The organism is Streptomyces olindensis, from assembly GCF_040645895.1.
GTDB lineage: Bacteria > Actinomycetota > Actinomycetes > Streptomycetales > Streptomycetaceae > Streptomyces > Streptomyces olindensis.
This window is the reverse complement of the sequence record NZ_JBEYZD010000067.1, coordinates 1-50246: the sequence shown is the minus strand read 5'-3', so window position 1 is coordinate 50246 and position 50246 is coordinate 1. Positions and strand designations below refer to the sequence as shown.

The following is a 50246-nucleotide window of genomic DNA, read 5'->3' as shown; positions in this document are numbered from 1 at the left end:
CACGGCCGCGGACGAGGAGCGCCGGGCCGCTGCTGCGGATCAGCGGCGCACGGCCGCGGACGAGGAGCGCCGGGCCGCTGCTGCGGATCAGCGGCGCACGGCCGCGGACGAGGAGCGCCGGGCCGCTGCTGCGGATCAGCGGCACTCGGCCCCGGACGACGAGCGCCGGGCCGCTGCTGCGGATCAGCGGCACTCGGCCCCGGACGACGAGCGCCGGGCCGCTGCTGCGGATCAGCGGCACACCGCCCCGCACGACGAGCGCCGCCCCGCGGCCCCGGACCAGCGGCGCACCACCGTCCGCGACCTCTTCGCAGCGCAGGCCGCCCGCACACCGCTGGCCCCCGCCGTCCACCACGGCGACACGACCCTGACCTTCCGCCAACTCGATGCCGTCGCCGACGGGTTGGCCGCCGCTCTGCTCGCCCGCGGTGCCGGGCCCGAGTCCGTCGTGGCCGTCGCCCTGCCGCGCGGCCCGGATCTCGTCGCCGCGCTGCTGGCCGTCCTGAAGGCGGGGGCCGCCTGCATGCCGGTCGACCCGTCCTACCCGCCCGAGCGCATCGCCCTCATGCTCGGGGACGCGCACCCGCGGCTCGTGGTGAGCGACCGGGAGACCGCCCGGCGACTCGCCCTCGACCCGAAGTCGGTCTGCGACCCCGGCGACACGGCCCGCGCCCGCGCCGTGCCGCGCCCGCCGCTGTTCCCCGACCACCCCGCCTACGTCGTGTTCACCTCCGGCTCCACCGGCCGCCCCAAGGGCGTGCTCGGCACGCAGCGGGCCCTGGCCAACCGGCTCGCCTGGGGCCGGAGCCTGACGGACGGTCCGCCCGGCGTCCGCCTCGCCAAGAGCCCCATCAGCTTCATCGACGGCCTGACCGAACTCCTCGGCGCGCTGGTCGCGGGGGAGGCCGTGGCCCTCGCCGACGACGAGACGGCCGGCGACCCCACCGCCCTCGCCGCACTGGCCTCCCGGCACCGCGCCACCCTGCTCACAGCCGTCCCCACCCTCCACACCACCCTCGTCGAGGCCGCCCCGCCCGGCGGCTTCGCATCGGTCCGCACCTGGATCTCCAGCGGCGAACCCCTCTCCACGGACCTGGCCCACCGGATCACCACACGCTGGCCGGCCGCCCGCCTCGTCAACCTCTACGGCTGCTCGGAGGCGGCGGGCGACAGCCTGGTCCAGGTGTATGCCGGTGACGAGAGCGAGGCGAGCCGACCGGGCGCGGATCCCGCGACGGCACTCCGGCAGACCGCCGGCACCGTTCCCCTCGGCCGGCCGATCACCGGCACCCGGGTGTACGTCCTCGACCCCTTCCTGCGCCCGGCCCCCGCCGGGGCGGCCGGTGAGCTGTATCTCGCGGGCGACGGACTGGCCCGCGGGTACCTGGGCCAACCCGGCCGCACCGCCGAACGGTTCGTCGCCGCCCCCTTCGGGCCGCCGGGCAGCCGCCTCTACCGCACCGGCGACCTGGCCCGGCTGCGCCCCGACGGCACGGTGGAGTTCCTGGGCCGGGCCGACGAGCAGGTCAAGATCCGCGGCTTCCGGGTCGAACCCGGCGAGATCGAGGCGGCGGCCCGCGCCCTGCCCGGCGTGCGCGCGGCCGCGGTCGTGGCCCGGGAGGACGCGGCGGCGCCCCGGCGGCTCGTGGCGTACGTCGAACCGGACCCCGGTGCCGGCAGCGCCCCGGACCCGGCCGGCCTGCGCCACGCCCTCGCCGAGCGGCTCCCCGCCCACCTCGTACCGGCGGCCGTGGTGGTCCTGGAGGTGCTGCCCCGCACCCCCAGCGGCAAGCTCGACCGCCGCGCGCTGCCCGCACCCGACTTCACGCGGGCGAGCACCTTCGACCCGCCGCGCACCGAACCGGAGAAGGCGCTGTGCGGCCTGTTCGCCGAGGTCCTCGGCGTCGAACGGGTCGGCGTCCACGACGACTTCTTCACCCTCGGCGGCGACAGCATCGTCTCGGTCCGGCTCGCCGACCGGGCCCGCAGGGCGGGGCTCGCACTCTCCCCCCGGGACGTGTTCACCCACCGCACCCCGGCCGGTCTCGCCCGCTCCCTGCCGGACGGCACCGCCCCGGAGGAGGACTTCTCGGCGACCGCGGAGCCGCTGGTGTCGCTCAGCAGGTCGCAGCTCGACAACGTCAAGGCGAGGTGGAGGAGCCGATGAGCACAGAGCCCGCCGGCGCGGCGGACGACGGGTCCCTGGTCGAGGACGTCCTGCCGCTGTCCCCGCTGCAACAGGGCCTGCTGTTCCACGCCCTGTTCGACGAGGGCGCCCAGGACGTCTACACCATGCAGTCCCTCGTGGAGATCGAGGGGCCGCTCCGCCCCGAACTGCTGCGCACCGCCGCCGAGGAGCTGTTCGCCCGGCACGCCAACCTGCGCAGCGCCTTCCTGCACGAGGACGACATGGACGAGCCGGTGCAGGTCGTCCTCAAGCAGGTCCCCGTCGACTGGCGGGAGGCCGCCGCCACCGACGAGGCGGAGGCCGAGCGGCTCGTCGCCGCCGACGCCGCCGCCCGCTTCGACCCGACCGACCCCCCGCTGCTGCGCCTGACCCTGATCGACCGGGGCGGCGACCGCCGGCTGCTCGTCCTCACCAACCACCACCTGCTGCTGGACGGCTGGTCCGTGCCCCTGCTGGTGCGCGAACTGCTCCAGCTGTACGCCGCGCAACTCGCCCCCGGCCGCTCGGCCCCGCTGCCCGCCGTACGGCCGTACCGGGACTTCCTCGCCTGGCTGGCGAGCCGGGACCGGGAGGCCTCCGGCCGGGCCTGGCGCCGGGCGCTGGCCGGGGCGACGCCGACCCTGCTGGCCCCGTCGGCCGCCGGTCTGGTCCCCGTGCCGCCCGGACTGCACACGCTGCGGCTGTCCGAGGACCTCACCGCGGGCGTACGGCGGACGGCCCGCGGCCTGGGCGTCACCGTCAACACCGTCGTCCAGGGCCTGTGGGCCCTGCTGCTGGCGCGGCTGACCGGCAGGGACGACGTGGTGTTCGGCGCGACCGTGGCCGGGCGTCCCGCCGGACTCGCCGGCGTGGAGTCGATGATCGGCCTGTTCATCAACACCGTGCCCGTGCGGCTCTCCGTACCGCCGGGGGAGCCCGCCGGCGCCTTCCTGCGCCGCGTGCAGGACGAGCAGTCCCGGCTGATGGACCATCAGTACCTCGGGCTCACCGAGATCCAGCGCCTCGCCGGGACCGGCGACCTCTTCGACACGCTGCTGGTCTTCGAGAACTACCCGGTCGACCAGGACGCGGTGGCCCGGGCGGAGGCGGAGTCCGGGCTGCGGATCCTCGACGTGAAGGGGTCCGGCGCCACCCACTACCCGCTGACCCTCGCCGTGCTCGACGAACGGCGGCTCGGCGTCGTCTTCGAGTTCCGGCCCGACTGCTACGACCGGGCGGCGGTGGAGCGGATCGCCGGGCGTTTCGAGCGGCTCGTCCGCGCGGTGGCGGCGGCGCCCGGCACACCGCTGGCGGCGCTGGACGTCCTCGCGCCCGGGGAACGGGCCGCACTGCTGGCGCGCGGGGCGGCGGAGCCGCGGCCCGCCCCGTACGCCACGCTGCCCGAGGTGCTCCAGGCGCAGGCCGCCCGCACACCGGACGCGGTGGCCGTCGTCGGCGGCGAACAGTGCCTCACCTTCGCCGAGTTGAACACCGGGGCCAACCGGCTGGCCCGGGTGCTCACCGAGGCCGGTGCCGGGCCGGAGCGGATCGTCGCGCTCGCCCTGCCGCCCACGCCCGACACGATCACCGCGCTCCTCGCCGTCCAGAAGGCGGGCGCGGCCTATCTGCCCCTCGACCCCGCCTGGCCGGCGGAGCGGATCGCCGGCATGCTCGCCGACGCCCGCCCCGTCGCGCTGGTCGCCACCGCCGCCACCGCCCCCGGGCAGGACGCCCTCGGCGAGGTCCCCGTCCTGCTGCTCGACGACCCCGGCACCCGGCAGCGCCTCGCGGACGCGGACGGCTCCGATCTCACCGACGCCGACCGCGGCGGAGCGCTGCTCCCCGAGCACCCCGCGTACGTCATCTACACCTCCGGCTCCACCGGCCGCCCCAAGGCCGTCGTCGTGCCGCAGCGGGCCATCGTCAACCTGTTCGCCGCCCACCGCGCCGCCCTGCACGCACCGGCCGCGGCGGCGGCCGGCGGCCGGCCCCTGCGCGTGGGCCACGCCTGGCCGACGGCCTTCGACGCCTCCTGGCAGCCCATGCTGTGGATGTTCGCCGGACACGAACTGCACCTGGTGCCCGAGGAGATCCGCCGCGATCCGGACGCGCTGCGCGGCTTCCTCGCCGAGCACCGCATCGATTTCATCGAGCTGTCCCCGTCCCTGCTCGCCGAGGTCGTCGCGCGCGGCGGCGACTGGCGGGCCGGGCTGAAGGTGCTGGGCGTCGGCGGCGAGGCCGTACCGCCCGACCTGTGGCGCACCCTGCGCGAGACCGACGGACTGGCCGCGCACAACCTGTACGGGCCCACCGAGTGCACCGTCGACTCCGCGGACTGCGACCTCGCCCTCAGCGACCGGCCCGCGATCGGCCGCCCCGTGGCGGGCGCCACCCTGTACATCCTCGACGGGCACCTCAACCCCGTGCCGACCGGCGTCGACGGCGAGCTGTACATCGCCGGCGAGGGGCTGGCCCGCGGCTACCTGGGCCGGCCGGGGACCACCGCGAGCCGCTTCGTCGCCGACCCGTTCGCCGTCCGGCCCGGCGCCCGCATGTACCGCACCGGCGACATCGCCCGGTGGACCGGCGACGGCCTGGTGGAATGCCTGGGACGGATCGACGACCAGGTCAAGATCCGCGGCTACCGCATCGAACCCGGCGAGATCGAGGCGGTGCTGCTCGACCAGGAACTCGTCGAACGCGCCGCGGTCGTCGTCCGCGAGGACACCCCGGGCGTCCGCCGCCTGGTCGCCTACGTCGTGCCGGCCCCGGCCGCGCCGCCCGCCGAGGAGACGGCGGAGCTGCTGCGCCGGGCGGCGACGGCCGTCCTGCCCGACTACATGGTGCCGTCGGCGTTCGTCCCGGTCGACGCGTTCCCCCTCACCCTCAACGGCAAGCTGGACACCGCCGCGCTGCCGGCCCCGTCCCGCACCGCCGGGCCCGCCGCCCAGCCGCCGCGCAACGCGGCCGAGGAACGGCTCGCCGCGCTGTTCGCGCAGGTCCTCGGGCTGGACTCGGTCGGCGTGCACGACAGCTTCTTCGCGCTCGGCGGCGACAGCATCGTCTCCATGCGGCTGGTCGGCCGGGCCCGCGCGGCCGGGCTGGCCCTCTCGCCGCGCGACGTGTTCGAACGGCCGACCGTCGCCGCGCTCGCGGAGGCCGCCGGCACCGCCCGGCGCCGCGACACGGACCCGGACGCGGGCGTCGGCGACATCCCGCTCACCCCGACGCTCACCCGGCTCGCCGCCCAGGGCGGCACCTTCCGCACGCTCAGCCAGGCCCGCTTCCTGCGCACCCCGCCCGGCATGGACGTGGACGGGCTGCACCGCACCGTCCAGACGGTCCTCGACCGGCACGACCTGCTGCGCGCCACGCTCACCCGGGACCCGGACGGAACCCCGCTCCTGCGGGCCGCTCCGGCGGGCACCGCCCGCGCCGCCGACTGCGTACGCCGCACCGACGCCGCAGGGCTGGACCACGCGACGATCGGCACCCTCGTGCCCGGCGCCTTCGAGGACCTGGCCGCCGAACTCGACCCCGCCGCCGGGACGGTGGCACGGTTCCTGTGGTTCGACACCGGACCGGACCGCGAGGGGCGGCTGCTGGTCGTCCTGCACCATCTGGCCACCGACGCGGCCTCCTGGGGCGTCCTCACCGCCGATCTCGCCGCGGCCTGGCACGGCACCCCGCTCCCGCCGCCGGGCACCCCCTTCCGGGAGTGGGCCCGGGCACTGCGCTCCGAGGCCGGGTCGGAACGCCGCACGGCCGAACTCGCCCACTGGACGGCGGTGTCGGACCGGCCGGAGCCGCCCCTGGGCGCCGGAGTACTGGACCCCGCCCGCGACACCCACGCCACCGTGCGCCACCACTGGACGGCGCTCGGACCGGACCTCACCGCACGCCTCACCGCCCACCCCGTGCGGGACGTCCTGCTGACCGCGCTGGCCCTCGCCGTGCCGGTGTGGCGACGCGAACTCGGCCGGCCCGCCCCGGACGACTCCGTGCTGATCGCCCTGGAGGGCCACGGCCGCGAGGAGCGCCTCCTGCCGGGCGCCGACCTGTCCGGCATCCTCGGCCTGTTCACCAGCGTCTTCCCGGTCCGGCTCGACCCCGGCGGCGCGGCCCCCGCCGAGCAGCTGCGGCGCGTCCGGGACCAGCTCGACGCCCTGCCGGACCAGGGCATCGGCCACGGCCTGCTGCGCCACCTCAACCCGGACACGGCCGCCGTCCTCGCCCGGCTCCCGGAACCCGAGATCGCGGTCAACTACCTGGGCCGCATGACGCTCGGGGAGCAGGCGGAGGGCGCCGCGTTCACCAGCGCCCCCGAGACCGGCGCCCTCGGTGCGTGGGCCGACCCCGGGGCACCGGCCCACCACCCCCTGGTCGTCGACGCGGTGATCGACGAGGGGAAGGACCCCGGCGGCCCGGTCCTCACGGCGTGCTGGCACTGGCCGGAACGACTCTTCACCCAGGCGCGGATCGAGCGGCTGGGCGAGCTGTGGACCGCTTCCCTCGAACGGCTGCTGAAAGGCGGACACCAGTGACCGAGACCCAGGCGGACCGGCCCGGCGACCTCGCGGCACGCAAGCGGGAACTGCTGCGCCGCAGGCTGGAGAGCGCGGGCCTCGCCCACACCCCCGCCCGGGCCGAACGGATCCCGCCCCGGGCCGCGGACACGGCCGTACTGCCGCTGTCGTACGCCCAGTCCCGCATGTGGCTGCTCCAGCAGCTCGACCCGGCCAGCCCCGCCTACAACGTGTGCCTGGCCATCCGGCTGCGCGGCCCCCTCGACGCGGACGCGCTGCGCACCGCCCTGGCCGGGCTGCTCACCCGGCACGAGGTGCTGCGCACCCGCTATCCCACGGCCGACGACGGAACCCCTCACCAAGTCGTCGACCGGCGAGCCGAGTTGGCCTTCGAGGAGGCCGACCTGAGCGGGCTCCCCCCGGACGAACAGGACCGGCGGGCCGGCGAACTCGCCCGTGCCGCCTCCGCGACCCCCTTCGACCTCGCAGCCGACCACCCCCTGCGGGCGCTGCTCCTCCGGCGCGCCGAACAGGACCACACCCTCGTGCTGACGGTGCACCACATCGCCTGGGACGGCGGCACCTTCAACGCCCTGTCCCACGACCTGAGCGCCCTCTACCGGGCCGCCGCCACCGGAGCGGACGCCGGACTCGAACCCCTGCCCGCGCAGTACGCCGACTTCGCCCTCTGGCAGCGCACCACCTTCACCGACGAACGGCTGGCCGGCCACCTCGACCACTGGCGCGCCGCCCTGGTCCCGCCGCCCCGCCCCCTCGACCTGCCCACCGACGCACCCCGCACGCCCCAGCCCACCGCGCACGGCGACCGCCGCTTCCGCACCTTCGCGCCCGACGTCACCGACCGGCTCACCGCCTTCGCCCGCACCGCGGGCGCGACCCCGTTCATGGTGCTGTTCGCGGGTCTGGCCGCACTGCTCCACCGCCTGACCGGAGCCACCGACATCCCCATCGGCTCGGCCGTGATGAACCGCGACCTGCCCGGACTCGACCGGCTCGTCGGCAACTTCGGCAACACCTTGGCCCTGCGCGCCGACCTCGACGGCGACCCCGGCACCGCCGAACTCGTCGAACGCGTACGCCGGCTGTGCACCGACGCCTACGCCCACCAGGACATGCCGTTCGACCTGCTCGTGGAGCGGCTGCGGCCGGAGCGGCACCCGGGCCGGGCCGTCTGGTTCGACGTCATGCTGCTCTTCCTCACCCAGGGGCTCCAAGGACCCCGGTTGCCCGGGGTGAGCGCCGACTGGGAGACCGTCCACAACGACACCACCCAGTTCGACCTGTCCCTGGAGGCCTTCCTCACCGACGGGCACCTGCGCATCGAGGCCACCTACCGCAGCGGCCTGTTCACCCCCGAGACCGTCGACCGGCTGCTGGCCCGGCTGGAGACGCTGCTCGCCGCCGGACTCGCCGACCCCGAACGTCCCGTGTCCCGGCTGCCGTTGATGTCCGGGGCCGAGGAACGCCAGGTCGTGGACGAGTGGAACAGCACCGCCCGGCCGGTCCCCGGCGCCACCCTGGCCGCCCTGCTCGCCGAGCAGGCGGCCCGCACCCCCGACGCGCCGGCGCTCACCTTCGACGACGTCACCCTCCGCTACGCCGGACTGCACGACCGCGCGGCCCGCCTGGCCCGTCTGCTGGTCCGTCACGGCGTCGGCCCGGAGCGCCGCGTGGCCGTGGCCCTCGACCGGGGACCCGACCTGGTCGTGGCGCTCCTCGCGATACTCCAGGCGGGAGCCGCCTACGTCCCGCTGGACACCGGCTACCCCGCCGAACGCCTCGCCGTGATGATCGAGGACGCCGCCCCGGCGCTCGTCCTGACCTCCGCTGCCGCCGCGGACAAGGTCCCCGCCTCGGCGGCACCGACGCTCCTGCTCGACGACCCCGCCCTGCACGAGCGCCTGGCGGCCCTGGACTCCGCCGCCCTCTCCGACGCGGAACGCCTCGCGCCGCTGCGCCCCGAGCACCCCGCGTACGTCATCTTCACCTCCGGCTCCACGGGCCGCCCCAAGGGCGTCGTCGTCCCGCACGCGGCGATCGTCAACCGCCTGCTGTGGATGGCGGACACCTACCGCGTCGGGCCCGGGGACCGGGTGCTCCAGAAGACCCCGGCGAGCTTCGACGTCTCCGTCTGGGAGTTCTTCCTGCCGCTGATCACCGGAGCGGCGCTGGTGCTCGCCCGCCCCGGCGGCCACCGCGACCCCGCCCACCTCGCCGAGCTGATCCGCGAACAGCGCGTCACCACCGCCCACTTCGTCCCGTCGATGCTGCGGGTCTTCCTCGACGACCCCGCCGCCGAACGGGCCCGGGGCGTACTGCGCCGGATCGTGTGCAGCGGCGAGGCCCTGCCGGCGGACCTCGCCGAACGCTGCACCCGCCTGCTGGACGGCACCGCACTGCACAACCTCTACGGCCCCACCGAGGCGGCCGTGGACGTCACCGCCTGGCCGTGCGCCGACGGCACCCGCTCCGCGTCGGGCTCGGTGCCGATCGGACGGCCGGTGTGGAACACCCGCACCCTCGTGCTGGACGCGTCCCTGCGCCCGGTGCCGCCGGGTGTCCCGGGCGAGCTGTACCTCGGCGGGACGCAGCTCGCCCGGGGCTACCTCGGCCGGCCCGCCCTGACCGCCGGACGCTTCGTCGCCGACCCCTACAGCCCGCCGGGCGCCCGCCTCTACCGCACCGGCGACATCGTGCGCTGGAGCGCCCACGGGGCGCTGGAGTTCCTCGGCCGGGCCGACGACCAGGTGAAGATCCGCGGCGTCCGGGTCGAGCCGGGCGAGACGGAGGCCGCCGCGGCGGCCCTGCCCGGGGTGTCTCAGGCCGCGGTGACCGTACGCCAGGACGCCCACGGCGATCCGCGACTGGTGGCCTACGTCGTCCCCCTGCCCGGGACCCGCCCGGAGCCGCAGCGGATCCGGCGGGACCTCGGCGGCACCCTGCCCGCCCAGCAGGTGCCGTCCGCCGTCGTCGTGCTGGACGCCCTGCCGCTGACGCCCAACGGCAAACTCGACCGCGCCGCCCTGCCCGACCCCGACCTGTCCGCGCTCACCACCGCCGACGCCCCCCGCACCGAGGCGGAGGCGACCCTGTGCCGCCTCTTCGCCGACCTGCTCGGGCTGCCCTCCGTGGGCGTCCACGACGAGTTCTTCGCCCTCGGCGGCCACTCCCTCCTCGCCACCCGGCTCGTCGCCCGCGTCCGCGCCGAGCTGGGCGTCGCCCTGCCGCTGCGGGCCGTCTTCGACACGCCCACCGCGGCCGCCCTCGCCCCCCTCCTCGGCACGCCCGCCCGGCGGCGGCCCCCGCTGCTCCCGGCCCGGCGCCCCGACCCCGTGCCGCTGTCCTTCGCGCAGGCCCGGCTGTGGTTCCTGTACCGGCTGGAGGGGCCGACCCCCACCTACAACATCCCGACAGCCTTCCGCCTCGACGGACCGCTCGACCCCGAGGCCCTGAACGCGGCGCTCCAGGACGTCGTGGACCGGCACGAGGCGCTGCGCACCGTCTTCCCCGACGACGACGGCGTCCCCCGGCAGGAGATCCGCACGGACGCCGCCGTCCCCTTCGAGACCGTGACCGCGTCCGCCGCCGACCTCGACGCGCTGCTGGGCGAGGCCGCCGCCCACTGCTTCGCCCTGGACCGCGAGATCCCTGTCCGCGCCACCCTGTACGCCCTCGCCCCCGACGACCACGTCCTGCTCCTGCTCGTCCACCACATCGCCACCGACGGCTGGTCGGCCGAACCGCTGCTGCGCGACCTGGAGACCGCCTACGCCGCCCGGCTGCGCGGCGCGTCCCCCGCGTGGCCGCCGCTCGCCGTGCAGTACGCCGACCACACCCTGTGGCAACGGGACCTCCTCGACGAGGAGTACACGGCCGAGGAGGTGCGCCACTGGGCGCGGTGCCTGGACGGGCTGCCCGAGGAACTCCAGCTGCCCGTCGACCGGCCCCGCCCGCCCGTGCCCGGCTACCGGGCCGGTGCCGTGGACTTCACCCTCGATCCGGAGACCCACCGGGCGCTGCGGGACCTGTCCGCCGAGGCCGGCGGCACCGTCTTCATGGCCCTCCAGGCCACCCTCGCCGTCCTGCTCGGCCGGCTCGGCGCCGGGGACGACATCCCGCTGGGCACCCCGGTGGCCGGGCGCGGCGACCCCGTCCTGGACGACCTCGTGGGCCTGTTCGTCAACACGCTCGTGCTGCGCACCGACGTCTCGGGCGCCCCGACGTTCCGCACGCTGCTCGCCCGGGTGCGCGAGGCCGACGTGGACGCCTACGCCCACCAGGACCTGCCCTTCGAACGGCTGGTGGACGCGCTCGCGCCCACCCGCTCGATGGGCCGCCACCCGCTGTTCCAGGTGATGCTCGCCCACCAGCAGGCCCCGGCCGACCGCCGGGACTTCGCCGGTCTCACCCTGACCGAGCGGCGCGTCCCCTTCTACACGGCCAAGACCGACCTCGCGTTCCACGTGTTCGAGCGGTCCGGCGCCGGCGGCGTCGACGGCTCCCTGGTGTACAGCCGCGACCTGTACGACCGGGACACCGCGCGGGAGATGACCGAGCGCCTCGTCCGCCTGGCCGGCGAGCTGGCCCGGCACCCCGACCGCCCGGTGACGGCCGCCGACGTCCTCACGCCGCGCGAGCGGGAGCTGGTGCTGGGGGAGTGGAACGACACCGCGCGTCCCATGCCGGCCACCACACTCACCGCCCTGGTGGAGGAACAGGTCGCGAAGACCCCGCACCTGGTGGCCGTCGAGTACGCCGTCCCCGGCGGCCCGGCCCTCACCTACGGCGAACTGGACGCCCGCGCCAACGGCCTCGCACGGCAGCTCATCTCCCTCGGGGTGGGCCCGGAGCGCCGCGTCGGCATCCACCTGGAGAGGTCCGCGGAGATGGTCGTCGGGCTGCTCGCCGTGCTGAAGGCGGGCGGGGCCTTCGTCCCGCTGGAGCCGTCCTGGCCGGCCCGGCGCATCGCCGAGGTGTGCCGCGGCGCGGCCCTGACCGCCGTACTGGGCCGGCCCGGTGACGACGGCCTCCTCGGGAAGGACGCGCCGCCCGTCGTCGAGGTCACCCTGGACGGTCCCACCGCCGGGAGGCCGCCGGTCGACGTCGACCCGGAAGGCCTCGCCTACGTCATCCACACCTCCGGCTCGACCGGCGTCCCGAAGGGCGCGATGATCCGGCACCGGGCCATCGCGCACCGGCTGCTGTGGCAGCGCGGCCTGCTCGGCTTCGGCACCGACGACGCGGCCCTGTTCAAGGCGCCGCTCGGCTTCGACATCTCCATCAACGAGATCTTCCTGCCGCTCGTCAACGGCGGCCGCGTGGTCATCGCCGAACCCGGCGGCGAACGGGACACCGACTACCTCCTCGACACCGTCGAACGGCACCGGGTGACCTTCACCTACCTGGTCTCCTCGATGCTGGACCTGCTCCTCGAACTGGACGGCTTCGCGGCCCGCGCGGCCTCGCTGAGGCACGTGTGGTGCGGCGGCGAGGTGCTCACCCCGGAGCTGTTCGCCCGCTTCCGCGCCGCGAGCGAGGCGGTGATGTACCACGGCTACGGACCGGCCGAGGCCACCATCGGCGTCAGCCACGTCGTCTACCGCACCGGGGCGATCCGCAGCGCCGTCTCCATCGGCCGGCCCAACTCCAACACCCGGCTGTACGTCCTGGACGACCGGCTCCAGCCCGTCCCGGTCGGCGTGCCGGGCGAACTGTACGCGGGCGGCGTCTACCTGGGCCGCGGCTACGTCAACGACCCGCGCCGTACCGCCGGCCATTTCGTCGCCGACCCGTTCGGCCCGCCCGGCGAACGCCTCTACCGCACCGGCGACCTGGTCCGCTGGCAGCGCGACGGCACCCTGGAGTTCCTCGGCCGCGCCGACAACCAGGTGAAGATCCGCGGCATGCGCGTCGAGCTGGAGGAGATCGAGGCGATCCTCGAACAGCACCCGGGCGTCCGGCGCGGCGTGGTCGTCGTCCGCGAGGACACCCCGGGCGTCAGGCAACTCGCCGGATACTGCCTGGCGGACCCCGAGACCCTGCCCGGCCTGCGGGACTGGCTCAGGGAGCGGCTGCCCGAGCACATGGTGCCGCGCACCCTGACCGTCCTGGACGCCTTCCCGCTGCTGCCCTCCGGCAAGGTGAACCGGGCCGGCCTGCCCGCCCCCGGAGCCGCCGCCGGCTCCGGCCCCGCCCGGGAACCCGCCGACGAACGCGAGCGGCGGCTCTGCGCGCTGTTCGCCACCGTCCTCGGTCTCGCGCGGGTCGGCGTCGACGACAACTTCTTCGAGCTGGGCGGCGACAGCATCGTCTCCATCCGGCTCGTCACCCTGGCCCGGAAGGCCGGCCTGGCCCTCAGCCCCCGGCAGGTCTTCCAGTCGCCCACCCCGGCCGGGCTGGCGGCGGCCGTCGCCACCGGACCCGCCGAGACGGAACAGCAGGACGACGACCCCGTGGGCGAGGTGCCGCTCACCCCCGTCATGCGGTGGACGGCCGGCCCCGACGGCTCCTACCGCGGCCTCGCCCAGGCGGTCCTGCTGGTGACGCCCCCGGACCTGGGCGAGGACGACGCGGCCGCCGCACTGCAGGTGCTCCTGGACCGGCACGACATGCTGCGCGCCCGCCTGGCGGACGACGGCAGCCACCTGGTGGTCCCCGCCGAGGGCACCGTACGGGCGCGCGACCTGCTGACCCGCGAGCAGGGGCCGGACCTCGACCGGTACCTGAGGGACGCGGCGGGCCGCCTCGACCCGCGCGCCGGGCGCATGCTCCAGGCGGTCCTGTGCGGCACGGACCGGCTGCTCCTGGTCGCCCACCACCTCGTCGTCGACGGCGTGTCCTGGCGGATCGTCCTCTCCGGGCTGGCCGACGCGTGGCACGCCCTGCGGTCCGGACAGACCCCGCGCCCGCGCCGCACCGGCACCTCGTTCCGCCGCTGGAGCCACCTCCTGGCCGAGGAGGCCCGCTCGGCGGAACGCCTGCGCGAACTGCCCTGGTGGACCGAGACGCTGGAGCGGGCCCGGCCCCTGCTGGACCGGGCCCCGGACCCCGCCCGCGACACCGCGGCGACCGTGCGGGAGGAGACACTCGTGCTCCCCGAGGACGTCACCGCCCCGCTGCTGACGACGGTGCCCGCCGCCTACCGGGCCGCCGTCCCCGACGTCCTGCTGAGCGCCCTCACCATCGCCGTGGCCGTCTGGCGGGAGGAGCGCGGCGAGCCCGCCGACCGCTCGCTCCTCGTCGGACTGGAGGGCCACGGACGCGAGGAGGGCATCGCCGGGAACGTCGATCTCTCCGCCACGGTGGGCTGGTTCACCACGTTCCACCCCGTCGCCCTCGACCCCGGCCCGCTGGACCTGGACGAGGCCCTGTCCGGCGGCCCGGCCGCGGGCACGGCCCTGAAACGCGTCAAGGAGCAACTGCGCGCCGTACCGGACCACGGCCTCGGCTACGGCCTGCTGCGCCACCTCAACCCCGACACCGCCGCCGAACTGGACAAGCGCCCGCAGCCGCAGGTCGTCTTCAACTACCTCGGCCGTTTCACCGCCTCCGCCTCCGCCGACGAGCCCTGGGAACTCGCCCCCGAGGCTCCGATGCTGCGCGTGCCGCCGGACGGCGGGCGGCCCGCCGCCGGGCTGGAGATCAACACCGTCGCCGTCGAGGAGAGCGGCGGCGTCCGGCTGCACGTCTCCGCCTCCGCCCCGCGGGCCTTCCTCGCACCCTCCGAGACGGCAGTCCTGCTCGCGCTGTGGGAGCGGGCCCTGCGCGGCCTGGTGCGGCACGCCGAGAACGCCCGCGCGGGCGGACTCACCCCGTCGGACCTGCCCTTGGTGTCCCTGACCCAGGAGGACATCGAGGACTTCGAGAGCGCCTTCGACCACGACAGCGACGACTTCGACGACCACGATGGCTTCTGAGCGACAGCGGAGGAACCGGTGACGCAGCACCCCCCGACCGCGGACGAGCTGCTCCGTACGGTCACCGACACATTCGGCCCGGACACCCCGCCGGGCGAGGACGACAGCCTCATAGCCTGGGGCCTGGACTCGATCACGCTGATGCGGATCGCCGGCTCCTGGCGCAAGCAGGGCGTCAAGGTCGGCTTCGCCGAACTGGCCCAGGAACCCACCCTGCGCGCCTGGCGCGCCCTGCTCGCGTCCCGGGCCCCGGCCCCCGCCCCGGCTCTCGCCCCGGCCGAACCGGCCGTCGAGGCCCCGGTTCCCGAACCCGGTGAGCCCTTCCCGCTCGCCGTGATGCAGCACGCCTACTGGATCGGCCGCGGCGACGACACCACCCTCGGCTCCGTCGCCGCGCACCTGTACGTCGAGTTCGACGGCTCCGGCGTCGACCCGGACCGGCTCGACACGGCCGTACAGGCCCTGGTCCGGCGGCACGGCATGCTCCGGGCCCGCTTCGGCGACGACGGCCGCCAGCGGATCCTGCCCGACCTCACCCGCCCCGCCACGGCCGTCAACGACCTGCGCGCACTCGACCCCGAGACGGCCGCGGCCAAACTGGAGGACGTCCGGCACTCCTCCTCGCACGCCCGGCTCGACGTGGGGGCCGGCGAGGTGTTCTCCGTGCAGCTGTCCCTGCTGCCCGAGGACCGCAGCCGGCTGCACGTGGACGTCGACATGCTCGCCGCGGACGCCCTCAGCTACCGCGTCCTGCTCTCCGACCTCGCCCGGCTCTACCGGAACCCCGACGCCGCGCTGCCCCCGATCCGCACCAGCTACCCGGCCTACCTGGCGGAACGCAAGGAGGTGCGACGGCTGAGCCGCGAGCAGGCGCGGGCCTGGTGGCAGCGCCGGGTCCCCGAGCTGCCCAGCGCGCCCGACCTGCCCCTGGTGCCCGAGGCGGAGCGCGCCGACCCGACCCGCGTGACGCGCCGGCACCACTGGCTGCCGCCGGGGGAGAAGCGGCGTCTGGCCGCCCGCGCCCACCAGCACGGGCTGACCCCCGCGATGGCCGTCGCGACCGCCTTCTCCGAGGTGCTGGCCGCCCACAGCGGTCAGCCCCGCTTCCTGCTGAACGTCCCCATGTTCGACCGCCGTGGCTCCCACCCCGACACCGACCTGCTCGTCGGCGACTTCACCAGCTCGGTGCTGCTCGACGTCGACCTCGCCGGGCCGGCGACGTTCACCGAGCACGCCCGGCGCCTCCAGGACCGCATGCACACCGACGCCGCCCACGCCGACTACTCCGGCGTGGAGGTCCTGCGCGACCTCACCCGGCACCGCGGCGAACAGGTCCTCGCCCCCGTGGTGTTCACCAGCGCGCTCAACCTCGGCGAGCTGTTCGACCAGGAGGTGCGCGACTCCTTCGGACAGCCCGCGTGGATCATCTCGCAGGGCCCGCAGGTGCTGCTCGACGCCCAGGTCACCGAGGTCGACGGGGGGCTGCTCGTCAACTGGGACGTCCGGGAGGACGCCTTCCCCGCCGGACTGGTCGACGCGATGTTCGCCGCGTTCCACGGGCTCGTCACCCGGCTCGGCACCGAGGACGAGGTCTGGGACCGTCCGGTGCCCGCCCTGCTCTCCGCGGAACAGGCGGCGATCCGCGAGGCGGTGAACGCCACGGACGCGCCGCGCAGCCACCGGCTCCTCCACGACGGCTTCTTCGGCCACGCGGCCGAACGGCCCGAAGCTCCGGCCCTGCTGTGGGGCACCGAAGGCGTCCTCTCCTACGGTGAGCTGGCCGACCGTGCCCTGCGGTGCGCCGGGGCGCTGGCGGAGCGGGGCGTGAGGCCGGGGGACACCGTCGCGGTGAGCCTCCCCAAGGGGCCCGACCAGATCACCGCCGTCCTCGGCGTGCTGGCCGCCGGTGCCGCGTACGTCCCGGTCGGCGTCGAGCAGCCGCCCGCCCGCCGCGACCGCATCCGCGCCACCGCCGGCTTCCGCGTCACGCTCACCGACGGCCGTGCGGCCGACGACGGCCTGCCGGTCCAGGAGGCGATCCGGCACGCCCCGCTGCCCGCCCCCCTGCCGGTGGACGAGGAACAGGTCGCCTACGTCCTGTTCACCTCCGGCTCCACCGGGGAGCCCAAGGGCGTGGAGGTGCCGCACCGAGCCGCCGTGAACACGGTCGACGACCTCACCGACCGCTTCGCCGTGGGCCCCTCGGACCGCTGCCTCGCCCTGTCCGCACTGGACTTCGACCTCTCCGTCTACGACGTGTTCGGACTGCTCGGCGCGGGCGGCGCGGTGGTGCTGATCGACGAGGCGGACCGGCGCGAGGCCCGGCCGTGGGCGGAGCTGGTGCGCACGCACCGGGTGACGCTCGTCAACTGCGTCCCGCCGCTGCTGGACATGCTGCTGCTCGCCACCGGGCCCGGCGAACTGGCCGGTCTGCGCGCGGTGCTGCTCGGCGGGGACTGGGTCGGCACCGACCTGCCCGGACGGCTCGCCGAACGGGCACCGGGCTGCCGGTTCGCCGGCCTCGGCGGCACCACCGAGACCGCGATCCACTCCACCGTGTGCGAGGTGCCGGACGGCCGCGTGCCCGCGCACTGGCGGGCCGTGCCGTACGGCACCCCGCTGCGCAACGTCCGCTGCCGGGTCGTCGACCCGCGCGGCCGGGACTGCCCCGACTGGGTCCCGGGGGAGCTGTGGATCGGCGGGGACGGCGTGGCCCTCGGCTACCGGGCCGATCCGGAGCGCACGGCCGAGAAGTTCACCGAGGCGGGCGGCGTGCGCTGGTACCGCACCGGCGACCTCGCCCGCTACTGGCCCGACGGCACGCTGGAGTTCCTGGGCCGGCGCGACCACCAGGTGAAGCTGCGCGGCTTCCGCGTCGAACTCGGCGAGGTGGAGGCGGGGCTCGCCGGGCATCCGGCGGTGCGGCGCGCCGTCGCCGGCCTGACCGGCGGTCCCGGCGTGCAGCTGGCGGCCGCGGTGGCCGCCGATCCCGGGACGACGGAGGAGGAACTGCGGGAGTGGGCGCGCTCGGTGCTGCCGCCCCACATGGTCCCGGCCCGGGTCGCCGTCGCCGCGGAGCTGCCGCTGACCGCCAACGGCAAACTCGACCGCCGCGCCGTCCGGGCACTGTGGGAGACGCGCGAGCCGGGGGAGGGGGAGGAGCGGCGGGCGCCCGGCAGCGCCCTGGAGACGGTCGTCTCCCGGGTGTGGGCCGACGTCCTCGGCGTCGAACGGGTCGGCCTGGACGACGGGTTCTTCGGGCTCGGCGGCGACTCGGTGCTCGCCACCGTGATCGTGAGCCGGCTGCGGGAGGCCCTCGACACCTCCGAGGTGTCGGTGCGGGCCCTGTTCGCCACCCTCACGGCGGGCGGCATGGCCGAGCGGCTGGCCGCCGAGGAGCACACCCCGGGACGGCTGGAGCAGGTCGCCGCCCTCCACCTGGAGATCGAGGCCATGTCGGCGGAGGAGGTCGACTCGGCCCTGCGCGAGAGCTGAGAGACGCCGGTGAGGCGGGGCGCGTCACGCGCCCCGCCTCACCGTTCCCCCTCGAAAGCCCCGGCCGGGACTACTCGTCCAGCTTGGCGAACCCGGTCTCCAGGTTGTCCAGCGCCCACGGGATGCCCAGCACGGACGGGCTGCGGAGCTGGCTGATGGTCGCCACGTCGGTCACGACGTAGCGGTCCTCCTTCACCGCGGACATGTTCTTCACCAGCGCGCTGGACTCGAAGGCCTTCTTCAGCTGCGGCGTGGTGAACGCGATCACGACCAGGTCCGCGTCGAGCTTGTCGAGCTGCTCGAAGGACAGCTCGCCGGTGGGGCTGCCGCTGACCGTCTTGATGTTCTTCACCGACGGGGTCAGGCCCAGCCCCACCTCGCTCATCAGCTTCGCCGCGAAGTCGTCCTCCGAGGCGATGGTGAAGATCTTGGCAGGGGTGTTGCCGATGGACAGGCTGTAGGTCTTGTCCTTCAGCCCGGGGTGCTTGGTCCTCACCTCGGCGATGCTGTCCTCGGTGGCCTCGATGGCCTTCCCCGCCTGCTCCTGTCGGCCGACGGCCTTCGCCACCACCTGGACGTGCTCCTGCCAGGTCTGCTTGCCCCACGCCGTCTCGTAGCCGATGGTCGGCGCCACCGCCGAGAGCTTCTTGTAGTTCTTCTCCAGGGTGAAGTCGGAGGTGGCCAGGATCAGGTCGGGCCGGAGGGCGGCGACCTCCTCGAAGTCGACCCCGTTCATGGTGTCGAGGAGCTTGGTCTTCTTGGTGTCGACCCGGTCCTTCAGCCAGGGGTGGACGCCGTCGGCCGCGAAGGCGTCCTTGGAGACGGCGACGGGCGTGACCCCGAGGGCGTACAGCGCGTCGACGTCGTCCGTGCCGCCGTCGCCGATCACCACGACCCGCCTCGGTTCCTCGGTGATCTCCGTGCTGCCGAACTTGTGCTTGATGGTGACGGGGAAGGCGGACGAGGCGTCCGCCTTCGGGTCGTCGGAGAAGGCGTCGGAGTCGTCCTTGACGGAGCCGCAGGCTGCCAACCCGGCGGCCAGGGTGACGGTGAGAAGGGTGGTGAGGAGCTTTCTCGGCATGCGCGTCCCTTGTCGCCGGGGTACAGGCAGGATTCGTACGGCCGTCAGTAAAGCAAGGTAAGGCTTACCTCAGCAACGGTTTCCGGACAATCTCCGCCTGCCCGTAATGACTTGACGGAGCGTCAGTTACGCACGCGCCGTCAGGTAGCCGCCCATCGTGCGGAAGTAGTCCGTCGCGGCGTACTCCGTGCCGTCCTCCGTGCGCAACCGCCGGACGACGAGCCCGGGGTGGCGGCCGCTGTGTGCCTCGGGGCCGGCCACGATGACCACGCCGTCGCCCTCGCGGATGAAGATCCGCCCGGGCGTGCCGCCGTAGCGTCCCTCGGACACGGCGGCCGAGGTGATCCTGAGCCGCTTCCCGCGGTGGAACGTGTACGCGTTCGGATAGGGGTCCGACTGGGCGCGCACGAGCCGTTCCAGGCGCTCCGCCGGCCAGGTCCAGTCGATGCGGCTGTCCTCGTCGGAGCGCTTGTGGAAGAAGCTCGCCCGGGAGCGGTCCTGTGGCTGCCACTGCCCGGCGTCGCGGCCCGTGGCGATGAGGTCGAGGGACTCGCGCACGATCGGGGCGATGAGGTCGACGGTCCGGTGGAACAGGTCGGTCGCGGTGTCGGCGGGCCCGACCGGCACCGCGCGCTGCACGAGGATGTCGCCGGCGTCGAGTTCGCCGTTCATGCGGTGCGCGGTGACGCCGACGCGCTCCTCGCCGTTGACGAGCGCCCAGATGATCGGCGAGAAACCGGCGTACGACGGCAGCAGCGAGTCGTGGATGTTGAGGGTGCCGTGCGGCGGGAGGTCGAACACCTCCGGGGGCAGCCAGGTGCGCCAGTTGTTGGCCACGATGAGGTCCGGCCGCGCCGCCCGCAGGGCGTCGAGGAGTTCGGGGTCGTCGGGGCGGTTGCGCAGGAGGACGGGGACGTCGTGCTTCGCGGCGAGTTCGGCGACGGAGTCGTCCCAGATCTTCTCGTAGGCGTGGTCGCTCTTGGGGTGGGTGACGACGAGGGCGACCTCGTGGTCGGAGTCCAGCAGGGCCTGGAGCGTGCGGTGACCCCAGGTCTGATAGCCGAACATGGCGACGCGCATGCGGTTCTCCCTCTCCGGCGGCTCCATTGCAAGGTAAGGCTAACCTTATCTAACATGTGGCTGCCTGAGGGAGGCGATGCCACGGTGAACTCACCGCTCACGGGATCGGACACCACGGACACCACCTACGACGTCCTCGGAATCGGCTTCGGGCCGTCAAATCTCGCCCTCGCCATAGCGATCGAGGAACACAACGCGGGTGCTGCGCCGGAGCACCGGCTGAACGCCCTCTTCCTGGAACGCCAGCCGCGCTTCGGCTGGCACCGGGGCATGCTCATCGACGACGCCACGATGCAGGTGTCCTTCCTCAAGGACCTCGTCACCCTGCGCGATCCGGCCAGCGACTACAGCTTCCTGTGCTTCCTGCGCGAGCGCGGCCGGCTCGTCGACTTCCTGAACCAGAAGACCCTCTTCCCGCTGCGGGTGGAGTTCCACGAGTACTTCGAGTGGGCCGCCGCACGGGTAGGGCACCTGGTGGCCTACGACCGGGAGGTGACCGCCGTCGACCCGGTGCGCGACGAGTCGGGCACCGTGACCGGCTTCGACGTGGTCTGCGGCACCTCCGGGGAGACGTACCGGGCCCGGGACCTGAGCGTCGCCGTCGGCCTGGAACCGCACGTGCCGCCCGGTGTCGAACTGTCCGAACGCGTGTGGCACAACAGCCAGTTACTGCCCCGCGTCACCGAACTGCTCGACCGGCGCACGCCGGTGCGCCGGGCCGTCGTCCTGGGGGCGGGGCAGAGCGCCGCCGAGACGGTGGACTACCTGCACCGCTCCTTCCCCGAGGCCGAGGTCTGCTCGGTCTTCGCCAAGTACGGCTACACCCCGGCCGACGACAGCCCGTTCGCCAACCGCATCTTCGACCCGGAGGCGGTGGACGTCTACTTCGGCGCTTCCTCCGAGGTCAAGCAGTCCCTCTTCGACTACCACCGCTCCACCAACTACTCCGTCGTCGACATGGACCTCATCGAGGACCTGTACACGACCTCCTACCGGGAGAAGGTCGCCGGCCGGGAGCGGCTGCGCTTCCTCAACGTCTCCCGGATACGGGACGTCCGCCCGCGCGCCGACGGCTGTCTGGACGTCGTCGTGGAGTTCCTCCCCACCGGGGAGCAACGGACCCTGGAGGCCGACCTGCTCGTCCACGCCACCGGCTACCGGCCCCGGGACCTCACCACCCTGCTCGGCGAGGCGGCCAAGGTCTGCCTGCGCGACGACGAGGACGCGATCCGCGTCCGCCGCGACCACCGCGCGGAGACCGCCCCCGACGTGACGGCCGGGATCTACCTCCAGGGCGGCACGGAGCACACGCACGGCCTCACCTCGACGCTGCTGTCGACGACGGCCATCCGCGCGGGCGAGATCCACCGCTCCCTCCTGGACCGCAGAGCGGGGGTGTCCGCCCCGTCTGCTGAACTGAGGGCATGACGCCCCCGCCCCACCGCATCCTGCGCGCACTGGACCGCTTCCACGCCGCCCGCCCGTGGGACCACAACGCCCTCTTCCACCCCTGGATCCTGCGGCAGCTCCCCCCGCGGGTGGGGAGTGCCCTGGACGTGGGGTGCGGCAGCGGCGACCTCGCCCGGCTGCTCGCCGGCCGGGCCGGGCGCGTGCACGGGATCGACGCGGACCCGGCCATCACGGCCCGGGCCCGCGCACTGACCCCGGCGACGGCCCCGGTGACGTACACGGTGGCCGACGCGCCGGCCGGGCTTCCCGACCGGCCCCACGACGTCATCACCTGCGTCGCCGTGCTCCACCATCTGCCGTTCACCGACGCCCTGGAGGCCTTCCGCGACCGGCTGGCCCCCGGTGGCACCCTCGTGATCGTCGGAGTGCACCGGGCGCGGACGCCCGTCGACCATCTGCTGGGCCTCGCGTCGGTCCCGCTCAACCTCGTCATGGCGCTGCTCAGGAACCGGGGCCGCCGGGCACCGCGCCCCGTCTCCATGTCCGCCCCCACCAGGCCGGCGGACCTGACCTTCGCCGAGATCGCCCGCGAGGCGCGCACCGTCCTGCCCGGTGCGCGCCTGCGCCGACGTCTGTTCTGGCGCTACACGCTGGTGTGGCGCCGCCGTTGACCGGCCTCCGCGTCAGCTCGCGGCCCGGAAGGTGCGCAGCCGCAGGGAGTTGCCGACCACGAAGACCGAGGAGAAGGCCATCGCCGCCCCGGCGATCATCGGGGTGAGCAGGCCGGCCGCGGCCAGCGGCAGGGCCGCCACGTTGTAGGCGAAGGCCCAGAACAGGTTGGAGCGGATGGTGCCGAGGGTGCGGCGGGCGAGCCGGATGGCGTCCGCCGCGGCCCGCAGGTCGCCCCGGACGAGGGTCAGGTCGCCGGCCTCGATCGCGGCGTCCGTGCCCGTGCCCATCGCCAGACCGAGGTCGGCCTGCGCGAGGGCCGCCGCGTCGTTGACCCCGTCGCCGACCATGGCGACCGAACGGCCCTCGGCCTGCAGCCGCTTGACGACCTCCACCTTGTCCTGCGGAAGCACCTCGGCGATGACCTCCTCGATGCCCACCTCGCGGGCGACGGACTCGGCGACGGCCCTGTTGTCGCCGGTCAGCAGGATCGGCGTGAGCCCCAGCGCGCGCAGCCGCCCGACCGCCTCCGCGCTCGTGTCCTTCACCGCGTCGGCGACCTCCAGCACCGCCCGCGCCTCGCCGTCCCAGGCGACCGCGATGGCGGTGCGCCCGGCGTCCTCGGCCGCCGCCCGCGCCCGGGCCAGGCCCTCCGGCAGCTCCATCGCCCATTCGGCCAGCAGCCGCTCCCGCCCGACGAGCACGGCGTGGCCCTCGACGACGCCCTGGACGCCGAGCCCGGGCACGTTGGCGAAGTCCTCCGGCGTGGGCAGCGTGCCCAGCTTCTGCAGCGCCCCGTCCGCGACGGCCCGGGCGATCGGGTGCTCGGAGGAGTGCTCCAGCGCCCCGGCCAGCCGCAGCACGTCCGCCTCGTCGGTGCCGTCGGCGGTGTGCACGGCCAGCAGCGTCATCCGGCCGGTGGTGACGGTGCCGGTCTTGTCGAGGACGACGGTGTCGACGCGGCGGGTGGACTCCAGCACCTCCGGCCCCTTGATGAGGATGCCGAGCTGGGCACCCCGCCCGGTGCCGACCATCAGCGCGGTCGGGGTGGCGAGGCCCAGGGCGCACGGGCAGGCGATGACGAGCACGGCGACCGCGGCGGTGAAGGCGGCCGTCAGCCCGACGCCGTTGCCGAGCCAGAAGCCCAGCGTGCCCAGCGCCAGGGCGATCACGACCGGCACGAACACCGCCGAGATCCGGTCCGCGAGGCGCTGCGCGGCGGCCTTGCCGTTCTGCGCGTCCTCCACCAGCTTCGCCATCCGGGCCAGCTGCGTGTCGACGCCGACCCGCGTGGCGCGCACCACCAGCCGCCCGCCGACGTTGATCGTGGCGCCGGTGACCGGGTCCCCCGCGCCGACCTCCACCGGCACCGACTCACCGGTGAGCATCGAGGCGTCCACCGCCGAGGAACCCTCGACGACCGTCCCATCGGTGGCGATCTTCTCCCCGGGCCGGACCAGGAAGCGGTCCCCGACCCGCAACTCGCCCACCGGAACGGTCTGTTCCCGGCCGTCGTCCCGCAGCACGGTGACGTCCTTGGCGCCCAGCTCCAGCAGCGCCCGCAGCGCCGCACCGGCCTTGCGCTTGGCGCGGGCCTCGAAGTACCGCCCGGCCAGGATGAAGGCGGTGACGCCGGCCGCGGCCTCCAGGTAGATGTTCCCGGCACCGTCCGTGCGCTCGATGGTCAGCTCGAAGGGGTGCGTCATGCCCGGGGTGCCCGCGGTGCCGAAGAACAGCGCCCACAGCGACCACAGGAACGCGGCCGAGGTGCCGACCGAGATCAGCGTGTCCATGGTGGCCGCGCCGTGCCGGGCGTTGACGAAGGCCGCCTTGTGGAAGGGCCACGCCGCGTACGTCACGACGGGTGCGGCCAGGGTGAGCGACAGCCACTGCCAGTACTCGAACTGCAGCGCCGGGATCATGGCCATGGCCACGACGGGGACCGCCAGCACCACGGCCGTGACCAGCCGCTCGCGCAGCGGCCGCAGTTCGTCGGCCTCGACGGCCGGCTCGCCGGGCTCCTCGGGCGGCGCGGGTTCCTGGGCGGTGTACCCGGTCGCCTCGACCGTGGCGATCAGGTCCCGGACGGAGACCTCGCCCGAGTAGCTGACCTTCGCCTTCTCGGTCGCGTAGTTGACGGTGGCGGTGACCCCGTCCATGCGGTTGAGCTTCTTCTCGATGCGCGCCGCGCAGGACGCGCAGGTCATGCCGCCGATGGCGAGTTCCACCTCGGCGCCGGCGCCGGTCGTCGTGCCCGTACTCATGGCTCAGACCCTCCCGGTGAGCTCGTAGCCGGCCTCGTCGACGACCTCCGCGATCGCGGCGTCGTCGGGCTCGGCGGCACTGGTGACGGTCACGCGGCCGGTGTCGAGGTCGACCTCCACGCCGCTGACGCCGTCCAGCTCGCCGATGACCTTGGTCAGCGTGGCCTTGCAGTGGCCGCAGGACATGCCGGAGACGGCGTAGGTGGTGGCGGGCATCGGAGCCTCCTGGAGATTCGTGTATACGGGGCGGGGGTATCCCCTCGCCGAGTCCATGTATACCCCCGAGGGGTATGGGATGCAAGCGCGAGAACGACTTGACTTGATACCCCCCAGGGGTATGGTGAGCTGCGTGGAGGGCCCCGCATCCGAGCGGCCGGCCCGGTATCCGAAGGAGCCACAGGCCATGAACACCGGACTGAAGATCGCCACCTTCACCGCCGCCCTGGCCGCCACGTTCGGCACGGCCTACGGGGTCGGCCAGGGCATCGGCCCCGTCGTCGCCGACGACCCGCCGAAGCATGGGGACGACCACACCCGGCCCTCGTCCCCGCGCGCGGAGGGCGACGGACGCGCGGGGCACGACACGCCCCCGGCGGGCGGGCTGCAGATCTCCGAGGGCGGCTACACCCTCGACCTCAAGACCCCGACCGTCACCGCCGGCCGGCGCACCGACCTGCGCTTCACCGTCCGGGACGGCAGCGGTCGTGCGGTCACCGCCTACCAGCGCGAGCACGACAAGGAACTCCACCTCATCGTGGCCTCACGCGACCTGGTCACCTACCGCCACCTGCACCCCACCCGCGCCGCCGACGGCACCTGGAGCACCCCCGTCGACCTGCCCCGCTCGGGCGGCTACCGCGTCTTCGCCGACTTCACCCCGGCGAGGAAGAACGCCGAGAACCTCACCCTCGGCGCGGATCTCGCCGCCTCCGGCCCCTACCGGCCGAAGGAACTGCCCGCGCCCGCCACCACGGCCGAGACCAACGGCTACGACGTCGAACTGTCCGGCGCCCTGCGCCCCGGAAAGGCGAGCGAACTGAAGCTGAGGGTCTCCCGCGACGGCAAGCCCGTGACCGACCTCCAGCCCTACCTCGGCGCGTACGGCCATCTGGTCGCCCTGCGCTCCGGCGACCTCGCCTACCTGCACGTCCACCCGAACGGCGAACCCGGCGACGGCACCACCGAGCCCGGCCCGGACATCTCCTTCACGGCCACGGCACCCAGCGCCGGCTCCTACCGCCTGTTCCTCGACTTCCAGCACGACGGCAAGGTCCACACGGCGGCCTTCACGGTCCGGACCGGGGGAGCGGCAGCCGAGGCCGGTACCCCCGAGGGGCATGCGGACGACGGCCACGGGCACTGAGCGTCAGCCGAGCGCCCGGTCCAGGTTGAAGGCCGCGCTGATCAGCGCGAGGTGCGTGAACGCCTGCGGGAAGTTGCCCTGCTGCTCCCCGGTGTGGCTGATCTCCTCGGCGTACAGACCGAGGTGGTTGGCGTACGTCAGCATCTTCTCGAAGGCGAGACGCGCCTCGTCGATCCGGCCCGCGTGCACCATGGCCTCGACGTACCAGAACGAGCAGATGGAGAACGTGCCCTCGTCGCCGCGCAGTCCGTCCGGGCTCGCCTGCGGGTCGTAGCGGTACACCAGCGAGTCCGACACCAGCTCCTCGGTCAGGGCGTCCAGCGTCGACAGCCACTTCGGGTCGGTCGGGGCGATGAACTTCGTCAGCGGCATCATCAGCACGGCCGCGTCCAGCACGTCGCCGTCCTCGTGCTGGACGAAGGCCCGGCGCTCCTCGGACCAGCCGCGGCTCATGATCCGCCGGTAGATCGTGTCCCGGCACTCCCGCCAGCGGGGCAGATCGGCGGGCAGGCCGCGCCGGTTCGCCATCCGGATGGCCCGCTCGATCGCCACCCAGCACATCAGCCGCGAGTACAGGAAGTTCTTGCGTCCGCCCCGGGTCTCCCAGATCCCCTCGTCGGGCTGGTCCCAGTGGTCGCACACCCAGTCGACCAGGGCGCACACGTCGTCCCACTGGTCGCTGGAGACGGGCTTGGCCCACTTGTCGTAGAGGTAGATGGAGTCGATCAGCGCGCCGTAGATGTCGAGCTGGAGCTGGTCCGCCGCCGCGTTGCCGACCCGGACGGGCGCCGAGCCCTGGTGGCCCTCCAGATGGTCCAGCTCCCGTTCGGGCAGTTCGGTGCGCCCGTCGATGCCGTACATGATCTGCAGCGGCCCGGAGGGCTTGCCGTCGCCCGGGCTGATGTGCCGGGTCACGAAGTCCATGAACGCCTCGGCCTCGCCGGTGAAGCCCAGCCGCAGCAGGGCGTAGACGCAGAAGGCCGCGTCGCGCACCCACACGTACCGGTAGTCCCAGTTGCGCTCGCCGCCGAGCCGCTCGGGCAGGCTCGTCGTCGGCGCGGCCACGATCGCCCCGGTCGGCGCGTAGGTGAGCAGCTTCAGCGTCAGGGCCGAGCGGTGCACCATCTCCCGCCAGCGGCCCTTGTAGCGGGACGCCGACAGCCAGCGCCGCCAGTACGCCACCGTCGCCGTGAACTGCTCCTCGGCCTCCGTGCGCGCGCACCGGCGGGGCGTGACGTCGCCGCCGACCTTGTCCAGCGCGAAGACCGCCGACTCGCCCTCGGCGAGCTTGAAGTCCCCGCGGACGTCCGGCCCGTCGGCCTCCAGCGGCACGGTCGCGGTCAGCGCGAGCGCCATCCCGTCGGCCTCGAAGACGGCCGTGTCGCCGGCCAGGCGGACGGTGTGCGGCCGGGTGCCGTAGTCGAAGCGGGGGGCCACGCGGGTACGGAACGGGATCGAGCCGCGGACGCACACCACCCGCCGGATCAGCCGGTGCCGCTCGGCCTCCACCGCACCTCCGCCGACCGGCATGAAGTCCTGCACCTCGCCGACGCCGTCCTCGGTGAAGAACCGCGTGATCAGCACGTTGGTGTCGGGGAAGTAGAACTGCTTGGTCCGCGCCGGCACGGCCGCCGCCAGTTCGAAGCAGCCGCCGCGCTCCGCGTCCAGGATCGAGGCGAAGACGCTCGGCGCGTCGAAGGCCGCGCAGCAGTACCAGTCGATCGTGCCGTCGGTCCCCACCAGGGCCACACTGCGCAGATCGCCGATGAGCCCGTGCTCGGCGATCGGCAGATACCGCCGGCCGTCCGCTGTTCCCTGCATGGCAGCCTCCCTGACCCGGCGGGCTCTCAGCCCCAGCTTAGGCGCGAGGTGCCCCGAAGGGACGGGGACCGCGGATCACACCGCCAGGACCCGCAGCCCGGCCTCCTCGAACCGCCGTACCGTCGCCGCGTCGGCCGCCGCGTCCGTGACCAGCGTGTCCACCGCCTCGGCCGCGCAGATCCGGGCGAAGGCCCGCTGCCCCAGCTTGCTGGAGTCGGCGGCCACGACCACCCGCTCCGCCCGCTCGCACAGCAGCCGGTTGATCGCGGCCTCCGCCTCGTCGTGCGCCGCGGCACCGTGCGTGACGTCGAAGGCGACCACGCCGAGGACCGCCACGTCCACGGTGATCTGCCCGAGCACCGCGTCCGCCAGCGGCCCGACCAGCTCGTACGACTGGGCCCGCGCGACGCCGCCGGTCAGCACGATCTTGAACTGGGGCCGCACCGCCAGCTCGTTGGCGATGTTCAGCGCGTTCGTCACGACGGTCAGCGCGGGCGACCCGGACGCCAGGTCCCCGCGCACGGCCAGGGCCCGCGCCACCTCCGTGGTGGTCGTGCCCCCGGTCAGCCCGACCGCCTCGCCGGGCGCGACCAGATCCGCCACGGCCTTCGCGATGCGCTGCTTCTCCGAGGCGTTGCGGGCCGTCTTGTAGCGCAGCGGCAGCTCGTACGACACACCGTGCACGACCGCGCCGCCCCGGGTGCGCACCAGCATCTGCTGCTCGGCGAGCCGGTCGAAGTCCCGGCGGATCGTCGCCGCCGACACCCCGAGCTCCCCGGCCGCCTCCTCGACGTCCAGCCGGCCGCGCTCGACGAGCAGTTCCAGCAGCGCCTTCCAGCGGGCGTCGCGCGACATCCGCACCTCCACGTCTCGATCCCGGGCGACCCTAGCGCACCAGTCGGCGCGCAATGCTTGATGATGCTCGAAAGGTGGCGATACCTTGCAAGAACAATCACATCGGAGGGTGCGGCATGACGCATGTCGAGGACGAGCTGAACAGCCAGCCCGAGTGCTGGACACGCGCCGCGGCACAGGCGGCGGGGTACGCGGAGGTGCTCCCGGCGCCGGGGGAACGGGTCGCGATCGTCGGCTGCGGCACCTCGTACTTCATGGCCAGGGCGGCCGCGGCGCTGCGCGAGGGCGTGGGCCAGGGCGAGACCGACGCGTTCGCCGCCTCGGAGTTCCCGCACGGCCGCGCCTACGACCGGGTCGTCGCCCTCACCCGCTCCGGCACCACGACCGAGGTCCTCGACCTGCTCGGCAGACTGAAGGGCCGCACCCGCACCACCGCGATCACCGCCGACCCGGACACGCCCGTGCGGACGGCAGCCGACGACCTCGCCGTCCTCGACTTCGCGGACGAACGCTCCGTCGTCCAGACCCGGTTCGCCACCACGGCCCTCACCCTGCTCCGCGCCCACTTCGGCCGCCACCCCGCCTCGGCCGTCGACGACGCCCGCACCGCACTCACCGAGCCGCTGCCCGAAGGGCTCGTGGACTGCGCGCAGTTCACCTTCCTGGGGCGGGGCTGGACCGTCGGCCTGGCCGACGAGGCCGGGCTGAAGATGCGGGAGGCCGCGCTGGCCTGGGCGGAGGCCTACCCGGCGATGGAGTACCGGCACGGGCCCATCAGCGTCACCACGAGCGGCACTGCGACGTGGATGTTCGGTGAGGCCCCCCGGGGGCTGGCGGAACAGGTCCACTCCACGGGCGGGTTGTGGATCGAGGGACGTCTCGACCCGCTCGCCGAACTCGTCCGGGCCCAGCGCCTCGCGATCGCCGTCGCCGCCACCCGCGGCCTCGACCCGGACCACCCGCGCCACCTCACCCGCTCGGTGATCCTCACGCCCTGATCCGTCGGGGATGGCGCTGCCCTCGCCCTGCCGCCGAGGGGCTCAGGGACCCGCGCCGAGGCCGAGCGCGCGTCCCGGCCGCCCGGCTTCACCATGCCGCTGCCGCCCGGCCCGCCCTGCCGCTGCCGGCCGGCCGCTCCCCACCGCCGGTGATCGTCGGCCCCTGCCGCAGGCCCCCCGTTCCCCGACCCGACCTTGGAGACACCGTGCCCCTCACCACCACCGGCGAGCTCATCACCCGTGCCGTCGCCGCCCGTTCGGCCGTCGCCTCGTTCAACGTCATCACGCTGGAGCACGTCGAGGCCGTCATCGCGGGCGCCGAGTCCGTGCCCGCCCCCATCGTGCTCCAGGTCAGCGAGAACGCGGTCAGGTTCCACGGCGGACAACTGCTCCCGCTCGCCCGCGCGGCCGTCGCCGCGGCCGAACACGCCGCCGTCCCGGTCGCGTTGCACCTGGACCACGTCCAGAGCGAGACCCTGCTGCAGCAGGCCGCGGACGCCGGCTTCAGCTCCGTCATGTACGACGCGGCCCGGCTGCCCTACGCGAAGAACCTCGCGGCGACCCGGGCGGCGGTCGACCGCGCGCACGCCCAAGGTCTCTGGATCGAGGCCGAGTTGGGGCAGATCGGCGGCAAGAACGGCAAACCCCCGCTGGACGCGCACGCCCCGGGCGCCCGCACGGACCCCGACGAGGCCCGGGCCTTCGTCGCCGACTCCGGTGTGGACGCCCTGGCCGTGACCATCGGCAGCGCCCATGCCATGACCACCCGCACCGCCACCCTCGACCACGCCCTGCTCAAACAACTGTCGGCCGCGCTGGACGTCCCGCTCGTCCTGCACGGCTCCTCCGGCGTCCCGGACGGCGAACTCACGGCGGCGGTCGCGGGCGGCATCACCAAGGTCAACATCGGCACGGCCCTGAACATCGCCCTGACCGGCGCGATCCGGGAGTTCCTCGCCAACCGCCCCGAGGCGGTCGACCCGCGCCACTACCTCACGGTGGGCAGGCAGGCCATGGCGCGGGTGGTGGAGCGGACCATCAGGGTGCTGGGCCCGCTCCTTCCTGCGCGCTGACGCCGCGGCCCGGACCGCGCCGCCCGTCGTCGTCAGCGTCACAGACCGCCGGAGGCCGTCCTGACCGTCGTCATCATGCTCTCGACCTCCGCGGCCGAAGGTGCCAGCGGGAAGCCAGCGGCCTGATGGTCGCGGCCCAGGGACAACAGGCGCATGAGGTCCTCGTCGTGCACGAAGCCCGTCAACGAAGGGTCGGGCTGACGACTCCGTCCCCAAGCGAAGTCCTTCAACTGGGCCCAGGCACCGGGCCGGCTGACGAGATGGCCGTAGAAGGCCCGGTGCTCGCTGCGCAGGATCAGCAGTTCCGCCAGTTGCAGCCGCCGGTCGCGGTCCAGTGGCCGGCCCGAGGAGCGTTCCAGGATGGTCGTCGCGAGGTTGAGGACGTTGACGTAGCGCTTGAGCCGTCGTGGACTCGGGGCGAAGGCCGTGCGGGCAAGGCTCCAGAACGGTTCCGAGTCCGCGAGCGCCGGCACGTAGGCGCTCAGTGAGTCGCGGAGCGTGTCCCAGGCGACCTCGGGGAGGAAGAAGGGGAGCTGGACGATCTTCTCCAGGTAGACCGAGCCCTTCACGGGGGCGAGGTCGCCGAACTTCTTTGCCGCCACTGCCGCGAGCAGGTCGTAGTCCATGGCGAGGACGAACACGCACCGCGAGTCACCGGTGAAAAGCTTCAGTGACTCGAGGACGGTCACCGCGGCCTCGGGCGTACAGCGGTCCAGATCGTCGATGAACACCACGAGACGCTCGGTGCCGTCGAGATAGTCGTTCACGGCGTCGGCGAAGTCCCGCTCGAAGGCGTTCACGTGACGATGGAACTCGGCGTCGCTGTCGGCCAGCCGGTCCAGCGCCTGCTGGGCCTCCTCCTTGCCCAGCAGGCCGCCCGTGACCAGGGGAGCGCCGCTGCTCAGCACGCCGCGCAGCGACAGCCACGCCAGGGAGCGCCCCAGCCGTACGGCCTTGTCGCGGGCGCGTTCGTCCTGCTTGATCTCCGCCAGCACCGAGGTGATGACCGCGGCCCACACTTCCTGCTTCTGGTCGTACTTCCACGGATTCACCCACACCGTGCGGGCGTCGGGACCGAGCAGTTCCTGCCACATGTGCATGAAACTCGACTTGCCGGACCCCCACGGGCCGAAGACGCCGACGGTCAGCGGCAGCGGCCGGGCGGCCTGCACCGCGTCGGCCAGCACCTCCAGGTAGGGCAGAAAGCCGTAGGCGTCACCGTCCCGGCTCAGGACGGGGTTGTCGGTGAGGGGTGTGAAGCCGGTGTTCGTCATCTGCGCGTCCCCCGTCCTCCTCGCCTCCGCACGGGCGAGGAGGCGTGCGTACCAGTCGCAGAGCAAGGGTGACAAATCCAGGGTCGTTCCGTCGCCGAAACCGGCATGGTGCCGTCATAATTCCCGTGCAGCGTCAGGAGATCGAGCCTTGCTCGGGACTGATGGGGGGACGCCATGGCCGTGGTGTGCGCCGCGCGGCGGGGAGCACGGTCCCCCGGCGCACCGGGCGGTGGTCGATGACCGGACCCGACGGATTCGACGAGCAGCGGCACGAACGGCCGGACGCGCCGGCCCCGCCCTCCGAGTCGGGCTTCACCTCCACACCGGTGGCCCTGCCCGAGCGAGGTGTGCCCACGTACCGGCTGCGCGGCCGCGAGGAGCTGGTCGGGAAGCTCACGCGCGCCGTCCGCGAGCATGTGGCGCGGCCGGGGCATGTCTCCGGAGTGTGGGTGCTGTCCGGGCTCGGCGGCTCCGGCAAGACCACCGCCGCCCTGGAAGTCGCCCACCAGCTGTCCGAAGAGGGCCCCGTGGAGCGCGTGTGGTGGGTGTCGGCCGCCGACGCCAAGGACCTCTCCAGCGCCCTGCACGCCGTCGCGTTCGACGCCGGTGCCGGCACGGGTGAGTTCGGCCTCGGCCACAAGGCGGACGTCCTGTGGCGGCAACTGGAGCAGCTGCGCGAGCCGTGGCTGCTGGTGCTGGACAATGTCAACGACCCCGAGTTGCTTGCCGCGGAGAAACAGCCGCTGCACCACGGTGTCGGCTGGCTGCACCCACCGCGGCGCCTGCCCGGTGCGGTACTCGTCACCAGCCGGCGGTCCGGCTGGCCGGAGCTGGCGGAATGGACCACGGAACTGCCGGTCGACGTCCTCGATGACGAGGACGGGGCTCAGGTCCTGCTCGACCTGGCTCCCAAGGCCGGAGGCAGAGCGGAGGCCCGGCTGCTCTCCGTACGGCTCGGCGGCCTTCCGCTCGCGCTCGACCTGGCCGGTACGCTCCTGAAGCGGGCCCGGGGCTGGCCCCGGGTGAGGGGACCGCGGACGTTCGCCGACTACCGCCGCGGTCTCGACGAACGGCTGGCTCGGCGCGTCGCCGACCAGGCATCCGTTCCGGACGAACTCGAGGGCGACCTGGCACGGATCACGGCCACCTGGGAGCTCTCACTCGACCTGCTCAAGGAGCAGAAGAACCACGCTGCCGAACCGCTGATGCTTCTCCTGGCGGCCTTCGGCGCGAGCCCGATCCCCCATCTGCGGCTCCTCGACCCGGAGGTGATCGCGCGGAGCGAACTCTTCGCTTCCTGCCGCCCCTCCTCACTGGAGTTGGGCACGGCCCTGGACGGGCTGACCGGACACCGTTTCGTCCACGAGGAGAGCGGCGGCGTCGGGGCGGAGGACGACGGCACGGACGGCCACCTCGCCATCCACCCGCTGGTGCGTCTCAGCATGCGCTACCGAAGGGAGTTCACCTCCAGCGTCCGGCAACTGCGCGACCTGATCGTCGCGTTGTTGCGCAAGGCGCTGGACGGCATGGACCCCGCTGCGCCGGCGCACTGGCCGCACTGGCAGGACATCGCCCCGCACTGCGCGGCCCCGCTCGACCTCCTCGTCCCCGGCCTGCCGGCGTCCGCCGTCGTCGAAGCGACCGACGCCGCGCTGCGCGCCGGGCTGTACCGGTACTACATCGGCCTGTACAGCGATGCGCGCAGGGAACTGCAGGTGGTCGCCGACGTACGGCGGGAACACCTCGGCGCGGACCATCCCGACACGCTCGCCGCCCGCCTGGCCCTGGCACTGGCCCTGCGCGACGAAGGCCGGCTCCACGAGGCCGAGAGCGAGTACGACTCGGTGGTCCGGGCGTGCGAAGGGACGCTGCCCGCCGACCATCAGCACACCCAGTCAGCCCGCAGCGGCCGCGCCAGGGTGCTGCGCGAACTCGGACGCTACGCGGAGGCGGAACGGGAGCTGCGCGTCGTCCTGCGCATCCGGGAGTCCGCCGAGCCTCCCGACCGGCGGGCCGTGCTGCGTACGCGTCATGACCTCGCCACCATCTGGCACAAGCGCGACGCGTTGAGTGAGGCCATCGCGGAGCTGGGGGAGATCTGGGAGACCAGCCGCGCCCTGTTCGGCGACGGTGACGAAATCTCACTGGCCTGCGGCATCAGCCTCGCCCGGGCGCTGCGTGACGCGGGGCGCACCGACGAAGCGGCCCACGTGTGCTCGACGGTCGTGACCGAGATCGCCAAGTACCGGGACCCTGAACACCCCGACAGGCTCCTCGTCGCGCACGAATTCGCCCGGATCCGCCGTGACCAGCACCACCTGACGGCCGCGGAGGCCGAACTCAGGCGGATCTGGACACTGAACCGGGAGCGGTTCGGGGACGAACACCCCGACGCCGTGGCCAATCGCCACGAACTCGCCACCGTGCTGCACCTGCTGGGCCGGCTCCAGGACGCCGCGGAGCACTTCGAGGCGGTGCTGGAGGTCAACAGCCGGCGATTCGGCGAGGACCATCCCCACGTGCGGATGTGCCGGGACAACCTGGAACTCGTCCGGGCGGACCTGGCGGAGCGAGCGACCGAGGGCATCCCGCGGGAGGCCCGTGTGACAGAAGGAGCGCGGACCATGGCCGAGACCCTGCCGGAGGACGCCGGACCCACCGCGCAGGACGCCGCGCACCGTGCCCGCCCGGCAGCCGGTCCCCAGTCCGACACCGGTCCGGATCTCGCGCACCTGCCGCTGGCGGAGGCACTCGCCCAAGCACCCTCCGCGTCCGACCCCGACAACCGGAGAATCCTGGACCGGATCACCCGGCCACGGCTGTCCCAAGGTGGCAGCGAACCCGGCGGAGGAGGTGGCTACTCGTCAGGTTCCCGGGAACCGCGCCGTTCCACCGGCCGTACCGGCATCACCTACCGGATCCAGGGGCGGCGCAAGCAGCGCGGGGCCGGCGAAGAAACCCCGTCCAGGCTTCCCGCACCCCTGCGGGAGCGCGATGCCTTCCGTGCGCTGGCGACGGGAACCGAGGACCGCGACATCGTCGCGGAGCTGAGGGCGCAGCAGCGCGGCAACCGCGTCAGGGAGCTCAGCGCGCTCTTCGAGGAACTCCACAGGCAAGGCGGCACAGTCGAGCCGTTCGGGCCCGTGGCGCATGTCCAGGACCTGATCAATGAGGCCTCGCGAGTCGCCCCGCAGACCACGGACGACCTCTTGCTGGATCCGGCCGTCGGACGGTGGTTCGGCCGCGTGCTGGGAGTACCCGGGCAGCGCCGGACCGGCGGGGACCTTCCGCTCTGGGCCGGCCTCGGCCACCTGTACGCGATGGCCGCCGCAGCCGGTCTCCGGGCCGGGCTCTCGTTCACCTGCCGGATCCCGGTGCACAGGGGCCTCGCCGTGCTGCCCACCCTGGGCGTGGCCGACCTGGGGCCGACGGCGGCGCAGGTGGCCGTCGTCGAGGGGACCGCGGGCCGGGCCACCGTACGCACCGCCGCGGCGGAGGTGTCCCTCCCCGGGGCGCTCCACAACGCGGCACCCGGCTGGCATCCCCTGCGCCGAGTCACCGACGGCGGAACGGGGGGACCGCTGACGATCTGCCTCGACGACATCCATCCCTTCCGCCGCACCGGGGAGCCGGAGCCGCCCGCACGGCTCTCCGAGGACCGGGCGGCGCGCTGGGCGGACCTGATCGACGAGGCGGGGCGGATCCTGCTGCGCACCAGCCGGCGGCACGCCGAGGCGACGGGCACCGCGCTGACCGCGATCACTCCCTCTCCGGCGGTCGAGGGACCGCAGATGGCGTCGTTGTCCTCGAGCGACGCGTTCGGCGGCGCCGTGCTGAGCGAGCCGCAGGACGCGGTGGAACTCGCCGGGACCCTCACCCACGAGTTCCGCCACATGAAGCTCAACGCCGTGCTCGACCTGGTCGACCTGTACGACGACCACGATGACGGCACCCTCCACTACGCGCCCTGGCGCGACGTCCCGCGCCCCTTCGAGGGGTTGTTCCAGGGCGTCTACGCGTTCTTCGGAGTGGCCGAGTACTGGCAGCGGCTCACGGCCACGGCCCACGGGGCGGAACTGAGGCGCGCCCAGTTCGAGCTCGCCTACTGGCGTGCCCAGGTGTGGGACGCGTATCTCGTCCTGCGGGACTCGCCCCGGTGGACCGACGTCGGTGCCCGCTTCGTCGCTCTGATGGGCACGAGCTGTGGCCTGTGGCGGACGCGGTACGTCCCTGGGGACGTCGCCGCGCTCGCCGCCGAGGCGGTCGTCGACCACAGGGTGCGCTGGCGGCTCCACCATCTGCGGCCCGATCCCGGTGAGGTGGCCGGCCTGACGGACAGCAGGATCCACGGCGAGGCTCGGCCCTGGCGGCAGCGTACGGACTCCGTGCTGTGCCCGGACCCGGCGGCTCGGGGACTCGCCGTGGGCATGGCCCGTATCCGGCGATCCGCCGTCGACCCGAACCCGGCGCGCGGTGGTGTTCCCGGGCATCACACAGACGTGGGGGACCCGGCGGCCCCGCACTCCGCTGACGCGGTGCGTCTGCTCGGCGACATCAGGCGGGCGCGGTGCCTGTCCGTCGCCGAGGTAAACGCCGATCCGAGCCGCCCCGACGCCTGGGTCAGCCTGGCACTGGCCCTGCGCAGGACGGACTCCGAGGCGGAGACACGGGGCGCCGCACGAGCCCTGCTGCATCGCCCGGAACTGGTGCGCGCGGTGTACTTGTCCGTCCGGGCGCGTAGAGGAAACGCCCCCGACCCAGTCGCTCTCGCCGCCTGGATCGACGCGCCGGACGCCGGGGACCCACCGCCGGTCTACCGTCCATGAGCGGCCCCGGCCGGCCCGGACCTGCCGGGAGGCGTGTCGCGACGGCTACCGCTTGACGGCCTTCAGCACCACGAACTTCGGGTCGCTCGCGACCACCCGGCTGTTGCCGAACACCTTGCGCAACTTCACGTGGTAGCCAAGGTGCCGGTTGCCGATCACCCACAGCTCACCGCCCGGCCGCAGCGCCCGCCGCGCCCCGGTGAACATCCGCCAGGCCGTCGCGTCCGTCGTCGCCTGGTGGGCGTGGAACGGCGGATTGTTGAGGACCAGGTCGACACTGCCCGACGGCACGCCCGCCAGCCCGTCACCGACCCGGAACTCGGCGTGCCCGGGCACGCCGTTCGCCTTGTACGTCGCCTCTGCCGAGGCCACCGCCTGGAACGACTCGTCCACGAACAGCACCTCGGCCGACGGGTCGGCCAGCGCCACCGCCGTCCCCACCACGCCGTTGCCGCACCCCAGATCCACCACCCGGCCGCCCCGGCCGTCCGGCAGGTGCCGCAGGAAGAACCGCGTGCCGATGTCGAGCCGGTCGGCGCAGAAGACCCCCGCGTGGTTGACGACCGTGCGCCCCGAGGCCGGGCCGATGCCGTCCGGGAGCGCGTAGACGTACGGCCACGGGCTCGCGGGCCGCTCCAGTGCCGGCTCCGGCGTGCAGAAGATCAGCCGGGCCTTCTTCTCGGCGAGCGAGGTGCGCGTCGGACCGAGGATCCGCTCGAACAGCCGCAGCGTCGAGGTGTGGATCTCCTTCACCATCCCGGTGCCGACGACGACCGTCCCCGCGTGCACCGCGGGCGCCAGCCGCAGCAACTGGTCCTCCAGCAGCGCCAGGCTCTTCGGCACGCGCACCAGCAGCACGTCGATCCGTCCCGGCGGCGGGTCCTGTGTGGTGAGCAACCGTACGGCGCCCGGTTCGGCCCCGGCCCGCGCCAGGTTCGCGCGCGTCGCCTCCTGCGCCAGGTACGAGTCGGTGATCTGCACCGGCCGGTGCGCCGCGAGCGCCGTGACCAGCGCGCCCCAGCGGTCCCCGACCACCACGACCGTGCCCGACAGCGGAACGTCCTCCCCGGCCAGATGCCGCAGCAGGTACTCGTCGGAGGCGTCCCAGGCGCGCAGCCGGTCGCGCGGGTCCTCGGGGAAACGGGTCAGCGCGAGCGCGCCCCACGGCGTCGTCATACGGTCGTTCATCGTGCGTCCAGGCTAGCCGAGCCGCAGCTCAGCCCCGGTCGGGCAGGATGGGAGGCATGGACGGCGAGCTGTTCCCCAGGGCCCGCACCGAGATCGCGCCCGGCGCGGTGCACGTGCCGGACTGGCTGGACGCCGGGGAGCAGCGGGCGCTGCTCGACGCCTGCCGCGCCTGGGCCCGGCCGCCCGCCGGACTGCGCACGGTCCGCACGCCCGGCGGCGGCACCATGACCGCCCGGCAGGTGTGCCTCGGCTGGCACTGGTACCCCTACGGCTATGCCCGCACGGTCACCGACGGGGACGGCGCCCCGGTCAAGGCCTTCCCGGACTGGCTGGGCGACCTGGGCCGCCGGGCGGTGCGGGACACCCTCGGGGGTCCGGCGCCCGCCTACGACATCGCACTGATCAACTTCTACGGCGCCGACGCCCACATGGGCATGCACCGCGACAGCGACGAGAAGTGCGACGCGCCGGTGGTGTCGCTGAGCCTCGGGGACACCTGCGTCTTCCGCTTCGGCAACACCGAGACCCGCAACCGGCCCTGGACCGACGTCGAACTGCGCAGCGGCGACGTGTTCGTCTTCGGCGGCCCGTCCCGGCTCGCCCACCACGGGGTGCCCCGGGTGCACGCGGGCACGGCACCGCCCGCGCTGGGCCTGACCGGACGGCTCAACATCACGCTCCGGGTCAGCGGCCTGTAGGCCGCCGCTCCGGCGGATCATGGGAGACTCGCCCTCATGAGCGGGAAGGCGGACCCCCGGCCGGCGGGGGATGGGAGCACCTCGAGGACGCGGCTGGACCGGGGGCGCGGAGCCCTCGGACCCGCGCTGGAGCTCGTGCACACCGGACGCGCGCCGACCCGGGCCGTGCTCACCGCCGAGCTCGGCGTCACCCGGGCGACGGCCGGCGCGGTCGCCGCCGAACTGGAGGCGCTCGGCCTGATCCGGGTCGACGCCCGGCCCGGCGCGGCGGCCGGCTCGCAGGGCCGGCCCTCGCACAAGCTGGCCGTCGCCGAGGACGGGCCCGTCGCTCTCGCCGCGCAGGTGCACGCCGACGGGTTCCGGGCGGCGCTGGTCGGTCTCGGCGGCCGGATCGTCGCCACGGCGCCCGGCTGCGAGGTCGTCGACGCCGACCCGGCCAAGGTGCTCGCCTCCGTCGTCACGGCGGGCGCCGAGCTGCTGCGGCAGACCGGCCTGCGGTGCGTGGGCGCGGGACTCGCCGTCCCGTCCGCGGTCGCCGAACCCGAGGGCCTGGCGCTCAACCCGCTGCACCTGGCCTGGCCCGCGGGCGCGCCCGTGCGGGACATCTTCGCCGAGCAGGTGCGCGCGGCCGGTCTCGACGGACCCGCGTTCGCCGCCAACGACGTCAACCTCGCCGCGCTCGCCGAGCACCGGCACGGCGCCGGGCGTGGCTCCCGCGACCTGCTGTGCGTGGCCACCGGCCACCGCGGCGTCGGCGGCGCCCTCGTCCTCGACGGCCGCCTGCACCGCGGCAGTTCGGGTCTCGCGCTGGAGGTCGGCCACCTCACCGTGCACCCCGAGGGCCGCCCCTGCCACTGCGGCAGCCGCGGCTGCCTGGACGTGGAGACCGACCCGCTGGCCTTCCTGACCGAGGCGGGACGCGAGCCCGGTCCCGAGGTGTCCCTGCTCCAGCAGTCCATCGACCTGGTCCGCCACCACTACGACGACCCGGGCGTCCGCACCGCCGCCGAGACCCTCATCGACCGGCTCGGCCTCGGACTCGCCGGCCTGGTCAACATCCTCAACCCGGACCGGATCATCCTCGGCGGCCTGCACCGCACCCTGCTGGACGCCGACCCCGACCGGCTCCGCGCGGTCGTCGCCGACCGCAGCCTGTGGGGCCAGAGCGGCGGCGTGCCCATCCTGCCGTGCACCCTCGACCACAACAGCCTGGTCGGCGCCGCCGAACTGGCCTGGCAGCCGGTCCTGGACGATCCGCTGGGAGCGCTCACGTAGCCGCCCGCAGCGACGTCACTCCCGGGTCGTCACCCCCGGTTCGTCACTCCCGGCGTCACTCCTGTGTCGTCCGGCTCCACAGCGCCGCCACCACCGGCCGCCGCAGATCCGCCCGCCGCACGCACAGCCCGATCGGGAACGGCTCCGGCGCCGGATCGGCCGGGAGCACCTCCAGCCGGTCCCGCACGGCGCTGTGCTCCAGCACCAGGCGGGGCACCACACCCGTGCCGCAGCCCAGCGCCACCAGGGTCAGCAGCCCTTCGTGGCCGTCCGGTTCACACGCCACGTCGGGTACCGTGCCCCTGCCGCGGAACCAGCGGTCGGCGGCATCACGGACCAGACCGCGCTGCGGGAGCACGAACGGGCCGTCCAGCCCGGGATCGGGCCGGTCCCGGGCCGTCACCAGGACCAGCTCGGTGACCGCGACCGTGCGGCTCACCAACGGCTCCGGCAGCCTCGGCGGGATGCCCGCCACGGCCGCGTCGACCTCGCCCTCGTCCAGCCGGGCCAGCGCCGCCGCCGCGTCCCCCGTGCGCAGGTCGAGCCGCACCTGCGGATGCGCGGCGCGGAACGGCGCCAGCAGGTCCGGCAGCAGCGCCTGACACGCCGTCACCGTGGCGAAGACGGTCAGCCTCCCGCCGAGCAGCGCCGGATCGGGATGCTCCTCCCGGTAGGCGCGCCACAACTCCAGGGCCCGCATGGCGTACGCGCGGAACCGGTGCCCCTCCGCCGTGAGGGACACGCCCCGCGGCCCCCGGTCGAACAGCCGGTGCCCGAGGTCCGCCTCCAGCCGCTGCACGGTCCGGGTCAGCGTGGCCGGGCTGACGTGGCAGTCCAGGCTCGTCCGGCCGAAGTTGAGCGTCTGCGCCAGGTGCAGGAACAGCCGCAGCTCCCGGTGATCGTCCCGCACGACCTGGCCCTTTCATCCACTGCAACAGGGCGCTGCACAAGTTGCGCTTGCCGCAACACTCCGGGCGAGCCTACAACTCGACCATGACCTCGACGACCACGTACACCTCCCGCGTCTTCCCGCTCGACACCCTGGAGGTGCCGGGCGGGACCGAGACCGTCCTGCCCGGCGGGCGGCACCTCTTCCCGCTCCTCCCACGGGCCTTCTCCGGCGTCCGGCGCGTCGGCGTCCTCGGCTGGGGACCCCAGGGACGGGCGCAGGCCCTCAACCTCCGTGACTCCCTCGCCGGCACGGGCATCCGGGTGGCGGTCGGGCTGCGCCCCGGCTCCGGCTCCCGGACCGACGCCCGGGCCCACGGCTTCACCGAGGACGACGGCACGCTCGGCGACTGGCTCACGATCGCCGCCGACAGCGACCTGGTGATCCTGCTGATCGCCGACGCCGCGCTCGCCGCTCACCACCGGGAGATCTTCGCGGCCCTGAAGCCGGGCGCCGTCATCGGCCTCTCGCACGGCTTCCTGCTCGGCCATCTCCGGGAGACGGGCGGTGAGTTCCCGCCCGGGCACGGGGTGATCGCCGTGTGCCCCAAGGGCATGGGCGACTCCGTGCGGCGCCTCTACCAGCAGGGCGCGCACGTCAACGGCGCCGGGATCAACGCCAGTTTCGCCGTGCACGCCGACCCGGACGGACGGGCCGTCGACCTGGCGCTCGGCTGGTCCGTGGCGCTCGGCTCGCCGTACACCTTCCGCACCACGCTCGACAGCGAGTACCGCTCGGACATCGTCGGCGAACGAGCCGTCCTGCTCGGCGCCGTCCACGGCATCGTCGAGAGCCTGTACACCCGGTACCGCCTGGCCGGCGACGACGAGGTCACGGCGTACGAACGGTCCTGCGAGAACGTCACCGGCCCGATCGCCCGCACGATCTCACGGTCCGGGCTGCGGGCCGTGCGCGAACACCTCGACGCCACCGGGCGGGACGTCTTCGACCGGGCGTACACGGCGACGTACGTCCCCGCCCGCGAGATCGTCGCGGAGATCTACGACGAGGTCGCCGACGGCACCGAACTGTGCAGTGTGATCCTCGCCGAACAGCGGCTCGGCGCCCGCCCGATGAGCGGGATCGGCGGCTCGCCCATGTGGTCGGTGAGCGACCGGGTGCGGGCCCGGCGCGGCACCCGCGAGCTGCCCGTCGACCCGTTCACCGCCGGGGTGTTCGTCGCCACCATGACGGCCCAGGTCGACGAGTTCGCCGAGCGCGGCCACCCCTGGTCGGAGATCGTCAACGAGTCCGTCATCGAGGCCGTCGACTCCCTGCTGCCGTACATGCACGCGCGGGACGTGGCCCACATGGTCGACAACTGCTCCCGCACGGCCCGGCTCGGCGCCCGCCGCTGGGGCCCGCGCTTCCAGGCCGCGTACGAGCAGATCGCCTACCCGGCGGCCGCGAACCCGGCGGACCCCGACCTCGTGGCGGACTTCGGCAGTCATCCGGTGCACGAGGCGCTGGCCGCGGCGGCGAAACTGCGGCCGTCCGTGGACATCTCGGTGACCTGAGCCTGACCCCACGGGTATCAGGCTTGCGCGCGTCACTTCCGGGCAGGCGAGCCGCTGAGCGGGCAGGCTGGTCGGCAGACAGCACGCCCGCACCGCACCACCGAGGAAGTTGACGCAATGACCGACAAGCTCACCGTGAGCGTCCTGGGCACCGGCATCATGGGCGCCGCGATGGCCCGCAACCTCGCCCGCGCCGGACACACCGTCCGCGTCTGGAACCGCACCCGCGCCAAGGCGGAGCCGCTGGCCGCCGAGGGCGCGCACCTCGCCGAGAGCCCCGAGCAGGCGGTCCGGGACGCCGACGTCGTCCTGACCATGCTGTACGACGGCCCGGCCGCCCTGGACACCATGCGCGAGGCCGCCCCGGCCCTGCGCCCCGGCACCGCGTGGGTGCAGTCCACCACCGCCGGCATCGAGTCCCTCGGCACCCTGGCCGCCTTCGCCCGCGAGCACGGCCTGGTCTTCTACGACGCCCCCGTGCTGGGCACCCGCCAGCCCGCCGAGGCCGGGCAGCTGACCGTGCTCGCCGCCGGCCCCGCCGAGGGCCGGGACCGGGTGACGCCGGTCTTCGACGCCGTCGGAGCCCGCACCGTGTGGGCCGGCGAGGACGGGGCGGCGGGCGCCGCCACCCGCCTGAAGCTGGTCGCCAACAGCTGGGTCCTCGCCGCCACGGCGGCCGTCGGCGAGGCCCTCGCCCTGGCCAAGGCCCTGGACGTCGACCCGCACGGCTTCTTCGACCTGATCGCGGGCGGCCCGCTCGACATGGGCTATCTGCGCGCCAAGTCCGACCTGGTCCTCGACGGCCGGCTCACGCCGCCGCAGTTCGCCGTGAGCACCGCCGCCAAGGACGCCCGCCTGATCGTCCGGGCCGGTGCGGACCACGGCGTCCGCCTGGACGTGGCCGAGGCCGCCGCCGCCCGCCTGGAGCGCGCCGCCGCCCAGGGCCACGCCGACGAGGACATGGCCGCCGCCTACTTCGCCAGCTTCGACGACACCCCGTCCGCCTGATCACCCAGGAGGTTCCCCCATGTCCAAGCCGCCGCTGCCGCCCGAGGCCGACGCCCTGCTGAGCCGGCCCAACCCGTGCGTCATGGCCACGGTGCGCTCCGACGGCGCACCGGTCTCCACCGCCACCTGGTACGCGTGGAAGGACGGCCGGGTGCTGATCAACTTCGACGCGGGCCGCGTCCGCCTGAAGCACCTGCGGCGCGACCCGCGCGTGACCCTCACGGTCCTCGCCGACGACGACTGGTACACGCACGTCACGCTGATCGGCCGCGTCACCGAGATGTACGACGACGAGGGCCTGGCCGACATCGACCTGCTCGCCCGGCACTACCTGGGCAAGCCCTACCCGGAGCGCGCCCGCCCCCGGGTGAGCGCCTGGGTCGAGGTCGACCGCTGGCACGGTTGGGGCGCGATGAAGGACAGCGACCAGGCCTCGACCTGAGGTCAGCTCCGCCACTCCACCGCGAACGCCCGGCCCGGGTTGTCCACCAGGATGCGCCCGACCAGCTCCTCGCCCACGGCCTGGGCGAGCCGGGGCCGCACGCGGCGCAGCAGATGCGGCATCCCGGGGCCGCCGTCCACCGAGCGGGCGGCGGCCGTCGTGGTGTCCGCGCCCAGCAGCAGCCGGTCGCCGAACCCGGCGTCGGCCAGCGCCCGTACGGCGTCCGGCATCCGCCAGTCCGTGGCGTGATGGGCGCGTGAGGGCCCGTCGAAGGCCAGATAGCAGCCGGACCGAGCGGCCTGCCGGTGCGTCACGAGGTCGGGGGACCGGTTCAGGTGCCCGAGCACCACCCGGTGCGGCGGCACCTCCCCCTCCCCGCACAGCAGGTCCAGGACGTCCGGCGCACCGGTGCCCAGCTCCAGGTGCACGGCGATCGGCGCGCCCGTCGCGTGGTGCGCCTCGGCCGCCGCCCGCATGGTCCAGCGGGCGTGCGCGTCCAGGGCGTGGAACCCTCCCGCGACCTTCACGAGCCCCGCCCGCACGCCCGACGTCCCGATGCCGTCGGTGAGTTCGGAGACGAAGACGTCGGCGAGCCGTCCCCGCAGCCCGGCGAGGGTGGCCTCGTCGTAGTGCTCGGCCTGGTGCAGGCCGGTCGCCGCCACCACGTGCACGCCGCTGTCGCGGGACAGCGGCGGCAGATCGGCGGCCCGCCGCCCGAGCCCGTACGGCGTCCACTGCACCACGGCCCCGCCGCCCTGCTCCCGGAACGCGGCCAGCTCCGCCCGCGCCGCCGTCACGCTGCGCAGCTCCTGGCCCGGCAGCCGGGGACTGCCGAAGAAGAGGTGGTCGTGGGCGTCGCACACCCCCAGGTCCCCGGGCGGCACGTCCCCGAGCACCGTACGGACGGCGCTCACCACTGCCGCCCCCGGGGCAGCCGGTCCCGGCCCGGCGCCGACAGGTGCAGCACCTCGAACACCTCGCCGTCGGCCCGGGGCGCGTCGTGCTCCCAGAGGGAGAAGTGGACCAGCTCCCAGCGGCCGGTGTCGACGGCGGCAGCGGCGAGCAGGGCCCCGTCCTCGGCCGCCAGCCGCCGGACCTCACCCACAGCGTCCGCAGCGACGTCGGCCAACAGCCCACCGTCCGGCACGGGTTGACGCCGCCGCACCGCGTACCGCGCCCGCGAGCCCCGCCCCTCCTCGTACGCCAGCCCCGTCCACTGCCGTGCGGACGGCCGCCCGAAGTCGTCGCTGAGCCCCTGGAACCCGCCGCCCCACAGGAAGGAGTTCATGCCCTCCACCGTGTTCCACAGGTAGAAGGGCGCGTACTGGTGGACGGGCGAGCCATGGCGTCCCCGCTCGCGTATCAGATAGGCCTTGAGACCGAGCCCGTCCCAGTCGTCGAGCAGCCCGCCCACCCGGGCGACACGGTCGCGGACGATCCCCATGTCGTAGGCGGCGGGCAGCGTGAGCTCGTACTGCATGGCGTGCATGGAAGGTCTCCTCAAGGGGTCCGGGGTGCCAGCAGCGACAGCAGCCCCCGCACGCCCGCGTCGAACGCGGCGGGAGAACCGGAGGCCCGGGCGAGGACGTAACCGCCCTGGACGGTCGCGACGACCGCGGTCGCGATCTCCCGGCCGTCCAGCCCGGGTGCGAACTCGCCCTGTTCCTTGCCCTCTTCGACGATCGCGGCGATCCGCTCACGGAGCCAGTCCAGTGTCTCGTCGACCGGGGCGCGCAGCTCGGCGCTCGCGATCACGTCCGGATCCATGGTCAGCCGGCCGACCGGGCAGCCCCGCAGCACGTCCCGCTCGCGCCGCAGGTACGCCGCGATGCGCTCGTACGGCGTTCCGGGGCCGCCGAGCACCGCCCCGGCCGTGGCCCGCATCTCCTCGGCGGTCCGCCGGATCGCGGCCAGCGCGAGGTCGGGCTTGCCCTTGAAGTGGTGGTACATGCTGCCCTGCCCGGCGCCCGCGCGCTCCAGGATCGCCTTGGGGCTGGTGCCCACGTAGCCGCGCTCCCACAGCAGCTCGCGGGTGGATTCGATCAGCCGTTCCGAGGTGCTCATGCACGCACTGTACATACCAGTAGTTACAGAAGTCGAGGGCCTGAGGAGCGCCTGTCGCCGGGCCGCCTACTCCCCGTGAGGTAGGCACACTGCCGCCGGCCGTACGACGACGGCGCTGGCTCACGCGACGACCCTCGAAAGCACAGGCATTCCGGCACAGCGACCGAGGAGTTGGACGACATGCAGACCCTGGCGAACTACGGCGACGGCGGGCCCGGACCCTGGATCCTGTTCGTCCCGGTGATCTGGGCGCTGGTCATCGGCGGCGGCATCGCGCTGCTGCGCCGCACGGTGTGGCGCGGACGCCGCGGCGGCCCCTGGCGGCAGCCCCCGGCAGGAAACGACTCGCCCATCGCCGTACTCGGCCACCGCTTCGCCTCCGGTGAGATCGACGAGGACGAGTACTGGCGCCGCCTGTCCGTGCTGAACGAGGAGTTCGGGCGCACGTCCAAGGGAGGGGGTATGTGAACAATCCGGCCGAATGAAAGCCGCCTGGCGTGTTTCCACCCTCGGAATTGAAGCTTCCGGGGGTGAAAACGGCACAACTCCCGCTCCGCTCCCGCCGGCCGACTGCCGCAGGGATTTCCCTGCTTGACATGCCGCTTCGGTCGGCGTCTATGGTGATCGCCGCACAGACGAACAACGACCGGGGAAGTCGTTCTGTGGGGGGAACCGAACTGTTTGTGCTTATCTGCTCTGCCTTCTTCAGTGCCCCCTGCTCCGCACAGGTCTTTTTTCTCAGGAGGGGCTGCCGCATGGCAGATGAGAAGGTTCTCGCCGCGCAGAAATGGGTCAACGCCACCTACGGCGGTGTTTCGGGTTATGCGAGATGCCCGGAAGACGGAAAAACCGGCTGGCCCGTCATGTACTCACTGACCATGGGGTTGCAGCACGAACTGGGCATCAGCCCCGTCGTCGCCAACTTCGGTGCCGGCACGCTCGCCAAGGTCCAGGCCCTCGGCACCATCGGCATCGGCTGGCAGAAGAACAAGAACATCGTCAAGATCCTGCGCCACGCCCTGTTCTGCAAGGGGTACTGGGGCGGGGACACCGGCGTCGCCTCCTTCGACTCCGTCGCCGCCGCGTCGGTCGACAAGATGAAGGAGAACATGGGCATCGAGCAGGACGGCGGCGTCGTCCAGCCCAAGGTGCTCAAGGCGATGCTCAACATGGACGCCTACGCCGTCCTCGCGGGGGGCACGGACAAGGTCAGGTCCATCCAGCAATGGCTCAACGGGCGCTATTGGAAGCGCAGCAATTTCTCCATCGGCCCCACGGACGGTCACTACTCGCGTGATGTCCAGCAGGCCCTGATGAAGGCGATCCAGCTGCAGATCGGAATATCCGAGGCGGACGCGACCGGAAACTTCGGCCCCGGTACGCAGGCCGGTCTGAAAGCCAATGCCGTCGGTCCCGGATCTTCGGGCATCATCATGCAGCTGTTCTCCGCGGCATGTGTCTTCAATGAACCCATCGCGAGTTCCCCCGAAGACGACCAGCGGACCCACTTCACCGATGTCTGGGACGGCGACATCGCGGGGTGGCTGAAGGGATTCCAGAAGTTCTCCGCCCTGGAAGTGACGGGCGTCGGCGACTACCGGACGTGGGCCCAGCTCCTCGTGTCCATGGGCGACCCGGACCGGCCCGTCAACGGATCCGACACGGCGTACACGATCACCCCGTCCAGGGCGTCCCGCATGTACGCGGACGGGTACCGCTACGTCGGCCGGTACCTCAACGAGGCGTCCGCAGGCGGCGGTTCGAAGATGATCGAGGAAGGGGAACTCGCCACCATCTTCGCCGCCGGGATGCGCGTGTTCCCGATCTTCCAGGACCACGGCCGCAGCCTGGCCGAGTACAACTGGGCCAACGGCCGCAAACACGGCCAGTGGGCCCACGACCAGGCCGTGCACTTCGGCTTCAACCGCGGCACCGTCATCTACTTCGCGGTCGACTACGACGCCACCGTCGAGGACATGCCCCGCATCCTCGAGTACTTCCGCGGCGTCACCTCCGGCCTGTCCTCCAAGGGCAAGCGCTACCTGCACGGCGTCTACGGATCCAGGAACGTGTGCGCCCAGGTCACGCAGGCCACCGACGCCGCCTACTCGTTCGTGTCCGGCATGTCCTGGGGCTTCTCCGGCAACCTCGGCATGCCGCTCCCGCAGAACTGGTCGTTCAACCAGATCAAGGAGTACAAGGTCACCAACGGCTCCGACGTCTTCTACCTGGACCGCGACGCGCACCGGCCGCGCTCCGACGAGGGCCAGAAGACCGTCAACCGCGTGGTCTCCCCAGCCGCGGACTTCATCGCGAACATCGCACGGCTCCACACCCTCGCCAAGAACTACGGCAAGGGCGACCCGAACCGGCTCGTCACGGACTACTACCGGCAGAAGCGGTACGCCGGCACGCAGTGGAAGCTGCTGATCAGCGGCATCGACCGGTCCTTCGTCGAGTACGCCGACGACAACGGCGCGGAACTGCTCGACGCCTTCACCGACCCGTTCACCGGCGACTCCCTCGACCCGCAGCACCTCCTCGCCACCGCGGCCGGCCACCTGATCAAGCCCAGCCCGGCCGCCGCGGGTTCGGCCAACGAGGGCGACGTGGCCGGCTGGGCCGGCGACCTCATGACCTTCTACGGCGAGTGGCGCCGCGACAGCGACAGCATCGCCTCCGGCCACACCTACTGCGTGCAGCGCCTCGGCCAGAACGGCGTGGTCTCCTCCTTCGGGCACAACGACCTCGTCGAGGACGCCGACGGATACCTCCTGGCCGCCCAGATGCGGAGCGGCACGTCCATCGCCGCCGCCGTACGCGCCCACTACGAGCAGACCGGCGGGGTCACCCGGTTCCGGGACTTCTTCGCCAAGCGGTTCGCGAGCAAGGCCGCCACCGCCGCGGACGCCGCGTTCGACATCCTCACCACCCCGCACAACCTCATCGCCGGGGGACGCACCTACCTCGTGCTCACCACGGCCGAGGAAGGCGTGATCCTTCCCAACATCCTCCCGACGGACCGGCTCAGGGAATACTGCCGGGGGTTCGCGGACGTACTGGTCGCCCGCGCCGGCCTGGAGCGACGCAGCCAGGCCCGGTACCTCGCCAACCACAAGAGCCTGTTCCGTTAGGAGCCGTCCATGAGCTGGGTCGTCCTCCTGGTCATCGTGTGCCTGGGCCTGCTGTGCCTGAGGCTCCCCGGGGGGCGGCGCGGCCGCAACGCCGTCGTCGGGTGCGTGGTCGCCGGCGCGCTGTCCTACCTGTGGGGCGCCGCGCAGGTGCTGTTCGCCGACCCGGCCCGCATGTGCGACACGCCGTCGTGGCCGCGGCCCGACTGGGACCGGTTCGAGGACCGGTTCCTGCCGCCGCGCGCGGCCTGCCACTGGGACGACGGGCGGACGCAGGATCTCGTCTCCCCCTGGGTCGTTCCCGCCCTGTCCATCAGCTTCGGGCTGGCTGCCGCGTGCCTGATCGCGCTGGCCGTCACCCGCTACCGGAAGGAACACTCGCGTTGAGCGACACCGCTCCCGGGCTCACCCGCCGTCAGGCCCTCGGCATCACCGCCGGCCTGACCGCCGGGGCCCTCCTCGTCCCCGTCGCCGGCACGGCCGCGGCAGCACCCGCCGAAGGCGTCTGGCGCGGCACCACCACGCAGAACGGCTGGCCCGTCATCGACCGGGCCGTCACCCACCGCGTCGAGGGCACCGGCGTCGACGTGCCCCTCGCGCAGGGCGACGTGGCCACCGTCCTGCTGCACGTCGCGCGGCGATACGCGTACGAGATCGACATGCTGCGTCCGCGCGACATCCAGGGACACACGGTCGACCGGCACATCGGGGCGCCCTTCGAGTCCAACCACCTGTCCGGCACCGCGATCGCCGTCCGCCCGCTCTTCTACCCGCTCGACGCGGACGCCTCCACCGGCATGACCGACCAGGAGCGCACGATCGTGCGGGACATCCTCGCCGACTGCGAGGGCGTCGTCGTCTGGGGCGGCGAGCTCGAACCGGTGAAGGAGTCCCACTTCCACATCGCGGTCGCCCCGGGCGACAGCCGTCTCACCCGCCTGGCCCAGCGCATCCGCGGCTGGGACGCCGCACCCGGCCAGGGCGCGGGCAGCATCGACGCGTTCGCCCCGGCCCGGATCCGCCGCGCGGAGAAGGCGGCGGCATACGGCGGTGCCGGGCCAATCGCGTACGACGGCCGCCGTACGCGGCATCACCGAGGGTTTCTACGGCACCGCGTGGACGCACCGGCAGCGGC

At 73.7% G+C, this 50246-nt stretch carries 31 protein-coding genes; 19 read left to right on the top strand and 12 right to left on the bottom strand.

What is annotated here, in order from left to right:
* The 4 genes from ABZ948_RS32135 to ABZ948_RS32120 form a co-directional block, all read left to right on the top strand.
* Positions 1-2167: non-ribosomal peptide synthetase (locus tag ABZ948_RS32135; RefSeq protein WP_359765469.1), on the top strand; the 2167-nt coding region annotated here is incomplete at its 5' end.
* The gene (locus ABZ948_RS32130) at positions 2164-6711 is read left to right on the top strand and encodes a non-ribosomal peptide synthetase (RefSeq protein WP_359765467.1); all 4548 of its coding nucleotides are present in this window, start codon (positions 2164-2166) and stop codon (positions 6709-6711) included. The genes ABZ948_RS32135 and ABZ948_RS32130, both read left to right, overlap by 4 nt.
* Positions 6708-14630, top strand: coding sequence for a non-ribosomal peptide synthetase (locus tag ABZ948_RS32125; RefSeq protein ID WP_359765465.1), 7923 nt, complete (start codon positions 6708-6710; stop codon positions 14628-14630). The genes ABZ948_RS32130 and ABZ948_RS32125 overlap by 4 nt, the downstream gene beginning before the upstream one ends.
* Positions 14631-14648: 18 nt before the next feature.
* Positions 14649-18125: a non-ribosomal peptide synthetase gene (locus ABZ948_RS32120; RefSeq protein WP_359765463.1), complete on the top strand. Its 3477-nt coding sequence runs from the start codon at positions 14649-14651 to the stop codon at positions 18123-18125.
* Positions 18126-18195: 70 nt separating this feature from the next.
* Here ABZ948_RS32120 and ABZ948_RS32115 read toward each other — a convergent pair whose 3' ends face one another.
* Positions 18196-19206, bottom strand: a complete 1011-nt coding sequence (locus tag ABZ948_RS32115) for an iron-siderophore ABC transporter substrate-binding protein (RefSeq protein WP_359765461.1) — start codon at positions 19204-19206, stop codon at positions 18196-18198.
* 126 nt (positions 19207-19332) lie between these two features.
* Positions 19333-20286 (bottom strand): methionyl-tRNA formyltransferase, encoded by a 954-nt coding sequence (locus ABZ948_RS32110; protein WP_359765459.1) that lies wholly within the window; start codon positions 20284-20286, stop codon positions 19333-19335.
* Positions 20287-20370: 84 nt separating this feature from the next.
* On the opposite strand from ABZ948_RS32110, the gene ABZ948_RS32105 reads away from it, so the two are divergent.
* Positions 20371-21714 carry a lysine N(6)-hydroxylase/L-ornithine N(5)-oxygenase family protein gene (locus tag ABZ948_RS32105; RefSeq protein WP_359765457.1) on the top strand — a complete coding sequence of 448 codons (1344 nt, stop codon included), beginning with the start codon at positions 20371-20373 and terminating at the stop codon, positions 21712-21714.
* Positions 21711-22367 carry a class I SAM-dependent methyltransferase gene (locus ABZ948_RS32100; protein WP_359765455.1) on the top strand — a complete coding sequence of 219 codons (657 nt, stop codon included), beginning with the start codon at positions 21711-21713 and terminating at the stop codon, positions 22365-22367. The genes ABZ948_RS32105 and ABZ948_RS32100 overlap by 4 nt, the downstream gene beginning before the upstream one ends.
* A gap of 12 nt (positions 22368-22379) precedes the next feature.
* Here the strand turns inward: ABZ948_RS32100 and ABZ948_RS32095 are convergent, their stop codons facing one another.
* Together ABZ948_RS32095 and ABZ948_RS32090 are read right to left on the bottom strand one after the other, a co-directional pair.
* On the bottom strand, positions 22380-24629 hold the full coding sequence (locus tag ABZ948_RS32095; protein WP_359765454.1) for a heavy metal translocating P-type ATPase: 2250 nt from the start codon (positions 24627-24629) through the stop codon (positions 22380-22382).
* A gap of 3 nt (positions 24630-24632) precedes the next feature.
* Positions 24633-24845, bottom strand: coding sequence for a heavy-metal-associated domain-containing protein (locus ABZ948_RS32090; protein ID WP_031120706.1), 213 nt, complete (start codon positions 24843-24845; stop codon positions 24633-24635).
* A 187-nt stretch (positions 24846-25032) separates the two neighbouring features.
* Between ABZ948_RS32090 and ABZ948_RS32085 the strand changes: the two genes are divergently transcribed.
* On the top strand, positions 25033-25992 hold the full coding sequence (locus ABZ948_RS32085; RefSeq protein WP_359765452.1) for a DUF8832 domain-containing protein: 960 nt from the start codon (positions 25033-25035) through the stop codon (positions 25990-25992).
* A gap of 3 nt (positions 25993-25995) precedes the next feature.
* On the opposite strand, the gene ABZ948_RS32080 is transcribed toward ABZ948_RS32085, so the two are convergent.
* Positions 25996-27813 carry a glycoside hydrolase family 15 protein gene (locus tag ABZ948_RS32080; RefSeq protein WP_359765450.1) on the bottom strand — a complete coding sequence of 606 codons (1818 nt, stop codon included), beginning with the start codon at positions 27811-27813 and terminating at the stop codon, positions 25996-25998.
* A gap of 75 nt (positions 27814-27888) precedes the next feature.
* A complete protein-coding gene (locus ABZ948_RS32075) occupies positions 27889-28668 on the bottom strand; it encodes a DeoR/GlpR family DNA-binding transcription regulator (RefSeq protein WP_359765448.1) in 780 nt (259 codons plus the stop codon).
* Positions 28669-28784: 116 nt separating this feature from the next.
* Between ABZ948_RS32075 and ABZ948_RS32070 the strand changes: the two genes are divergently transcribed.
* Both ABZ948_RS32070 and ABZ948_RS32065 read left to right on the top strand, forming a co-directional pair.
* Positions 28785-29666 (top strand): SIS domain-containing protein, encoded by an 882-nt coding sequence (locus tag ABZ948_RS32070; protein ID WP_359765446.1) that lies wholly within the window; start codon positions 28785-28787, stop codon positions 29664-29666.
* A gap of 206 nt (positions 29667-29872) precedes the next feature.
* Positions 29873-30739 (top strand): class II fructose-bisphosphate aldolase, encoded by an 867-nt coding sequence (locus ABZ948_RS32065; RefSeq protein ID WP_359765444.1) that lies wholly within the window; start codon positions 29873-29875, stop codon positions 30737-30739.
* A 38-nt stretch (positions 30740-30777) separates the two neighbouring features.
* Here the strand turns inward: ABZ948_RS32065 and ABZ948_RS32060 are convergent, their stop codons facing one another.
* Entirely contained in the window at positions 30778-32013 is a 1236-nt protein-coding gene (locus ABZ948_RS32060; protein WP_359765442.1) for a KAP family P-loop NTPase fold protein, read from the bottom strand.
* A gap of 236 nt (positions 32014-32249) precedes the next feature.
* On the opposite strand from ABZ948_RS32060, the gene ABZ948_RS32055 reads away from it, so the two are divergent.
* Complete coding sequence (locus tag ABZ948_RS32055) at positions 32250-36839, top strand: aKG-HExxH-type peptide beta-hydroxylase (RefSeq protein ID WP_359765440.1); 4590 nt, start codon at positions 32250-32252, stop codon at positions 36837-36839.
* A gap of 45 nt (positions 36840-36884) precedes the next feature.
* Here the strand turns inward: ABZ948_RS32055 and ABZ948_RS32050 are convergent, their stop codons facing one another.
* The gene (locus ABZ948_RS32050) at positions 36885-38015 is read right to left on the bottom strand and encodes a methyltransferase (protein ID WP_359765471.1); all 1131 of its coding nucleotides are present in this window, start codon (positions 38013-38015) and stop codon (positions 36885-36887) included.
* Between the two features lie 68 nt (positions 38016-38083).
* On the opposite strand from ABZ948_RS32050, the gene ABZ948_RS32045 reads away from it, so the two are divergent.
* Both ABZ948_RS32045 and ABZ948_RS32040 read left to right on the top strand, forming a co-directional pair.
* Positions 38084-38725 carry an alpha-ketoglutarate-dependent dioxygenase AlkB family protein gene (locus ABZ948_RS32045; RefSeq protein WP_359765438.1) on the top strand — a complete coding sequence of 214 codons (642 nt, stop codon included), beginning with the start codon at positions 38084-38086 and terminating at the stop codon, positions 38723-38725.
* A gap of 36 nt (positions 38726-38761) precedes the next feature.
* Positions 38762-40000, top strand: coding sequence for an ROK family protein (locus tag ABZ948_RS32040; RefSeq protein ID WP_359765436.1), 1239 nt, complete (start codon positions 38762-38764; stop codon positions 39998-40000).
* 55 nt (positions 40001-40055) lie between these two features.
* Here ABZ948_RS32040 and ilvY read toward each other — a convergent pair whose 3' ends face one another.
* Positions 40056-40910, bottom strand: a complete 855-nt coding sequence (gene ilvY / locus ABZ948_RS32035; protein ID WP_359765434.1) for an HTH-type transcriptional activator IlvY — start codon at positions 40908-40910, stop codon at positions 40056-40058.
* 83 nt (positions 40911-40993) lie between these two features.
* Here ilvY and ABZ948_RS32030 point away from each other — a divergent pair, with 83 nt between their 5' ends.
* The 3 genes from ABZ948_RS32030 to ABZ948_RS32020 all read left to right on the top strand — a co-directional run bounded on the left by ABZ948_RS32030 (position 40994) and on the right by ABZ948_RS32020 (position 43916).
* Entirely contained in the window at positions 40994-42466 is a 1473-nt protein-coding gene (locus ABZ948_RS32030; protein ID WP_359765433.1) for a ketol-acid reductoisomerase, read from the top strand.
* A 117-nt stretch (positions 42467-42583) separates the two neighbouring features.
* The gene (locus ABZ948_RS32025; RefSeq protein WP_359765431.1) at positions 42584-43474 is read left to right on the top strand and encodes an NAD(P)-dependent oxidoreductase; all 891 of its coding nucleotides are present in this window, start codon (positions 42584-42586) and stop codon (positions 43472-43474) included.
* Positions 43475-43493: 19 nt separating this feature from the next.
* Positions 43494-43916: a PPOX class F420-dependent oxidoreductase gene (locus ABZ948_RS32020; RefSeq protein WP_359765429.1), complete on the top strand. Its 423-nt coding sequence runs from the start codon at positions 43494-43496 to the stop codon at positions 43914-43916.
* Positions 43917-43918: 2 nt separating this feature from the next.
* Here ABZ948_RS32020 and ABZ948_RS32015 read toward each other — a convergent pair whose 3' ends face one another.
* From ABZ948_RS32015 to ABZ948_RS32005, 3 genes are read right to left on the bottom strand one after another with little or no spacing between them, the layout of a single operon-like run.
* The gene (locus ABZ948_RS32015) at positions 43919-44830 is read right to left on the bottom strand and encodes a phosphotriesterase family protein (RefSeq protein ID WP_359765427.1); all 912 of its coding nucleotides are present in this window, start codon (positions 44828-44830) and stop codon (positions 43919-43921) included.
* On the bottom strand, positions 44827-45405 hold the full coding sequence (locus ABZ948_RS32010; protein WP_359765425.1) for a DUF4865 family protein: 579 nt from the start codon (positions 45403-45405) through the stop codon (positions 44827-44829). Before ABZ948_RS32010 ends, ABZ948_RS32015 begins: the two co-directional genes overlap by 4 nt.
* A gap of 11 nt (positions 45406-45416) precedes the next feature.
* Positions 45417-45980 (bottom strand): TetR/AcrR family transcriptional regulator, encoded by a 564-nt coding sequence (locus ABZ948_RS32005; protein ID WP_359765423.1) that lies wholly within the window; start codon positions 45978-45980, stop codon positions 45417-45419.
* A gap of 180 nt (positions 45981-46160) precedes the next feature.
* Here ABZ948_RS32005 and ABZ948_RS32000 point away from each other — a divergent pair, with 180 nt between their 5' ends.
* From ABZ948_RS32000 to ABZ948_RS31985, 4 genes are all read left to right on the top strand, one after another.
* Complete coding sequence (locus tag ABZ948_RS32000; protein ID WP_359765421.1) at positions 46161-46448, top strand: SHOCT domain-containing protein; 288 nt, start codon at positions 46161-46163, stop codon at positions 46446-46448.
* A 287-nt stretch (positions 46449-46735) separates the two neighbouring features.
* Entirely contained in the window at positions 46736-49114 is a 2379-nt protein-coding gene (locus ABZ948_RS31995) for a glycoside hydrolase domain-containing protein (RefSeq protein ID WP_359765419.1), read from the top strand.
* Between the two features lie 9 nt (positions 49115-49123).
* The gene (locus ABZ948_RS31990) at positions 49124-49498 is read left to right on the top strand and encodes a hypothetical protein (protein WP_359765417.1); all 375 of its coding nucleotides are present in this window, start codon (positions 49124-49126) and stop codon (positions 49496-49498) included.
* The coding region (locus ABZ948_RS31985) for a hypothetical protein (RefSeq protein ID WP_359765415.1) at positions 49495-50246 on the top strand (752 nt) is incomplete at its 3' end. The genes ABZ948_RS31990 and ABZ948_RS31985, both read left to right, overlap by 4 nt.

What these genes read in the sequence shown, in the direction of transcription:
- ABZ948_RS32010 (WP_359765425.1), bottom strand. Translation starts at nt 45,405, where the DNA reads ATGCACGCCATGCAGTACGAGCTCACGCTGCCCGCCGCCTACGACATG.
- ABZ948_RS32130 (WP_359765467.1), top strand. Translation starts at nt 2,164, where the DNA reads ATGAGCACAGAGCCCGCCGGCGCGGCGGACGACGGGTCCCTGGTCGAG.
- ABZ948_RS32050 (WP_359765471.1), bottom strand. Translation starts at nt 38,015, where the DNA reads ATGACGACGCCGTGGGGCGCGCTCGCGCTGACCCGTTTCCCCGAGGAC.
- ABZ948_RS32060 (WP_359765442.1), bottom strand. Translation starts at nt 32,013, where the DNA reads ATGACGAACACCGGCTTCACACCCCTCACCGACAACCCCGTCCTGAGC.
- ABZ948_RS32115 (WP_359765461.1), bottom strand. Translation starts at nt 19,206, where the DNA reads ATGCCGAGAAAGCTCCTCACCACCCTTCTCACCGTCACCCTGGCCGCC.
- ABZ948_RS32000 (WP_359765421.1), top strand. Translation starts at nt 46,161, where the DNA reads ATGCAGACCCTGGCGAACTACGGCGACGGCGGGCCCGGACCCTGGATC.
- ABZ948_RS32085 (WP_359765452.1), top strand. Translation starts at nt 25,033, where the DNA reads ATGAACACCGGACTGAAGATCGCCACCTTCACCGCCGCCCTGGCCGCC.
- ABZ948_RS32075 (WP_359765448.1), bottom strand. Translation starts at nt 28,668, where the DNA reads ATGTCGCGCGACGCCCGCTGGAAGGCGCTGCTGGAACTGCTCGTCGAG.
- ABZ948_RS32030 (WP_359765433.1), top strand. Translation starts at nt 40,994, where the DNA reads ATGACCTCGACGACCACGTACACCTCCCGCGTCTTCCCGCTCGACACC.
- ABZ948_RS32055 (WP_359765440.1), top strand. Translation starts at nt 32,250, where the DNA reads ATGACCGGACCCGACGGATTCGACGAGCAGCGGCACGAACGGCCGGAC.
- ABZ948_RS32045 (WP_359765438.1), top strand. Translation starts at nt 38,084, where the DNA reads ATGGACGGCGAGCTGTTCCCCAGGGCCCGCACCGAGATCGCGCCCGGC.
- ABZ948_RS32095 (WP_359765454.1), bottom strand. Translation starts at nt 24,629, where the DNA reads ATGAGTACGGGCACGACGACCGGCGCCGGCGCCGAGGTGGAACTCGCC.
- ABZ948_RS32070 (WP_359765446.1), top strand. Translation starts at nt 28,785, where the DNA reads ATGACGCATGTCGAGGACGAGCTGAACAGCCAGCCCGAGTGCTGGACA.
- ABZ948_RS32100 (WP_359765455.1), top strand. Translation starts at nt 21,711, where the DNA reads ATGACGCCCCCGCCCCACCGCATCCTGCGCGCACTGGACCGCTTCCAC.
- ABZ948_RS32020 (WP_359765429.1), top strand. Translation starts at nt 43,494, where the DNA reads ATGTCCAAGCCGCCGCTGCCGCCCGAGGCCGACGCCCTGCTGAGCCGG.
- ABZ948_RS32090 (WP_031120706.1), bottom strand. Translation starts at nt 24,845, where the DNA reads ATGCCCGCCACCACCTACGCCGTCTCCGGCATGTCCTGCGGCCACTGC.
- ABZ948_RS31990 (WP_359765417.1), top strand. Translation starts at nt 49,124, where the DNA reads ATGAGCTGGGTCGTCCTCCTGGTCATCGTGTGCCTGGGCCTGCTGTGC.
- ABZ948_RS32110 (WP_359765459.1), bottom strand. Translation starts at nt 20,286, where the DNA reads ATGCGCGTCGCCATGTTCGGCTATCAGACCTGGGGTCACCGCACGCTC.
- ABZ948_RS32040 (WP_359765436.1), top strand. Translation starts at nt 38,762, where the DNA reads ATGAGCGGGAAGGCGGACCCCCGGCCGGCGGGGGATGGGAGCACCTCG.
- ABZ948_RS32025 (WP_359765431.1), top strand. Translation starts at nt 42,584, where the DNA reads ATGACCGACAAGCTCACCGTGAGCGTCCTGGGCACCGGCATCATGGGC.
- ABZ948_RS31995 (WP_359765419.1), top strand. Translation starts at nt 46,736, where the DNA reads ATGGCAGATGAGAAGGTTCTCGCCGCGCAGAAATGGGTCAACGCCACC.
- ABZ948_RS32080 (WP_359765450.1), bottom strand. Translation starts at nt 27,813, where the DNA reads ATGCAGGGAACAGCGGACGGCCGGCGGTATCTGCCGATCGCCGAGCAC.
- ABZ948_RS32005 (WP_359765423.1), bottom strand. Translation starts at nt 45,980, where the DNA reads ATGAGCACCTCGGAACGGCTGATCGAATCCACCCGCGAGCTGCTGTGG.